The sequence below is a fragment of the Marinomonas aquiplantarum genome, from assembly GCF_003314975.1.
Taxonomy (GTDB): Bacteria; Pseudomonadota; Gammaproteobacteria; order Pseudomonadales; family Marinomonadaceae; genus Marinomonas; species Marinomonas aquiplantarum.
Map to the genome: position 1 here is coordinate 115,343 of NZ_QNRF01000003.1, position 57,671 is coordinate 173,013.

A 57,671-nucleotide genomic window follows, 5' to 3' on the forward strand; every position below is an offset into this window, starting at 1 on the left:
CAGCTGCAAGAGATTCGAGGTAAACGCATTGCGATGATTTTCCAAGACCCGATGATGACGTTAAACCCTGTTATTACGATTGGTGATCAGCTAGTCGAAACCATTCGCAGCCACACTAAAATCAATTATAAAGATGCAAAAAACATTGCCATTGAAAAGCTGAGAAATGTTCAAATTGCCTCGCCTGAAAGACGTTTTGATCAGTACCCCCATGAATTATCCGGCGGTATGCGTCAACGAGTCATCATTGCGTCTGTATTGCTGTTAAACCCAGACATTATTATTGCAGACGAACCCACCACCGCTCTGGATGTCACCATTCAAGCGGAAATACTGCAATTACTGTTAGCCATCTGCCGAGACAATGGCGTGGCCTTGATTCTGATTAGCCACGACCTCGGTGTGGTGTCAAAAGTCGCAGAACGCACCTTAGTTATGTACGCAGGTCAAATTGTTGAAGAAGGGCCCACCTTAGAGATTATCAATGATCCACAGCACCCTTACACCCAAGGCTTATTAAATGCGCTTCCGCAAATGGCCTTACCGGGACAAAGATTAAACCAGATCAAAGGCAGCATGCCTTCTTTGGCAGAGCGACCAAGTGGTTGCGCTTTTCATCCCCGTTGCCCGTACGCCACCGATAAATGTCGGACTCAACAGCCTGAATTCATATACAGTGGCGTCTCCAGTGTCGCCTGCTTCATGGTAGAAGACATGCTCAGTGAATTTAGCCAAGATGATGAGGGATCACTATGACGCATCCACTCATTCAAATCAGCGGCCTAGAAAAAACCTTCTCATCGGACACTGGCTGGTTCGGAAAATGGCGACTGCCTGGCCGTAAAGGTCGCGGTAAAACGGATCAAATCTTCGCACTAAATGGCGTTAACCTCACCATTTATCAGGGCGAAACCCTTTGTGTGGTTGGCGAAACTGGTTGCGGCAAATCCACCTTGGCTCGGTCTATTATGGGACTGGATGAACCAAGTGCTGGCGAAATTCATTACTTGGATCAGCGTATTGATCACCTTAACAATCGTCAAAGAATGCTGTTTCGTCGTCGCATGCAAATGGTGTTTCAAAACCCCTATGCATCACTAAATCCACGCATGACGGTGTATCAAACACTGAGTGAACCCATTGCCTTTCATAATCCACAGCTGTCTCGTCTGGACGTCGACGAACAGGTGGAAACCTTGCTTGAGTCCGTTGGTATCAGCGCCAATAGCTCCGATCGTTACCCTCATGAGTTCTCAGGTGGACAGCGTCAACGCATCAGCTTGGCGCGAGCCTTATCGGTCGAGCCAGAATTTATCGTCGCGGATGAGCCTCTCTCGGCATTAGATGTTTCGGTTCAGGCACAAGTGCTGAACCTAATGATGGACAAGCAGGAAGAATACAACCTTAGCTACCTTTTTATTACCCATGACTTGGCGGTCGTTGAACACTTTGCCAACCGAGTCGCTGTGATGTACCTTGGCCGTATCTGTGAGTTGGCTAATACCAGCACCTTATTTAGCGCACCAAAACACCCTTATACCCAAGCCTTACTATCGGCCATTCCACGATTAGACAGTACGGCCGCCGACCCTATTCGCTTGATTGGTGAGGTGCCAACGCCAACCGAAAAACCCATCGGCTGTGTTTTCCAAGCTCGCTGTCCCTACGCCAATCCGCGTTGTTACAGTGAGACGCCTGACATGACATTACAAAGTGACGGCAGCAGCGTCGCTTGCCATGCTATTGAGGAGGGTCGTTTATGATGTCGTCTCGCCTTAGCGCAAATCGGAGGGTCATGTTATGGAAATAAGATGGCTTGAAGACTTTATCGCACTGGCCAAAACCCGTCATTTTTCTCGGGCAGCGGACGAACAGAATGTGACGCAACCCACCTTTAGTCGTCGCATCAAATTGCTAGAAGAAGAAATGCGCGTCACCCTCATTGACCGCAACACGTTACCTTTGTCTCTTACCCCGGCAGGCGAAGTATTCTTGCAGACAGCAGAACTCATCACTCGCCAAATACGAGACACCAAAGAGCGCTGCCAAGAAATCCGTAAACAGGAGGAATCACAGGTTCGCTTTGTGACCACTCAAACACTATTTTTGAGCTTTTATAAAGAAGTCATTGAGCCGTTTTGCCAAAACATCGACTTAGATTTAGACATCAATATGAAATCCAGCTCTTGGCTGGGCAACGACTTTGTCAATTCTCTGGTGAATCAACAGTCCGACATTATGATGTGCTACTGGCACCCCGCCATCAACTTCATTCGCACCCTAGACGACGAACAGTACGAGCACCTCGTCATTGCCAAGGAAACATTGATTCCTTGCAGTGCCACGGAACCAACAGGTGAGCCCAAATTCACCTTACCGGGCGCTAAAAGAAAGCCTTTGCCTTATATCGGCTACTATGAAAACTCATTCTTACAACCTGTGATACACCATCATCTGCAGCGTCAGCGAGACATACCTCAGCTACAAACTCTGTCAGAGAATTATCACTCAGTGAGTATCAAAGCCATGGTAAAAGAAGGCTATGGTATTGGTTGGATTCCACGCCGATTGATGATGGATACGTTAAATTATGGCAAGGTTGCACTGGCTGGAGAAGAACATTGGCACATACCATTAGAGATACGTTTGTATCGCTCTAAGTTCAATCAAAACCCGAATTTAACTCAATTCTGGGAAGCCTTGAAACAACGCATTGCACGAGATGGTTTATTGGATTAAGCCTCGTTGGATTCGTTTAATGCCAAAATCATCGGGTCACTGCTCATGGAACTGGCACCAAACGCCTTACTAAAGAAGTAACCTTGACCAACATCACAGCCAAACTGACAGAGTAAATTGAGCTGATCTTCATTGGCAATCCCTTCTGCAATCACCTTCAAGCCCAATTTATGACTCAAACTAATAATGGCATTGGTCAATGCAGCATGACTTTGGTCTTCAATGATATCGCGAATAAAGACCTGATCTATTTTAATCGAATGGAAAGGCAGATCTTTCAAATAACTGAGGCTTGAGTAACCGGTACCAAAGTCATCAATGGCTAGGCTAAAGCCAAGCTGGCTCATTTTTCGTAACAACTCAGCACAGCCCACCGCATCTTCAATCAGAATCGACTCTGTTACTTCAATTTCAAGGGATTTCGGGTTGACCTGATAGCGCTCCAATAAGGTCAGCAAATTAGGCAAAAAATCGGCTCTTTTTAGCTGAGCAGCCGAACAATTAACGGCAATAGGAGGGACTTTCAAGCCCTGCTTTTGCCATTCAAGGATATGACGAAAGGTTTGTTCAAACACCCACTCACCCAAGGGTAAAATAATACCTGACTGCTCTGCGATGGGAACAAACTCCGCTGGCGACACACTGCCCAGTTCTTCATCCTCCCAACGCAATAACGCTTCCAACCCAACACACTGCTGCGTTACAAGGTCCACTTTAGGTTGAAAATGCATCTCTAACTGTTCATTTTCAATGGCACGGCGCAAACGTGTTTCAATCCGCACGTTACGCGCAAAACGACGCCCCATCTCACCATCATAGAAATGATAAGTAGCTCGGCCTGAACGCTTCGCCTCATAGACGGCCAAATCGGCATTTTTAATTAAGGTCATGGCATCAGTGCCAAATTCTGGATACCAAGCCACACCAATGGAACAACCAATGTTTAACGTCAGGCCATCAATGAAATAAGTCTGACTGACCTGCTGAATGACCTCTTGTGACAGAGACTCTAAATGTGAAATCGGCTGATCTGGCTGCGCTTCTAACACGACTAAAAAAGCATCGCCACCAAAATAGCCGAGTACAGCCTGATCAGGAAACACAGACGTAAGACGCTGAGCGACTTTGGCTAATAACTTGTCACCCACTTCATGACCAAACGCTTCATTGATAGTTTTAAAATGATCCAGATCCAATACAAAGGTCGCTAGCCATTTTGATTCTTGCTGACATACCACAAGTCGCTCAGTTAATAACTGCTGCACTTTATAACGACTCAATAAACCTGTCATTGGGTCAATTTCAAAGTCTTTATTAGCAAGAGCCAATGCCTGTCGATGATTTCGATTTAAACGATGAACAAAGACACCAAGAAGGATGCCCAACAAGGTAAAGATCAAACTGGGAGTGATGACAAACAACCAATTTACGCCAGCTAATTGATTTTCTAGGGGCAGTGCATGAGCCGTTGTCGATAAGACATAATCAAGCAGTTCCATATCCTGATCGATATGACGAGTTTCCGCTAAATAAATGATCAGGCTCGTCAATAAACCGAACAAACACACTAACCCAAACACAAAAAATGGAGACTTGTTACTCACAACCTTATTCATTCCACCGCCATTATGTATGCCATTCTGAATACTTTCCCTTAAATTCCATTAACTCTACCTAAAAACCCTAACTTGAACACGGAATATCTCATTGAAAAGGGTATTTATGCTATTTTTCTGCTATTCTCTGGCAAAATTTTATTCGATTAGACAGGCCTTTTGTGACCCAATTCCAAGATACTCTTAAGCAACAATTACCGACTAAACTAACCAGTCTGCTTTCAGACATGGGGTTTACCCGATTCACGCCGATTCAGGAGCAAAGTTTGCCTCCCATTATGGATGGCAAAGACATTCTGGCACAGGCTCAAACAGGCAGTGGCAAAACACTTGCTTTCGCTATCGGTGTATTGCTTAAAATCAATCCACGTTTTTTTGGTGTGCAAGCCTTGGTCATGTGCCCGACTCGCGAATTGGCCGATCAAGTATCAAAAGAAATCCGCAAAGTGGCCCGTTTTCAAGAAAACATCAAGGTATTGAGTCTCTGCGGAGGCATGCCATTCGGCCCACAAATTAACTCGTTAGAGCACGGCGCTCACATTGTCGTCGGTACTCCAGGCCGTCTAATGGAGCATCTACGCAAAGGCACATTGCGTTTGAATGCGCTAAACACGCTGGTATTAGACGAAGCGGATCGCATGTTAGACATGGGCTTTGTTGACAGCATTCGTGAAGTCGTTGAACTGACCCCAAAAGAAAAACAGACCTTACTTTTCTCTGCCACCTATGGTGACAACATTGAAGCACTCAGTGCTGAGTTTCAGCGTCAACCGGTCAGTATCAAGGTCGAAGTACAAGAAGACTTAAAACCCAATATCGAACAATTTTTTGTGCGCAGTGAAAACGCTAACAAGACCGCCGCTTTATTGAACTGCTTACAACATTTTGCCCCGCGTCAAGCCATTGTGTTTTGTAATACCAAAGCAGAATCACAAAACGTTGCAGACTGGTTAGATGATCACAAAGTCGCTGCACAAGCCATTCACGGTGATTTGGAGCAAAAGCAGCGAGACCAAGTGTTAGTTCGCTTCAGTAACCAAAGCAGCTGTATCTTAGTGGCAACCGATGTAGCAGCACGCGGCATCGACGTGAAAGAGATTGATCTGGTCGTCAATTATGACACCACTCGAGACACTGACGTTCACACTCACCGTATTGGACGAACTGGCCGTGCCGGTGCAGCTGGTGTTGCTGTCAATTTGATCACCTCAAAAGACGATTATAAAGTGCGTGACATTGAAAGTCGTTTTGACATCAAAGCCAACTTTATTGAATTAGAGGAAGCGGATCCGACTTACCGTTTAGTACCGGAAAAAACCACTATTGCTTTTGATGCTGGCCGTAAAAACAAGCTTCGTCCTGGTGACATTCTAGGGGCGCTAACCGCTGGCCTAGGGTTAGACAAACAACAAGTGGGCAAAATAGATATCTTTGATTTCCATGCTTATGTAGCCGTTGATAACCAAGTGGCTAAGAAAGTCGTAAAAGCATTGGAAAACAAAAAGATTAAAGGCCGAAATATCCGTGCGCGTATTTTAAGGTAATCATGATGACAAGGATGTTCGCACTGATCCAAGCCCCTTGGCTGCAACTGGTTGGTTTTTTAGCTGGCTTCATTATCATCAGTCTTGCCACCTTAACACCAATGGAACAACTACCTGCCGTCCCAGGTTCAGACAAACTGCATCATGTCATTGGTTTTGGGGGCTGGGCATTCATGTGCGCGTTTGGTCCTTTTAAACGCTTTTTATACCTGTCGGTGTTCATTTTTCTATGGGGCGGTGCCATTGAATTGATTCAACCTAGTGTCAATCGGTATGGTGAATGGTTGGATTTCTATGCCGATGCTCTGGGAGTGTGTCTGATTGTCATCCTCCGATCCACCCTATTCTATCGCGCTAAAATCCGCCAACTTAGTGAAAGCCAAGACAAGAACTGATAAAGTATAACCGTTCGGTCAAATATTTTAGAGAGAGATAAGATGACGCACTTAAAAGCTTGGCGCGCGGCCATAGTCCACTGTATTGCAGACCCAAAAGACGTTGGTACAGAAGCGGCTTACGAGTATTTTGAAGACGGCATATTGGTTGTCGATGGCGATAAGATTCATGCTTTAGGTGATGCCAGTACTTTATTGCCTACGTTACCAGACTCTCTCCACATTGAGCATCATCCGAACGCCATCATAACACCTGGTTTTATTGACACTCATATTCATTATCCGCAAACCGATATGATTGGCTCTTATGGCGAACAATTGCTGACTTGGCTGAATACCTATACCTTCCCAGAAGAATCCAAATTCAGTGATAAAGATCATGCTCGAGATGTCGCAGAACGCTTTTTAGCTGAGTTATTGCGCAATGGCACAACCACGGCTTTAGTCTTCGGCACCGTTCATAAGGTGTCAGTAGATGCTTTTTTTGAAGCCAGTCAAGTACATAACTTGCGTATGATTTGCGGTAAGGTGATGATGGATCGTAATGCGCCAGATTATCTAACCGATACATCTGAAACGAGTTATCAGGAAAGCAAACAACTGATTGAGAAATGGCACAATAACGGCCGTTTGCACTATGCCATCACACCTAGGTTTGCACCAACCAGCTCGGATCAGCAGCTTGCATTAGCAGGCAAATTACTCAGTGAATACGATGATGTTTACTTGCACACGCACTTATCTGAGAACAAAGACGAATGCGCTTGGGTACAAGAACTCTTTCCAAACAGTCAACACTATCTTGATGTCTACGATCAAAATCAGTTGCTCAGTGAGCGCTCAGTCTTTGCTCATGGCATCCATTTGTGTGATCACGAATACCAAAGGTTGAACGAAACCGGATCAGCCATCTCTTTTTGTCCAACCTCTAACCTGTTTATTGGCAGTGGCTTATTTAAGCTCAGCAAGGCCGAACAACATAACGTCAATGTGGGTTTAGGAACAGACGTGGGCGGTGGCACCAGCTTCTCAATGCTGCAGACAATGAACGAAGCCTACAAAGTCATTCAATTGCAAAATGAAAATTTAAACCCAATCAAATCATTGTACTTGTCCACCTTAGGTGGCGCTAAAGCACTGAGGTTGGAAGATAAAATTGGTAACCTTGCGGTGGGAAGTGAAGCGGACTTTATCCTATTAGACAAACACGCTACGCCTTTGCTTCATTCACGCTTGGCCTTGTCAAAGAACATAGAAGAAAGTCTGTTTGTCTTCATGACCATAGGGGATGATCGAGCCATTCAAGCCACCTACTCCGCAGGACAATGTGTTCACCGGCGTGCTTAACACCATGTCACAGGCGTCATGAATAGAATGAACAATGCGCTATTCATGACGACTTCTTCCCTCAGCATAACGAAGGAGACAAGCTAACATGCATTCTCAAGCTGTCATTGCACTGGGCGCTTTTGCCATTTTTTTTGTGGGCATTGCCTTAACCATTTGCTTGGTGATACTGAAAAAAATGCGCCAGCAAAACGCACATAAACAGACACCGACTGCTAAAAGCTCAGATAATCAGAAAAATCATTAGACGCAGAAAACACGGGTGACCTTAATTAAGGGTACAGCCGCACAATCCCAGTTTTGCCTTCAAAATCCCCCAGTATCCAAACTTTTTCAAACACATGAGGTTCTGGAATACGGATCAAATGCTCTACCGCTTTAATGTCTTCCTGTCGCCAAGCCGGATGCGCATTACGTATGACCAACCACACTCGTTCAGTCCGATAACGTTTGCCTGCTTTATTCTCTAAAATCCTATTCAGGGCTTTTAATAACCGCTCTTCCACTGGCTCTTGTTTTAATTGCGCGAGTACCTGATGGGTCTGAGGCGTCAAATGCCGCCCAAGAATTTCCATCGCCTCTTCTTCTGAACCATATAAATGCGCAATTTCTAAATCAAGACGCTCCCCTTCAAAGACACACGACACATCTGGGCGCATGGGGTCATTGTGCCATATGTGACGAATCGGCTTGCCGGTGTTTTTTTCATAACAACGCATAAAGAGTTTGGCGGCTTGATGCTCTAGCTCGATTTTTTCTCTCTCACTGTCTTGCATTGACGCCTCCTAAATACGACATGACGCGATTGCACACTTCCTTATTTTGTACACATAAACGCAAACGGAACTTCATAAATCCTAAGTATAATATGAAATTATTCGAACTCATTTCCAGTGGGTTCACACGCTTAAATCACCCCAATGGAACCCCTATGGAAAACGCCCATAACAATACTCAAGCCTCCGGCATGCAGGCAAAGGAATTCACTGTCCTGGTCGCCCTTCTTATGTCTATTGTTGCCATCTCAATTGACGCTCTCTTACCGGCTTTGGGCATTATTGGCAATGACCTTGGTGCCGTCACCGCCAACCAACCTCAGCTGCTCATCAGCATGTTGTTTTTAGGGATGGCATTAGGACAACTTATTTGTGGTCCGCTTTCAGATGCGCTAGGTCGCCGTCCGGTGTTATTTTCAGGCTTCACCCTTTACCTTATTGGCACCTTAATTTGCTATCAAGCAAATAACCTCGAAATGCTAATGATTGGGCGCTTTATACAAGGCTTAGGTGTTGCCGGACCATATATTTCGGCAATATCTCTTGTTCGTGATTTATTTCACGGCGCACAAATGGCACGCATCATGTCATTGGTGATGATGATTTTTGTACTGGTACCAGCCATTGCGCCGACACTTGGCCAAGGTATTATGCTGATTTCTGACTGGCGCGGTATTTTCGAGTTGTATCTCGTTTACGCTATCATTTTGATGCTGTGGATCTTCTTCCGTTTAAAAGAGACTCTGCCGAAAGAACACCGTATTGCGTTTTCAACAAAAGGCTTTTATGACGGCTTTAAAGAAGTGGTCACCAACCGAATCACAGCAAGCTATACGATTTGTATGGGGTTGTTTTTTGGTAGCTTTATTGGCTATTTAAACTCGTCTCAGCAAATCTTCCAGGTGCAATTTGAAACCGGCAATCTGTTTTCAGTCTACTTTGGCGTATTGGCTTTAGTGCTTGGCGTATCATCCCTAATCAACTCTAGAGTGGTTGAAAAGTTTGGAGCTCGACACATTGCCTTTCGCGCTATTTGCTTAGTCGTAGTCGCTTCCGCGATATTCTTGAGCTTACATGCCTTTGTGGAGATCAATCTGTGGATGTTTATGCTCTACGCAAGCGTCTTATTTTTCTGCTTCGGTTTGCTGTTTGGTAACGTCAACGCTCTGGCGATGGAGCCTATGGGGCACGTTGCTGGAATCGCCTCAGCCATTATAGGCTCTGTTTCTTCTATCATGTCGATGTCAATTGGCACCGTGATTGGCCAAATGTATGACAATACGCTGATTCCTATTTCAGCTGGCTTTGTGATCATGGGCTCACTTGCCCTCGCCATTATGTTTTGGGCCGAAAAAGGTCGTATCGAAGACCTACCGCAAGTCGGAAGTGCCTCGGCCTAGCATTTCGCGAACACCTTATGAAGCCAAAAAGCTCGCACGATGAATAGGCAATCGTTGCGAGCTTTTTGTTTTCTTGCTCTCGTTAGTGGCGGCCAATAATCGGCTCTAACTCGGACAACAAATCCGCTTGCGAAATAGCTGGCTGCTTTAGCAAGGCTGGCAACAGCAAAGATCGCCGAGTAACCGCATCCAATAGTCGATAGGTGTCATCTGATACTTGATAAAGGTCTTTCCAACGCTGCAGTATATTTTCAAGCCGCCCTTCAAATTGCGCAAAAAGCGCCATCGATGAGGCCGACATTTTGTGCTGCTCGCCAATAAAAATTCGATACACAGCTAGCCACTCAGGTTTCGAAACCCAGGTTTGCCAAAGGGTCAGCCAAGCTGCCAAAGGCTCTTGCGACACTGATTGCTGATAAGTTTCGAAGCTGGCCGATAAACTTTGCTCAGCGGCCTCAGATAAGCTTTCTAGCACCTGTTCCCACAAAACCAATTTCGTCGGAAAGTTACTGTAAACCGTTGGTTTAGAAACGGCGGCGGCATTCACTACTTGATCAATACTCGTGCCTTGATAGCCTTGTATTGTAAACAACTCACACGCTGCCGACACGATATGCGCTTTTTTACTGGGTCTTCCCCTAGCCATGTTTCCTCTAACCTTAGTCGAAGTGTTTAATGCCTCATTCTAACTTATTGATGTTAATAAGCCGTCAAATATGTCTTTATCCAAGAAAATGACACCCAAGTCAGAACACTATGACTGCCCTTGAAAAACCGTCATGCCTGCTGGGATTTCATACCAATCTTGCTTTTCCGACACCCAAATGTGAGCGGTTGGTTGGATGATGGATGTGTCCTCTAATGTACTGGGTTTTAACTTAAGCAAATCAGGTTTGGCCGGATCAAAATGATAAATCCGATTACCGCATGTCACACAGAATTTAGCGGCGGAAACATTACCACTGTCCGAACCTCGTCGCCAATCAGCCATCTCGCCTTCAATTAGCAGCTGCTCTTTATCCACCATAGCGGTAATACTAAACGCACTGGTAGAAAGCTTTTGACACTCTTTACAGTGGCACGCCACGATCATTTTAGGCGCTGATAACAGTTGATATTGAACACCTCCACACTGACACGCACCACGAATGGGATATTTTGCATCACTCATAAGCCACTCCTCTAAACCACGCCCTCTAGGTCGCAGCCAATCCGTAAAAACCAGATACTGGTCAAGGGTTTAAACACTACAACCGATAGAATACCCCTTGCAACCGACAAACTAAAAGCAATAAATAATCCTTTATGGGCAGCCCAACAAGGGAAAACTGATTAATCGATGATATCGGGTTCAATAATAAAGATATGACGCATATTGGATAACATGTATTACCAAGCGACCCGACAGAACAAAAAGCTTAACCAGTTGATCAATCACCCACGCAATGCCTTACGCTTTGGCGTCACTCAAGCCAAGGGGCACGCTCACTTTCTACAGGATAAAACAAACAATATGACGATGGATAACGAGCGAAAACAACAGCGAATACACCCACTGATCTCTAGATAACATGGCTAGCATGTCTCTGTTGCAGGTAGACAATTATGAACGCAAACACTATCCGACTTAGCTTCGAGTTGTTACAATCAAAAATCTCACTTACAAAATGAAACATTTATGTAAGAAAGAAAAGGTACTTTAGGTATGAAAACTGCCTAAAACAAGGAAGCCGTATACAAAGATTAACAATATGATGTAAATCGTATGCTTTCTATTTAAATCTTCTTTCGGTGAAGTGGTCATGTTGTTGGGATACAAATAAGCAATGAAAGATAATGTAACGATATCAGTCTCTTCTATTCATGGAAGTAAGCATTTTAGCTTTGGAAAGAAGTTTCGACACACTATGAAAGTGTTGAGTTACATACTGTTTGTTGGTGTGATCGTCACAGGCATTGTAATTTATTATCTCGTCCATGAGGCCGAGTTTGCCAAACTAAAACAGAAAGAACTGGAAACAAAATATTCATCGGTCAATCGTGAGCTGACAGCCTTAACGGCTTTAAAATCTACCCTTGAGCACGATTTGTCAGAGCGTGAAGAACGCATGCAGTTGGTCTCAGACAGGCTCAATGATTTAGAAAACGTGCTTGGTATGAGCGACCAAAATGGTGCCGAGTTGGAATCTCGCTTAGATACCGCTACTATAACTACATCAATGCGCGTCATGATGTTAACGCAAATCCCTAGCGGTCCGCCTGTCATCAATGCTCGCACATCATCAGGATACGGCAAGCGAAAACACCCGGTCACTGGGATTGTAAAATTCCATCGGGGCCAAGATTTCGCGGTCAATACCGGAACACCTATTTATGCTCCGGCGGATGGTGCGGTCGAAGTAATACGCCCAAGCAACAAAGGCTCTGGTAACTATTTAAGAATATTCCATGCTTATGGTTTTTCGAGTTCCTACTCTCATTTGAGCAAATTTGCCGTCAAGCGTGGTGATTTTGTTAAAAAAGGGGATTTGATCGCCTACTCAGGAAACAGTGGTTTATCCTCTGGCCCCCATCTTCACTATGAAGTTAGGTTTGTCGGCCGAGCTCTAAACCCGAAGCCCTTTATAAGTTGGAATGTGGATAATTTCGATACAATATTTGAAAGTGTAAGAGGTATAGGATGGGAATCTTTGGTGGGTCAAGTACAGTTAAGAGTCAGTCGTCAGCTACAACTCTCATCGCAGAAGGTTGCACTATTAATGGACACATCCAAGTAGCGAGCCAGTTGCAAATCGATGGTCATGTTGAAGGGCAAATTGACGCAATTAAACAGATAAAAATTAGCGAATCTGGCAAGGTGTTGGGTGAAATCAACACAGAGAAATTGATCATAAACGGACACTTTGAAGGCATTTGTTATGCAACTTATATCGAAATTTTAAGTTGCGGACGTGTGAGTGGCACCGTTTATAGCGACAATTTAAGCATCGAACCTGGCGGTAAATTTACCGGTATTACTAACCCTGCCGAAAAGAACGTCGCCCAACAAGAAGCACTAGACCTAGATGAAAAAGTGACCTTGATTAGCAGCGATGCAGTCTAGAAAAATCATCTACTTCTTTTAAAAGACGATAAAGCCAAGTCCGTTACGAACTTTGGCTTTTCTTTTTTCCGTTCGTTTTCTATTCATTTTGCTTATCCTTTAGGCACATCAGCGTATCTAGGGATTACTAATACCTCTTCTAAACATTTATCTTATCTAAGTAATGCTCAATCTTCCCTAAGTTAACTTCTTGTTTCAAAACGATTCACGTCACGATCTGGTGATTTAATCATATTCCCACCCAACTAATAGGCCGTCAAAAACCCATATTATTAACGTTAATGGCTTGACCTTGGTCTTCGTATGAATTAATTTATTTACCATACCGTTTAGTTAATAAATTATTAGGAGCAAGCCATGCAAAGCGAAAATGGTTTCTACGGCCAATATGGCGGCAGCTACATTCCAGAAATTCTGTTTGCCAGTCAGCAGCAAATTTTAACCGCATTTGAAGAAGCCAAGCAGGATGAAAGCTTCCTAGCGGAATTGAATAAGCAATGGCAACAATTTTCAGGCCGTCCGACACCACTCACGTTTTGCGCCAATCTCACAGAGCATTTTGGTGGTGCGCAGATCTACCTTAAGCGTGAGGATTTAAATCACAGTGGCGCGCACAAAATGAATAACGTTATTGGCCAAGGTTTGCTGGTTAAACGCATGGGCAAAAAACGTGTAATCGCCGAAACTGGGGCTGGTCAACATGGCATTGCGACGGCACTGGTTGCTGCTCGTTTGGGTCTAGAATGCACTATTTATATGGGCGCGAAAGACATCGAACGTCAGTACCCAAATGTGTTTTGGATGAAACAGCTCGGTGCTGAAGTGGTGCCTGTTACCACTGGTGCACAAACCCTACGCGATGCTCTAGATGAAGCATTACGGGATTGGTCTTCCAGTCACGAAGAAAGCCATTATTTAATCGGTACGTCCTGTGGTTGTGCGCCCTTCCCTGAAATGGTGGCTTTTTTCCAATCCGTCATAGGCAATGAAGTACGTGAGCAAAGTGTTACCCAATTCGACCAATTCCCAGATCGACTTTATGCTTGTGTCGGCGGTGGCTCCAATGCATGCGGCTTGTTCCTACCTTTTCTTGATGATAAAGACGTTGAAATGATTGGCGTTGAAGCGGGCGGAAAAGGCTTAGCATTAGGCGAACACTCGATTCGCTTATCTCACAACCTTGGTCAACCTGGTATCGCCCAAGGTTTTGCCACCATGTTTTTACAAGATAATACCGGACAACTGCAAGAGACGCACTCCATCGCAGCGGGTTTAGATTATGTTGGGGTTTCACCTATTATCGCCCATTTGGCGGAAACTGGTCGTGTGAAAATGACCTATGCAATGGATGATGATGTCATTGCCGCTTGTACTCTGTTGTTGAAAAAAGAAGGCATCATTCCTGCGCTTGAGTCCTCTCATGCCCTCGCTGGTGCCTTTAAAGACGCTCCAAATCTGCCGAAAGATTCAAAGATTGTCATTAACTTATCGGGCCGTGGTGACAAAGATATTTTTAATGTCGCAAAAGCCGTACAAGATGAAACCTTTCCTGAGTTCTTAAACGATTACCTTGCGTCTTACCCTACTCGTCACCTTGATAACCAGGAGCAAAACTGATGAGCCAATTAGCCGAATTTACCCAGCAAAAACTCATCCGTAAACCCATTTTGGCCATGACCCATGTGGTATATGGTTATCCAAGCGTCACGGAAAGCCTATCTTGGATGAGACGATTATTAGAAGAAGGCGTTGACTTCATTGAAGTACAATTCCCGTTCTCAGACCCGGTTGCAGACGGCCCGAGCATTGTTGCCGCTTGCCATAAGGCTCTGGAACAAACACTGGACGTTGACACCTGCTTATCTCAGTTAGGAGAGCTGGCACGGGATTTCCCAGAAAGCCGTATCGTCCTCATGAGCTACCTTAATCCAATGTATCGCTTCGGTTTAGAAAAGCTTGCTAAACGTGCCTCGGAGGAAAATATCCAAGGTCTTATTTTACCAGACTTACCTATTGAAGCAGCCTCACAGTACCAACAAGCTTGCCATCGACATAATATTGATCCTGTTTGGTTGGTAACACCAGTGACACCAACTGAGCGACTGACTATGTTAGCCAGTCAAGCCAGTGGCTTCTTGTACTGTGTCGCAAGATCTGGGGTAACCGGTCACTCCAGTCACGAAAGTAAGGCGAAAGATACCTCTTTGGATGATTATTTAGCTCTAATCAAACAACACGCCAGTGCTCCCATTGGGGTTGGTTTTGGCTTGCGTAAACGTTCCCAGATAGAGCAACTAATCGGTAAAGCAGACATCGCGATATTAGGTTCGGCACTGCTCGATGCCTACAACCAAGGCGGTCAAAAAGCGGGCATCGAACTGATCAAGGAATTATTTCATTAGTTGCTCCGTTCCTCTTACCAACAACCTCTCTTGTAAATCCCTCTCTCATAATATACGATCCATATATAAATCATATATGGATCATATATTATGGGTATTATTAAAATCTCTGATCAACTTCACGATGACATTCGCAAAAGCAGTCAAGTGATGTCGCGATCTATTAACGCGCAAGCCGAATTCTGGATAAAAATGGGCCGCTTGGCAGAGCTCAATCCAAGCTTGACGTTTGCTGAGCTCATTGCTCAGGAGCTTGCCAGCACGATAGATCAAGATATCCCGTATATAGGCGTGAAATGACATGCAAGTAAAGATTAAAAACTCAGAAGAAATTGCGTTTATGCGCGAATCAGGTGCTTTATTAGCTAGAGTATTTGCGATGCTCGATGGCATTGTCAAAGAAGGCATTTCGACGTTAGAGATCAATGATAAGGTCGAGCATTATATTCGTGATGAACTTAATGCTAGACCGGCCAGCTTAGGTCAATACGGCTATCAGTTTGTATTGAATTCTTCAATTAATGAGGTGGTGTGTCACGGCGTCCCCAATGCCAATAAAATTCTCAAAGGCAGTGATATTGTCAATCTAGACATCACCCTTGAAAAGAACGGCTTTATTGCAGACTCCAGTAAAACGTACGTAATGAGCAATGCCAGTTTGGTTGCCAAACGGCTTGTTAAAACGACTTATGATGCTATGTGGGCCGGTATTAAGACAGTCAAACCAGGCGCTACTTTAGGCGATATTGGTTCCGCCATTCAAAGACTAGCAGAAAGCAAAGGCTACTCTATTGTAAAAGAATATTGTGGTCACGGTATTGGAAGGGAAATGCACGAAGAACCCAATGTTCTTCATTACGGCAAACCAGGTACAGGCTTGGTATTAAAAGAAGGAATGACCTTCACCATTGAGCCCATGATCAACCAAGGTAAAGCAAAAACCAAGACTCGCAAAGACGGCTGGACGGTGGTCACCGCTGACAAGAAACTGTCTGCACAATGGGAACACACCGTTCTCGTCACCAAGACAGGTTATGAAGTCCTCACATTACGAGCGGAGGAGCAGTGATGACTCAGGAGAAATAAGCCGAAAAGCCTTATTTCTCTTTCGCCAAACGCAAAAAACGCTTATGAATTTTTCGTGTTGCTAACCAAACACCAGCCACAACAAGCGGCACAGTCAATCCAATCACAAGGCTTTTATCAAATTGAAAGCCTTTATCGTACGCCGCTTCTATTAAAAATTTCAGCAAGCCAACACTATAATAACTAATAGCGGCGACAGACAAACCTTCCACAGTATGCTGCATCGCCAGCTGTATTTTCGAGCGTCGATCCATTGAAGAAAGTAACTCTTGGTTTTGCGACTGAATCGACATATCGACTCGCGTTCGCATCATATCCGAAACACGATCAATCCGCGTTGACAAGCTTTCTAAATGATCACTGGTCGTCACACAAGTTCTTACCGCTGGAGTTAAACGTCGAGTCATAAACTCAGTAATGGTCAAGTGACCCGACACCTCATCTTCCTTCAACTCTTCTAGACGGTTTAACACCAGCTCATGGTAGGCTTTTGCTGCACTAAAGCGAAACGCCACTTTGGCTCTGGTCGCCTCTACCCATGCTGCCATATCAATCAGTTCAGCCAGCAAAGAGGTTTCATCCAGTTGCGCATTGTCATCCGATAACCTAGCTGTGGTTTGCGCTAACTGATTATCCATATTCACCAGCTCAGCATTGTATTGACGAGCCATAGGCAAGGCCAATAACGCCATCAAGCGATAGGTTTCAATCTCGACTAATCGCTGCACCAAACGACCTAATTGGCTGTCACTCATTCTCTTGTTATAAATAAGAAATCGTCCGCAACCATCGCTGTGCAATTTAAAACTGGTCCAGACTTGAACATCGCCATTTTGCGGTCGACTACCTACCATTCGCATGCCTTCAAAATGACTTTTTACTACCGCCAAATCGGGCTCAGCCTTGGTGATTGCATCTTCAACCGCCACATGAAATGCGACCATCACTTTACCAGGTAATTTGGACAACCAAGCACTCGGCAAACTCGACAAAGCCGCCTGATCAAAGACTCCAAACTCTTCTGTTATCTGGTGTGCGCTAATCATGTAAGAGGTAAATTCGAGGTGCTTGTCGCGACGAATCTTGAAGGGACCAAAGTCCACTTCAATACAGGCACTGTCGTGCTGCGGTGGTGAAAGATCGAAGACTTGGTGCAGTAAACGAAAATGCTCAAACTCCGTCTGCTTTTGCTCACCATCGAGCATAATCGCCAAATAACTGATGCGAGCAGGACTAGAGATCACTTGAAAAGGTCGAGAGTGCAACTCGTCATAGAGAGAGTCCCGCAACGGGTGTACGTCTAAACCGTGTAACTGGCTAGTATTATTCAAATTCATTTTGACTAATTAATCATTTAATCGTGGCAAATGTAACGAAGTCTATCACTTCACTGGGACGTTTAATTTATCAGACACATCCCATAATATCTTGTTCTTTCCGGTATTTTTTGCCTGAACAAGCTTATTATCAGCACGATCAAAAAATTCGCAGAGTAAATCCGAATTTTGCGGATAGCAAGTGGCTCCCCCGACACTGACAGTCACTTGGCCCGTTTCACCACCGTGATGATAACAGAGATTTAAACGCTCAATTTCCAACATACATTGGTGCGCCACCTTGGTTGCCTCCTGCTGAGAAAAGCGCGGCAGTAACACGACAAATTCTTCGCCGCCATAACGTGCAACTAAGCCTTCACCTAGACCAACCTGCATCGCCAGAACAGACGCCACCTGTTTAAGCACCTTATCCCCAGTAGCATGACCATAACAATCGTTGTAGTGTTTGAAATTATCAATATCAACCACCAATAAAGACAAGCACTCTTGATGCTCTATCGCCGACTGCCATTCAGATGAAATGACGTCTTCGTATCTACGACGATTGGCCAACGACGTTAACGGATCAATGTTAGCTAACTCTTCTAACATTTTTCTCTGCTTGGTCAGCTGTAAATGCAAACGTACCCGAGCTTGGACAATATTGGTATAAAGAGGCTTTTGTATATAGTCACAAGCCCCCATCAATAGGGCTTTTTCTTCATGACTCGAATCATTTAGTGCGGTAATGAAAATCACCGGAATGGTACTGGTTCGAACATCATGACGAAGTTTTGCCATGGTGTCATAACCATCCATGCCTGGCATCAGCACATCAAGCAAAATAAGATCTGGCTGCAACTCTATGGCCTTACGAATGCCTTGTTCACCATTAATTGCAAGAATAACCTCTACATCATCTCTTAAAATATCGCTGATAACTTTCAAACTAATTTTTTCGTCATCAATGACTAAAACGCGTTGTTGACTTGTCATTGCCATTATTTATCACCTTGCAAATCAAACATGAGTTCGGCCACTTGCGAAGCAGCATACTCAAATTCAATGCTTGAAACAGAGTAAAGTATATTTTCGATTGGTAAAGCGTATTTGGTACCCACCAGCATTTGCTGGACATCTTGCAAATGATCTTCGACAACGAAATCAGACTGTATTAATAAGCCATGAATGTGTTCAAGCTTCTCAATCACTATCCGTTGTTGATCAAGGTTAACCTTGAATTCACCCTCTTTTAAAAGTGGCGATAATTTCTCAGTTAATGCGGTTATTAACGCATTAATACTGGACTCAATTTTTTCCAGCTGTTGAGACGAAATTGTCTTCGTTACTGCGCTTTGTTCTAACTCAGCACAATCACCAGAAAGCCTAATCGCTCCGATATAGGACAAACTGGACTTAAGCGAGTGAATATTAAGTAAGGTGTCAGATTGAGACACACTACTAAATGAAAAGTGCTTATACCTTTCATAAAAGGATACAAGTAGATCCAAATAAAGTTCGGATCTACCGTCAAGTTTTTCAATAGCGTGCCAAACATCTAATGTATCGATAGCGGAAATAATAGACAACACTTCTTGGTCTTGATTTTTTCCCAAGGATGATTTTTTTTCTATGTATTCTAATGAGTTAGATTGCGTAATCTTTTGAAACTGGATTTGTAAAATTTTGTACAATTCATTCTTATTAATCGGCTTATCCAGATGCCCATTCATACCAGACTGAGTAGATTTGCATTTTGCATCATCGGAAACATGCGCTGTCATAGCAAAAATAGGAATACTTTTAGCCACATCCATCTGCCTCAATTTCTGAGTGGCCGTTAAACCATCCATCACGGGCATTTGAATATCCATTAAGATCAAATCAAAGTGCTCTTTTAATACGTTATCGATCGCTTCTTGCCCATTATTTGCAATCGCCACATGCGCTTTGGTTTCCTTTAAATAACCCAGCATGACCTTTTGATTAATTAGGTTATCTTCCACCAAAAGTATTTTATAAGCCTGACAATCTGGGATCATCACACTCGTTTTTGTTGGCGAATTCGGGGGCTCTAACGTTTCCTGATGGATTTTCACCGGTATATTGAAACGAAATGTCGACCCTTTGCCGAGATCACTTTCAACCGAGATGGAACCATTCATTAAATGGCATATTTGCTGGCAGATAGCCAATCCCAATCCAGTGCCGCCAAACATTCTCGTGATGCTGTCATCGGCTTGCTGAAAGGCCTGAAACAAACGGCTTTGATCCGTAATCGAAATACCAATACCAGTATCAATGACCTCACCGATTAACTCTATTTCTTGAGCTGAAATCGGCGACGAAGACAGGCGAACCATAACACCACCACGCTCAGTAAACTTGACGGCATTAGTGATCAAGTTCACCAGTAATTGCTGAATTTTGAACGGATCACCCAACAGGCTTGCTGGAAGGTAGGGGGATACATCATAGTTCAGGCTGATTTGCTTCGTTTGCGCCTGAACCATATTAATATTGATAGCATGTTCTAGGAGGCTATGAATTTGAAATGGACTTTCTTCAAGGGGCATTTTTCCCGCTTCAGCTTTGGAAAAATCTAATACATCATTAACGATCTCCAATAGGGAATCACCGGCAGACAGTATTTTAGAGAGATAGTCAGTTTGTTCTGTATTTAAAGGCGTTTTTAGACATAAATAACTGAGCCCAATCACGGCATTGATCGGCGTTCGAATCTCATGGCTCATTCTCGCCACAAAAGAAGATTTAGCTTCTAAAGCCTCTTCAGCAACCAACTTAGCACGCTCAAGTTCCGCTGTGCGCTCTTGTACTTTTCGGTCCAGATCATGATTCACCGACTCTAAAGCAAGGCTATATTCAGTCAGTTTTTCATTGGCTTGCAGTGCAACTTTTTCAGCGTCTTTTATTTTAGTAATGTCACGGCTCACGCCACACACAAAAATAGGCTCATTAGAAGCATCATAAATGGGTACAAAAAGGGTATCAAAATAAACTTTAGTACCATCCCCTCGCACACCAATTTGTTCGACAGTAATAGGTTTCCCTGCTGCAAGTACTTCATGGTATGTGGCATACACTTGCTCCGCCATTTCATCACCAAATTGCTCACGCATATTTAATCGATGAATCGTCGAATCTTGTGCCAGCCCCATGACTTTTTTAGACGCTGGATTATTTTCATAAAGAGTAAATTCACCGTCCGCTTCAACTGACATAATGAACATTAAGTCTGCGGAGTAATGCCAAAGCTGGCGAAAGCAATCTAGGATGGTTTGATCATGTTCATGTTCATCGTAGGTATGGCTCAACTTCATGTGTTATCCCTCACAGTCCATCACGTCAATCAATTGATTACTTCGCTAATTGCCCGTTTATCGAGTTCGCTTAACAATAGATATTATGGCTATCTGTCTCATTGACGAATCCTCGCGATAAAAACAAACGAACTGACGTCAAACTCATACGACCAGCGAACAAAATAGCTTGTAAAGACATCAGCATATCTTCACTTAGCATTAGACTTTGTAATGTATTGTTATTGATATCGGTGACGAAATCGATCTCGAGAGTGAGTAATAAGGGCTGCAGCCTAGCCTTGTAAACCAAGAAGACGCGCCATTTTGTTGAAATGGTCTACGATAGAGCCGTACAGAAAATCCTGTTTTTTGATCCTTAGACATCTCACATTCATCCGTTTATCCATTTGCTTAAACTGAGTGTATACTCAGTTTATTGATTCAACCAAAGTGAATTTGGAAGCCATGCTCTAGATCAAAAAATCTTCTAGCAGCTTTAAAAAACATAAAGAATGAAACTATGTGGTCAGTAAAACAAAACTTAATGGTAACAGCTCTTGCGATTATGTGGTCAACGCACACCTTTGCTCATCCCCTGATTGAATTTGGCAAACGCTGCTTAATCGAGGAGCAACAACTAAATCAAGCGGCTATGCAAGTGAATCAACATCAACAAAACCACCAACAAGCTCAGCAAGTGAGCCAAGGCATTAAGCAGCAACTTCAGCACTATGAAGCACAGCAGGCCAGACTCGCCACCAGCATAAAAGAATGCCAACAAACCAGTAAAAACACACCCTATTGTCACAATGTGCGTGACCAACACCAAAAGTTGCAGCAACGGATCCAAGACACCCAACAAGCCTTAATTGATGAAGAAGAAACCGTCAGTCTTTATTCCTATGAGCTGATGCGCGATGACTATGAGCAAAAGCTCGCTCGCTTCCAAATGCGCTGTCGTAACTCCAATCAACACTATGCTTTTATTCAAAACCCAGAGGCTTATTCGGCCGTCTGTCATAACGAAACGTTAAAGCAAACCCAAACCTGCTCTTTCCTTTAGAACAGCAAGCCTGTCCCGATCACGAAACTGTCATATTTATCCGGCAATCTATACCTAACCAATGATCGGAACAAAGCCTTGCTTGCCATCAATTTAAACCGCTCAATGGGCCGCCAAACGACTATCAAGCGACTCAATAAACAGGTGTCGGTCAGCCTTATCTCACCGACCCCCATGCATTGCATCAGCCCTAGATATTTATCCTTTTCAATTGATATCTCCGTACTAGCGGGCGGATTTTGGTGGGAAGGTAGCAAAGGCACTCAACAAGGCCTAGGCACAGAAAAAACACCACCACTGGATTTACAACAAGAGAAACTCGACAAGCTTGTCCAATCTCTCGGGGCTTCCTATGTTCGCGTAGGCGGATCAGAAGCGGATAAACTCCACTATTTCACTAGCTACAATGCACCTGACCAAGACGCACTGCCATTAACCCAAGCTATTTGGCACCAGCTACATGACTTTTGCCAACGTAATGATCTATGGCTCATGTTTACCTTTAAATACGGCCTATTTGAACGAAGCTTACAAGGTCAATGGCAAGCAAACGAAGTCATCGATTTACTCACCTACAGCCAACAAAACAACCAAAACATCGCCATTTGTGAACTGGGTAATGAGCTCAATGCTTACTGGGCCTTTCACGGCATTACGGCTCAGCCAAGTGCAAAAAAGCTAGCGAAAGATTATGACCAATTCATTCGCTGTGTAAGACAACACAGCCCTGCCAGTTTGATTGCAGGGCCGGGCAGCGCTTTTTGGCCGAGAATAGGCGAAGCCGTTAAACCCTTTAGCAATATCACTGTGCCATTTTTAGAGAATTTAACGGAACCATTGGACATAGTTGACTGGCACTATTACCCGTTTCAGAGCAGTCGTTCACCCGTTAAAACCCGTGCCGCCACTCCTCGCAACCTGTTGTCGCTGAACGCACTGGATAGCTTTGAAAAGTACGCGTTAAAACTGGATGAGTATCGCCGCCAATATCAGCCTCAAGCGCAAGTGTGGACAGGCGAAAGTGGCTCAGCCCAATGCGGCGGCCAAGCCAAACTGTCTGATCGTTTCATTTCCTCTTTTTGGTGGGCCGACCAACTAGGACGAGGAGCAAAGCTTGGTCAGCAAGTGATGATCAGACAAAGCCTAATTGGTGGTGATTATGCGCTGATTAATCGTCAAACCCTCAAACCCAATCCAGATTTCTGGGTCAGCTGGCTATGGGAAAAGCTCATGGGCAATGAGGTCTATCAGGTACAAAGCAGTGATTCGTCTATCTTAGTTTATTGTCATAACGCCAAAAAATCAGGCAAATGCACACTCCTCATCATTAATATGACACCACAATTTCGCATGATTCATTGCCATCATTTCGGACTAAAAAAGAAACGCTTTGAAATCACAGCGGATTCCCTAACCGCTAAAAAAATCCGTATCAATGGCATACGGCCAAAATTCCGTAATGGTAAAGTGAAACTCAGTGATTTCCCTAAACTGTCAAAGCTCAATTTGATCAGCCCTTATAGCATTAATTTTTGGTGTTTTACGGTATAGATCACAAACGCAAATAAAAACAATTATCAATACTGTAAAATTTCATTCTCGCTCGCTATAATGCCGCCTTTGTCTTAATGGAAGAGGTGTATCATGGTCGGCATGACTGGATTGGTTCGTTGTATGCTGTTGTCTGTTGTCTGTTTTGTTGTCTTAACAGGCTGTGAGCAAGATCATGACTCTGAGTCCCATCTCGCCCTCTGGCAAGTTTCTCAAGCTGAGAGTGGCTGGCCGCGGAGCATTCAGACCGAGCAAGGTCCACTGACATTAGCTCAACCTCCGAAGCGAATCGTTTCTACCAGCGTCACCCTTACCGGCACCCTTCTCGCCATTAATGCGCCGGTTATCGCCACCGGCGGTACTATGGCAAACACTGACGTCGCTGGCGAATACGGATTTATGCGTCAATGGGAAAGCGTCGCCAAACAGCGAAACCTCGTCTCTCTGTACCAGACCGAAGCCAACGCCGAAGCCATTGTCGAAGCCAGACCAGACCTTATTATTATCTCGGCAACCGGTGGGGATTCGGCTCGAAAACTGTATGACCAATTAAACGACATCGCCCCTACTCTCATTATTGGTTACGACGATAAAAGCTGGATGCAATTGGCGAATATTTTTGGTCAATTTCTTGGACTAGAAGAGCAAGCTCAAGCGGTTATTGATCAATTTGAACAAGAAGTTCAAAACACCAAGCAAATGATTCAACTACCGCCTCAACCAACCACTGCAATGGTGTATTACCAAGACAATACTGGTGGCAATATCTGGACTCGTGAATCGGCCCAAGGCCAATTGCTCACTGAGTTAGGCTTTCAACTCGCCGAGGTCCCTGATTCGGTTAAAGGCGACAACAGCATGGGCAAACGCGACGACATCATCATTGCCACTGGGGAACGCTTTCCTGATGCCATTACGGGGCAAAGCGTTTTACTCTTTGCGGCGGCCAAAGACAGAGAACAAGATTTCATTAACACTCCTTACTTACAAGCCACCCAAGCCGTCAAAAATCATCAGGTTTATGCCGTCGGCAATGACACTTTTCGATTAGATTATTACAGCGCTACCAACCTGTTGCACCGCTTACAAACGCTTTTTGGACAGTCCAAACATGCAAACTAAACAAAGACTCATTTGGCTAACCTTCGCCCTAACTTGTTTGTGCATTATTATGCTCGCCAGTCTTTGCTTTGGCGCTAAAGCCATACCGCTTGATCAGCTTTGGAACATTGCTTCTGGCGATGAAACAGGACTTGCCAAAACCATCATTTTTGAAGGACGACTGCCTAGAACCTTGAATGGCTTATTGGTTGGCATGGCATTAGGCACTTCTGGCGCACTTATCCAAGCCATTACCCGCAACCCATTGGCCGACCCAGGTATTTTAGGCGTTAATCTGGGAGCCAGTTTGGCCATCGCCATCAGTATTGTTTTTCTCGGTGCGACGCAGCTCAGTGAATTTTTCTTTTATGCCGCCGTCGGGGCTTTGCTAGCTAGTCTGCTGGTTTACTATGTTGGGCGTTTAGGCGGCGGCCGAGTTGATCCGTTAAAACTAACCCTCGCCGGTGTGGCAATTGGCGCCGTATTTGGTGGTTTGAGTTCCGCTCTGACACTTTTCAATCCTAGTGCCTTTGATCAAATTCGCTTTTGGTCGGTTGGCAGTTTAGACATACGTAGTCTCGCAGTCCCCTTCTTTATTGCCCCTGTGGTCATCATAGGCTGTCTTATTGCTCTGGCAATCACGCCTGCGCTGAATGCATTTGGCTTAGGCGATTCACTCGCCACGGCTCTGGGCAGTCAGCCAGCACGGGCGCAGATCCTCGCCCTCATCGCCATTACCTTGTTGTGCGGAGCAGCAACGGCGGCAGCTGGACCGATTGGCTTTGTGAGTCTCATGATTCCTCACATTGCCCGTTGGATGGTGGGGCCGGATCAACGCTGGGTTATGCCATTTTGTATTATTTTAACCCCCTGCTTACTGCTCTTCGCCGACATTGTTGGCCGAGTCTTGATCGTCGGTGAACTCAGGGTGTCCATCGTCACCGCCTTTATTGGAGCGCCTATCCTCATCTATCTTGTCAGACGAAAGGGAGCCTCTTCATTATGATGACACGTCGATACAAACCGTCTCTCGTCCCGGTCGCTTTCATTTTAACTCTGGTGGTGCTTTTGGCGACCCTGTTTATAGGGCAACAAGTCGCTCAAGGAATGACTGGCATCTGGCAATTGCTCACGGGAGAAGCCAGACAATACCAATCTATCGTGGTTTGGCAATGGCGTGCTTCTCGGGCCTTAGGGGCTTTAATTATTGGTGCTGGTTTGGGTGTCAGTGGTGCGGTGTTCCAATCCTTAGTACGTAATCCATTAGGTAGCCCAGACATTACTGGCTTTAATGTCGGTGCCTTTACTGGCGTTTTACTCTCCATTGCTTGGTTTGGTAATGTCTATTGGATGAGCGTTTTAGGTGCCATTTTGGGTGGACTCTGTGCCGCTACTTTGGTCTATCTGTTTGCCTACCGAGAAGGTCATTCCGGCTTTCGTCTGATCATTGTTGGCATTGCCATCAGCGCCACCCTAACCGCTTTTAATCAATGGTTATCTTTATCCGTGTCCCTTGAAACTGCCATGACCGCCGCACTTTGGAGCGCAGGTTCGCTGAATGGTATGACCTGGTCTAGAGTCTTACCCGCCGCCATTTTATTGATCTTGCTAATGTGCATCGCCTTGGCAATGAATAGTCGTATGAAATTACTGGAAATGGGTGACGATACCGCTGCTGCTCTTGGTGTTTCCGTGAACAAGAGCCGCTTAGCATTGATGTTTGTCGGTGTATCGCTAACCGCTGTAGCCACCGCCATCACCGGCCCCATTGCCTTTATCTCTCTGGCAGCACCACAAATTGCTCGCCGCCTAGAAAACAATGCGTCCATTTCACTGACTGCATCCGCAGTGGTTGGCGCTATGTTGTTACTGACCGCTGATTTCTTAGCGCAACACGCTTGGCAAGGCATCACCCTACCTGTTGGTCTCGTTACCATCAGTTTAGGTGGTCTGTATTTGGTTTATTTAATTGTACGAGAAGGAAGACTATGAGCCCGAATTCCTCCACTTTATTAGCCGCTGAGTCCGTCACCCTTAGCTACGATCAAACCACGATTGCAAAAGATTTATCAGTACAGATTCCACAAGGTAAATTCAGTGTGATTGTCGGACCAAATGGCTGTGGTAAATCCACATTATTACGCGCCATGAGCCGCTTATTGGTGCCAGAATCTGGCAAAGTATTGCTAAATGGTCGCAATATCCATGAACAAACCACAAAGGAAGTTGCCAAGCAATTAGGGTTGTTACCGCAAAGTGCGATCGCTCCAGATGGCATTAAGGTGATGGACTTGGTTTCACGAGGTCGTTTTCCCCACCAAAAATGGTTCCAACCTTGGCGTGAAGAAGACCAAAAAGCGGTTGATGCCGCCATGGCAGCGACACACATTACCGACTTTGCTCAGCATCATGTTGACCAACTTTCTGGAGGACAAAGGCAACGTGTTTGGGTAGCCATGGCCTTAGCACAACAAACACCTTTGCTTTTATTAGACGAACCAACGACTTACTTAGACATTGCTCACCAGATTGAATTGCTGGATTTATTTCAGGATCTTAATCAAAAAAATGGCCATACCATGGTGGCGGTATTACATGATCTGAACCACGCCTGTCGCTACGCGGACAACCTTATTGCAATGAAGGGCGGCCAAATTGTCGCCACAGGCAAGCCAAGTGAAATAGTGACTGAAAGCCTGATTGAGTCGGTATTTGGTCTACCTTGCCTGATTATTGAGGACCCTATTTCTGGCACACCTTTAGTCATACCTAAAGGCAGATTGGCTTAACATTGAAGTAACAATGGTGAGGTCACACAACCTCACCATTTCTATGTTTACCTTGATTCAATATTAACTAGGCTGTCACGCCCTTTGTCGAGTCCGCGCTTGGACCCTCTTCTGCAGGAAATAAGTTCGTATCAATCAATCTGGTGTCTCGTAACGAGCGCACTCCTGCACTTAGCAATAGAGTAACCGCCGCGCAGCCTAAACCTAATGTCACCAACCCCATCACTGGCGATAGCACTTTCACAATCATCCCAATGCCAAGCGCACCAGCCGAATCGCCAACCACATCTTGTGCCGTCCAGAAACTGCCAATGCGACCTAACATATGATCTGGCGTATGACCTTGAACAATCGTATATTGCAGTAACCCCCCAATAGAACCAAGATAGCCAAATACAGCTAATGCTAACAACATCAAGACTAGATGCCCCATATAGCCTAATGCGGCAACACACAAAAATGAGAAAAACGCGCTAACCAACATCACAATCCCAGGTCGTTTTGCATGCCGAACCCAACCACTAGTAAGCGCGCCCAGTGTCGATCCAACCGGTACCGCGGCATACATAAGACCCACTTCAAACGCACCACCGCCAAATGCCGTTGCCGCCAGAGCAGGAAATAAGATCCGAATGGATTTGGTGACGGCTTCCAATGTTCCTAATGCCACCACAGCGCGAATAATTTTATGGGTGAACACAAATTGAAATCCATCCAACAAGGAGCGAATCGGATGCTCTTGAGGGCCGCCTTTTTGTGGCTTCATGTTTGGCAAAGTAATTAAGGTAATCAAGGTACAGAAGGTCCCAATGGCCGCTAAGGTGTAGTTCCATGTCACCCCAAACGACACAATCACAATACCGGCCAGCGCAGGTGAAATCACAGAACCGATACGCACAATTAACATACTCAGGGCGCCTGCGGTGGGCAGATTTTCTCGTCCGACCAAATGCGGTATCGACGCCATTAAGGCTGTCATACCAATGGCACTGAAAAAGCCATCCCAAAGGGAAATGGCGTAAACCGCCCAAAGACTTGGTTCAGACAAATAAGCATTCGCCGCGAGCAAAACAAAGCCAACCCCACAAATAGAACGTGAAAACAAGATTAACCACTTACGATCCATTCTGTCGGCTAACACCCCGCCCAACATCAGACCGATAAACATACCAATGCCATCTAACGCCACAGCAAAACCGACTTGCAAGCTGGAGCCTGTTAATTCGTATATTTGCACTGGCACCGCAACGTTTAACATGCCAATGCCCAATACAGACATCAAACGAGCAATGAAAATGGCGCGAAAATTGGCGTTGGTTTTCAGTAGACTGAAGTCCAATAACCATTTGGACATAACAACCTCTCCTTAGGCATTCGACTTCTCTTGTAGTAAATGCCGCAAACCTTCAACCAAACCGGATCGCCATGAAAGCCAATCATGCCCACCACAAAAAACATGGTAGAACACATTGGCATTACTATTGCGAAGAGCATGAAACATTTGACCATTATATAAACACATATCAGCTTCACCTGAACCAACCGATTGATAAACGGAAAGGTGTTCTGCGTTCAATATTTTGCTTTCCAAGGCTTCTGTCAAACCGCCTTCGGGAGGACTAGTTAAAATAGTTTTATCAAGGTGTGAGGCATGCATCCGGTTCACTTCTGGCCACCAAAACGAACCGGATAAACTGATAACTTTTTTATATCGCTCAGGAAAAGTGAGGCCGGCATACAAAGAAGACAAACCACCCAAGCTTTGTCCTGCAACAACATACTCAGATATAGAGCAGGCTGAGTGACCTAAATGATTTATTAAATCTGGCAATAATTCATTGTGCACAGCCTCCCAAAAAGGTCGATAACAGCTTAGTTCTTGCCAACGAGTTGCCGAATCAATTGATGGCACCAAAAGATAATGGGCTGGTCGCAATTGTTCTTGGCTGGTCAGAAAATCTAATACAGACAAACAACCACTTTCCGCTCCCCACCTCTGACCATCAAGTAAAATAACCAGAGGGGCTTCACCCTTTGCGGTTGAATACAACTGGCAATTACGCTCATTACCTAACCGTTTAGACTTCCAGCAAAAAGTCTTTATCAACTCATTTATAACCCTAGGTAAATTCCCTTTATCCCAATCCTCCCAGCCAGCTTCTTTAGAAGCATTGGGCATATGTAATGCTGACGACTCGCCCCAGCCAGAATTCAATACAGGTAGAGGATTTAATGGGTCCGCAGTTTGCTGAGAGGCGATGGAGATCCACCAATTTCTCTGCGCCTGGACAGAACCATCTCCTTGTTTTTTAACAATGTCAGGCAATTGATCTGCTGTTAATGGAATAAAAGAATAACTGCCTCGCCAGTGTGAATCGATATGTAACTCTGCAAACCAAACATCGGTTCCTCTAACCCTCTGCAAGCATTTAGGAGACCATGTATGATGATTTGTGACTGAGTTAACGTCCAATATGACACAAGCAACATCAGATGAATTTTCATTTCCTTGAGGGTCACGCCATAAAAACTGAACTCTGTCTTGAGTGATTAGAAAAGGACTTCCTAATGCCTTAAACCGCTCCCACCAAAGATGACTTCCCACACTCTCAACGTTCTCCCAAAAAACCAACTTAGCATTTAAACCCATCACACTAATCAAATCCGTATCCTTAGCTCACACTCTGCCCAATACAAGTAAATAACACCCTAATTAACAATGTAAACCAGATGTAAATTTAACAATAACACATATGATAATGATTATCATATGTGTTATTGTTGCCGGACAATTTACTATTAAATGGAAGTACGACGTAATGAAAAAGGCAACCCTAATCTCTCAATTCATTTTATCAAGCATATTGTGTTTACTCATAACCGCCTGCCAAGACACTTCCGAGCATACTTCCTCTGACCTTAAAATAGATCAAGTACGAAAAGACAATTCCGGTTGGCCAAGAACCCTCATGACAAGTTATGGTGAAGTTACACTTAGCCAACCTCCAAAGCGAATCGTCTCAACAAGTATTACAATAACTGGCACTTTGTTAGCTATAGATGCGCCAATTATTGGCTCTGGCGCAACCATTCCAAATACAAATATTTCAGATGATCGTGGTTTTTTCACACAATGGAGCGAGCTCGCGACCAAAAAGAACCTTAAAGCTCTATATCAGACAGAGCACAATGCAGAGGCCGTTGTTAGAGCCAATCCAGATCTGATTATTATCTCTCAAACAGGTGGCGACTCTGCCCTTAAACTATACGATCAATTAAAAGACATTGCGCCTACGGTGGTGATAAATTACAGCAACAAAAGCTGGATGCAGCTTGCTAATGTATTTGGTGAATTTCTCGGTTTAGAAAATAATGCGGACACTCTAATTCATTCGTTTAACCAGCAAATAACCGAATTCAAAAATACCACCACACTCCCCCCACAACCGACAACAGCCTTGGTGTATTATCAAGACGGTACTGGCGGTAATATCTGGACACCTGAATCCGCTCAAGGCCAGCTACTCACCCAACTTGGTTTTACGTTAGCCCCTATTCCAGACACCGTTCGCGGTGATTTGAGTATGGGTAAGCGAAATGACATTGTCATCGCCAGTGGAGAACGTTTTCCAGACGCATTAACAGGAAATACGCTTCTGTTATTTGCAACAGAATCGCCACAAGAAGAAGCCGTTAGAAATAATTCATACCTGTCTGACGTACCAGCCGTTGTCAACAATTCCATCTACAGTGTTGGTAATGACACATTTCGACTCGATTATTTTAGCTCTCGCAACATGATCAAAAGGCTTGAAAACCTATTTAAGAAATCATCCTCCCACAAACTAAGCAGTAACCAATGAATTAATCAAAGCCAAATACATGGTTCAACGGATTTAAGATGAGTGCAAACAACAAAGTCTTAAAACAACCAAACTAGTAACGAAAAATTTATTTGGGAAATAACATGACAAGAGTAGCTCCAATTCATCCCGAATTATGTCGGACGAATGTCGGCTCCAGTGCTTGGTGGCAACAGATTAAAACCATAGGTACTCCTCTAACAATGGCTCTTGATGCGGATACCACTCTCGTTAGCTTTGTATGGCGAGATGAAAAAGAAGCGAGTGCAGATATAGAAACAGTTTACATTGACCTGTACTCCAAAACCCCTCACCCAACAAAAGAACTCACTCAGTTAACCCACATTGATAACACTGACGTTTGGTTCTGGGAGACGGAATTACCTAATGATTGGCTAGGCAGTTACTTTCTGATGCCTGCAACAGCTAAACAAACTCCCCCCATTCAAAAAAGTCGAGCGGGCATTCGAAACTGGTGGATCCAGTTGATGAAAAGTAATGCCCAACACGACCCTCTTAACCCATTAGCTTCATACAACAATGGTAGTGGTATCAGACTATCCAGAGTTTGCCTTGATGAAAAAAACCTTTATGTTTTCAAGGACCACAAAGAGCACTCAAAAGGGCAATTACAAACAACAACATGGCTCAGCGAAAAGCTGAATAACAGACGTTCTATTTGGCTATATCAGACAGGGAAAAACACCACCAAAATACAACCTATTGTCTTGTTATTGGATGGGCAGCATTGGGCAAATAATCTTCCTATTTACCATCAACTAGATGAACTAACGTTAGCAGGACATTTGCCTGAAGCCCTATACGTTTTTATTGACTCCATTGATGCTTTACATCGCAATACTGAACTCGCCTGCAATCCTGATTTTTGGAATGCCATACAACAAGAGTTAATCCCTTGGATTCTAGAACAATATGCTCTGACGCCCCCTTATCAATACATTGTGGCTGGGCAAAGCTTAGGTGGCCTTAGTGCCATTTATAGCGCCTTAAACTGGCCTGAATATTTTGCGACAGCCATCAGTTTATCCGGCTCTTTTTGGTGGCCTGATGTGGAGTCAGTTCCAGGTGAAAGCAAATTCATTCAAAAAATTAAGCATGCCCCTTCTACTTCAACACCATTAAACCTTGTAATGGAAGCAGGCTGCTATGAAAAAGACATGCTGGAAGTGAGTCAAATCATGGCCAGAACACTACAAGCCAACGGACATCAAGTTCAATTCAATGAATTTAGAGGTGGCCATGATTGGCTGTGTTGGCAACAAAGTCTCATCCGAAGCTTGATCAAAGCGCTTAACTATTAACCTATTACCTGTCACCAAATTTAAGGACCATATTGCATGGACAATTCACAATATTTAAATCCATTTGATGATGAATCGCATAATTTTTTAGTGCTTAAAAATCATCAAGACCAATACAGTTTATGGCCTGAGTTTGCGGTCCATCCTCATGGTTGGACACACGTTCACGGCCCTGCTTCCAGAAGCGAATGCCTATCTTACGTTGAACGCCATTGGAAAAACATAAACCCTTTCGCTAAGACTGAAGCTGAACTCAAATAAGGAGTTTTTTTATGGAACGAAAGACACTTCCTCTTACCACTACTCAAGAAGGTATATGGTTAGCTGATCAAGTCTCAGACGATAAGCATATTTATACGATATCTCATTGTGTTGAACTGAAAGGTGATATCCAAAGCAATCTATTAGAACAAGCCATTCGGTTAGCATTAGGCGAAGCCGATACTGTACTCGCTTACTACGATAATGGGCAGCAGCATCTCATCGACTTAACAGACAGTTTTCAGGTCGAGAGCATTGACTTTACAAGCATGAAGAATGGTAGGGAAAACGCTTTTGCTATTATGCAAGAAGATACAAATTTAGACCTACTTCTTACAAATAACCGCCAAACGCCACTGCAAAAACAAATAATATTTTCCATCGAAGAAGAGGGACATATCGTTTGGCTATGGTATCAACGCTACCATCATATTATGTTAGATGGATTCAGCTTTACTGCGCTGACTAAACGTGTTGCTGAAATCTATACCAGTCTAGACAACAATCACCCCATTACAGGCTCACCGTTCACTTCAGTCGCTCAGGTAATTGAAGAAGAAAACGCTTACAAAGCATCGCAGAAATACGTATCTGATCAAGTATTCTGGCAAGAATACTGCGCAAACTTACCTCCGACCATTAGCCTGTCAAACTCAACAACGACAAAAGATCAAAGTTCACCCAGTTTAATTAAACACTCCGTCACCATCTCAACTCATCATTTGGCGACACTAGATACCTTATCAAAGACCATAAAAAGTAACCGTGCTGAATTATTGATGAGCCTTGTTGCCGCTTATCTGTACCGTATGAATGGACAATCAAACCAGGTGATTGGAATACCATTCATGAGACGCTTAGGATCTGCTTCTGTGACATCTACAGCCCCAATGGTCAATGTATTGCCGATGAGTATCGAGCTCGATGGTAATATGACTTGGGGAAGTGTCGCAAAACATTTCAAACAATCTTTAAAACTCATTCGGCGACACCAAAACTACAGCGCAGAACAAATCCAGAGAGACCTGAAAAAGGTCAATTCTTCTGCACTTTACAACACCCTGATAAATTATAAGCAATTTGACTATGATCTGAATTTTTCAGGTACTGCAGGCACAACACATCATTTAGCAACAGGTCCAGTTGATGACTTAGAATTCAGCATTATTGTCGAAAAAGACAGAACCTACTTCGAACTAAGAGCTAATTCTCAAAAGTATAATAACGAAACATTAAAAGCACATGGTTGCAGACTATCTACCATGCTTAGCAATTGGCTACTTGATGAGCGCCTTCCATTAAGTCAACTCGCTATTCTTCCGGAAGTTGAGTACGAAACTATCATGGCTTGGGGAACAGGGCGATCATTTGAGCCAAATAACTTAAACAATATATTGGATGTATTCTGGCAGCAGGTAGAGCGTAAACCTGACGCGACTGCTCTAGTATGCCGAGCGCCAAGTGAGGGGCGAGAAACACGCTATTCTTTCCATGAACTCAGCAATGAAATTAATCAATTAAGCCGCTTTTTAATAAAAAAACTCGAATTGAATGGCGCGACAGGAAACTCAGTTATTGCCTGTGCCATGCCTCGAAGCGCTCAATCCATCATTGCTATGATGTCAATCCTTAACACTGGCGCAACATTTTTACCATTAGACATGGATTATCCTCAAGAACGCATGGAAATGATGTGTGAGGATACTTCTCCCATTCTACTATTAAGCCATTCAAGTGTTTCAGTGGAACTCGATATTCCTACTTTAAATCTTGATGACGATGCCATCATTGCTTCCTTAGCAACATACTCAAACACGAAACTAACCGAGTTTGAGAGATCGACTCCAAGCGGTAGCGATATTGCTTATGTTATTTTTACTTCTGGAAGCACTGGCCGTCCTAAAGGGGTAATGAACACCCATAACGCGATGTTGAACCTATTACTATCTCATCAAGATTCTATTTACCGACCTACTCAAAAAGTCGTTCAAGAGCGCTATCCCAATCGCGCTCTTCGAGCGGCACACACACATTCCTTTTCATTTGATTCTTCTTGGTTGCAAGTTTTTTGGCTTATTCAAGGAGAAGAACTTTATGTATTTGATGAAGACACTCGACGCGATGCTTTCGCCATTGTCGAGGAAGTTCATAATATTAAAATCGATGCTATGGACCTTCCCCCTTCTCTGCTTGCACAACTGCTGAACAATGGATTAATGGATGAAGCTAATCATTCAGACCATCAGCCAAGCCTTATTCTCATTGGCGGAGAAGCTTGCCCTTCTGCCTTATGGCAGCAACTAAGAAGTTTTCCCAAACTGATCTCTCATAACCTATATGGCCCGACTGAATACACAGTGGATACGCTTCGTGCAAATCTGGCAATGCACTTGAATCCAGTCGTCGGAAGACCCATCGCTAATACACAGACTTATATTCTGGATACTCAACTACAACCCGTCCCTATAGGTATGTTAGGAGAGCTTTATATTTCAGGAGAAGGGTTAGCCCAAGGCTATTTAGCACGGGCTGGGCTGAGCGCCAGTCGCTTTATTGCCGACCCTTTTAGTCACGAAGTAGGATGTCGAATGTATCGTACTGGCGATATCGTACGCTGGAATTCAGAAGGCTTTATTGAATTTGTTGGCCGTGGTGATGACCAGGTAAAAATTAGAGGCTACCGGGTTGAAATAGGAGAAGTTGAAAATGCTCTATCACAACTCGAGGCAGTGGAAAGTGCCATCGTTATTGCTGAAGAAATCAACAACAGCCACAGACTGATAGGCTATTGTGCAGTACCAAGCTTGCCGGAACAAAAATTCAAACAATATGGACACTCTTTAGTAGCACTATTAAAACAACATTTGCCAGACTACATGGTTCCAGCAGCCATTTGTGTGATGGCCTCCTTACCGCGAAATGTTAGCGGTAAAATCGATAAAAAAGCGTTACCTAACATCACGATTGAAAGCGCATCTTCCACTTTCGTAGCACCAATAAATGAAGCCGAAGAACGCTTATGCCTTTGCTTTTCAATCGTTCTAAAAATAGAAAAGATTAGTACAACTGATGATTTCTTTGCCTTAGGTGGGGATAGTATCAGTGCGATTATGCTGTGCACTGAATTGCGAAAAAAAGGTTATGCCTTACGCCCTAGTCAAGTATTTAAACTTCGTTCACCCCAAGCGCTGGCAAAGGAAATAAGCTCTATTTCTAAAGACATGTCTTTGGAAAACATCCATCAGTGGGAACTTAAGCAAAATCAATGGGATATTCTGTCTACTCAGTATCATCCAATGGCTGATGTAGCGCCTTTGCTGCCACTTCAAAAAGGCATGCTTTTTGAAACCATAATGGATTCCGCAACGGGCAACTACAACGCGTATACTCGACTTAACTTTACTGGAGAAATGAATCTCTCCCAGCTACAAAATGCACTGAATACACTACTAGTCCACTACCCTCAGTTAGCAGGAGCCTTTGACAGCGAGAGTTTAGAAGAGCCTGTTCTAGTGATTCCTAATACCAAGAACGAAATATGGCAGTGGCCATTAAGTACCCATAGCATCAGAATGTATGATGATAGTCAAAAGCTCGCAGCTCTAGAAGAGCTTGAACAAACACTGCTAGAAACACCTCATCCAGTTGATACTTTTACTGGTATGATTCACGCCGCTTATGTCGACATAGGCCAAGACAAAACATCTGGATTACAACAATCCGCCCTTATTTTGATCGTTCACCATCTTGTCATTGATGGCTGGTCTACCCCTCTTCTGATTCGCGATTTACTCAATGCTTATCAACAACGTCCACTCAAGCCTATTGCGAGCAGCTACACAAACGTCATTAAGCAGCTTTACAGTCGTGATCAGCAAGCCAGCATTAACAAGTGGCAAGAAGTCATGCATCAAGTACAAGCCTGCCAACTATTTGAACAACATCATGAACAAGTAAGTGAGTACAGTTTCAAGCTAGCACAAGATTTAAGCCGTCAATTCACGTCTCAACTAAAAGAACAAGGCATAACCCTGAACGTCTTTATGCAAGTACTATGGGCTCAGATGTTAAACCTTCTGTCAGGCAAGGAGGACATTGTTTTTGGCTCTCCTGTTTCAGGGCGAAGCAGTCATATTAATGGTATTGAAGATCAGGTTGGTTTATTCCTAAACACCTTACCTATACGCGTTACACTAGACCCAAAACAGTCTCTCTGGGATCAATTACCCGCATTACAAGAACGCCATATTTCTTTACTTGAACATGATGCTATTGGCTTAACGGATATACAAAAATTAGCTGGCACCCCAAACTTATTCGATACCTTACTGGTTGTTGAAAATTACCCTGACAATGACTATTTAGACATTACATTAAAGGGAGAAGATGGCAAATCTTTAACCATAAGCGACATACAAAACCGTGGTTACAGTCATTATCCACTCGCCTTGCTCATCATCCCGGGTGAAGAAATTACCTTTTTAATTGAAAACCGTGGAGCGATGACAATAGGAGAAGTAAAAGCACTGTCTCAAAGAATAGAACAAACAATCAAAACCAGTCTAAACTCTCCCGAACGCCTACTTTGTCAGTACCAAAGTGCAAGCCTTCAAGAGATAGATTTTATTAATGCTATTAACAACACCGAGCAATCAGTTGAAGATTTAACACTACAGTCAGCTCTGAGCAAACAAGCTCAGCTAACCCCTAATGCCTTGTGTGTTTCTGATATGCAGTATCAATTAAACTATCAAGAAGCACGTCAGCAAGTTCAAACTCTCGCGCATTCTCTCCGCATTCAGGGCGTAAGCTCAGGAGACATTGTTGCCGTCGCTATTCCAAGAAGCTGCCATTTAAGTCTGGCTATTTGGGCTATTATTGAAGTTGGTGCTGCGTATCTTCCCCTTGACCTCAGTTACCCTGACGACCGTCTTGACTATATGTTAGAGGATGCAAAACCTGTTCTACTAATCACCCAAAGCACTCAACAAAGCCGCTTTAGTGAAATACATAAAGGTGTAAAACAGCTACCATTTGATCATTTTTATGACCATACATTTATCGAGAATGCAGCACAGACAATTCATAATCCTAATATCACGGGTAACCATCCAGCGTATTTAATTTACACCTCTGGAACAACAGGACGCCCTAAAGGTGTATTGGTTTCTCACAAGGCCATCATCAATCGCATCTTATGGATGCAACATGAGTATCAACTTACTCCCGAGGATGTTGTACTGCAAAAAACACCAAGCAGTTTCGATGTTTCAGTTTGGGAGTTCTTTTGGGCACCTATGGTCGGCGCTTCTTTAGTGATGGCTGATCCCGATGCTCATCGGGACCCAGAATTACTGATGCAAACCATCGATCAATTTAACGTAACGACCCTGCATTTTGTTCCCTCTATGCTGGCCATTTTTACGGCGACGTTGCAAAGTAAAGTAAATCATCATTCAACTTGCACTTCGTTGAAACAAGTCTTTTGCAGTGGCGAAGCATTATTAAAAGCTCAGGCTCAAGCCTTTAAAAATTGTTCAAATGCACAACTTCATAACCTTTATGGACCAACAGAAGCTGCGGTCGATGTCACCTATAAGCCCGCTTTTGATGATCTATCATCTAAAGGCCAAGGCATTGCAATAGGGAAACCTGTTTGGAATACAGAACTGCGTATATTGGATCAGTATCTGCGTCCAGTACCTGTTGGTGTTACAGGAGAGCTATACCTTTGCGGAACTCAACTAGCAATGGGGTATCTAGATCGCCCTGAACTTAACTGCGTTCGCTTTATAGCCGATCCTTATGGAATGCCGGGCGACAGAATGTATCGCACAGGCGACCTTGTTCGCTGGCTAGAGAATGGCGACGTTGAATACTTAGGCAGAGCTGACAATCAAATAAAAATTCGTGGTCAACGTATTGAATTAGGAGAAATCGAAGCCGCTCTGCTAGAACAAAACGGCGTAGAACAAGCGGTTGTTGTCGCTCAGACTCTGAATATACAGGTCGAACAGACAACAGGACAAGATAACCGTCAGCTCGTAGCGTATCTCACATTAGAACCGTCTAAACTTGAGGTATATGACGAACCCACGATCAAATTTGAGCTGAGTAAAGTGCTGCCCAACCACATGCTACCAATAGCCTATGTGGTATTAGAAAGTTTGCCCCTCAGCGCGAACGGAAAGTTAGATCGAAATGCGTTACCAAAACCGAATTTAGCAAAAAACGATCAGCCTAATAACACATCTAGATCACCTGCAATTGGGCTAGAGAGTCAGCTCGCTCGTCTCTTTAGTAACATCCTAGGAATCGAACAGATTAAAGCAGATGATGACTTCTTTGCTTTAGGTGGTCACTCATTACTTGCTATGAGACTGGCAGCCGATATTCGTAAAGAAGTAAAACAGCCAATTACCGTTGGTCAAATAATGGTGACCTCAACCATTGCCAAACTTGCTCAGTTACTTCAGAACCAAACAGAGCAAGATAGCCGAGAGAAATTGGCTTCTATGCTGACTAATGACCAATTGAAAGGCAAAGGCACAAATAGTGGTTTTGATGATTTGATTTATTTACGTGAAGGACAAGGGGCACCTTTGTTTTGTTTCTACCCAGGATCAGGCTTTGCGTGGCAATACAGTGTGTTATCTCGATATTTAAAGGGAAAGCACCCTATTATTGGACTTCAATCACCTAGACCGAATGGACTGATCGCCAGCAGCGATTCACTTGAAGAGCTAGTGGTTAAACAGCTTAAGGTCATTCTTCGAGAGCAGGCAAACGGTCCTTACTATCTATTAGGTTACTCACTTGGTGGAACTGTCGCCTATGGCGTTGCGGCAAAGCTCAGAGAAATGGGAAAAACCGTTAGTTTCCTTGGTCTTTTAGACACCTACCCTGCGGAAGTCCATGATTGGAATGATCCTCAAGGAGAAGAAGCGGCGATGGGAGCAGAACGGGAGCAGACACAGTTACTGACCGATGCGATTTCAGACAAAAATAATGATTCAGATGACGTCGCTCTGTTAGTAAAACAAGAGCAAGACAAAATGTTAGAGCAAATCTTTGCCAACTACAAAGATGCGGTTCGTCTACTGAAAAAAGCCTCTACTCCCCTTTACGATGAAAAAATGCATGTCTTTATTGCTCAACAGTCTCTACCAGACTACATCAGCCCAACTGAACAATGGCCGCCATATGCCAATAGAGCTCATTTTCATTCTCTGGATCATTGCAGTCATGAAAATATTCTATCACCAGATAACTTAAAAACATTAGGGCCTCTTTTAGATCGGCTTATTCATGAGGCATCACAAGAATTGATAACCCAAAAACCATCAAACCTTTCGTCAGAGTTGGCCTAACCCTTACCGATTAGAAGAGAGTAAAACGTGAGCGATACCAAGAAAAAGTCCATGTTTGTGGATTTCAGTTTATTAGTAACACATAAAAATTTTCGCAATGTGTTTATTGCGCGCACTATATCAATACTTGGTCTGGGGATGCTTTCAGTGTCGATACCGGTTCAGGTCTATGCTTTAACCAGCGATAGCTTACAAGTTGGTATTGTCATGGCATTAGAAGGGATAGGGCTATTTATTGGTCTTCTCCTAGGAGGCGTTCTAGCGGATATGTATGAGCGAAAACGCATTATTCTGTTTGCTCGTTCCACTTGCGGATTGGGTTTTCTTGCCATGGCGATTAACGCTTGGTTACCTGATCCCTCATTGTGGGCCATTTATCTGCTGTCCATTTGGGATGGTTTTTTTGGCGCCCTAGGTGTAACCGCTTTAATGGCTTGCATGCCTTTCCTAGTAGGTCGAGAAAATCTTATGCAAGCTCGAGCAATCAGTATGGTAAGTGTGCGCTTAGCAACGGTTATCTCGCCAGCCATCGGGGGCATCATTATTGCTGCCTCCGATGTCGCTTGGAATTACCTCATTGCAGCCGTTGGGACTGGCATCACCTTACTTGCTTTGCTGTCTTTGCCAAGCATGCGACCAAAAGAAGCAAAAGCCCATAATCCCCTGTCATCGTTGTGGGATGGATTGACCTATATTTTCACCAATAAAATTGTCGCTGGCGTTGTCATCATGGGAACCTTAGTTACCTTAACCACGGCCATTCGGGTATTGTTTCCGGCACTTGCAGACACTGTTTACGGTGGCGGAGCTTGGATAGTAGGCTTGATGTACTCAGCCGTTCCTTTGGGCGCGACATTAGGAGCCATTATTAGCGGTTGGGCAAATCATGTTGAGAAGCCAGGCTTGGTTATGATGTTAAGTAGCCTTGCTGCATTTCTCTGTTTAATAGGCATTGGATCAACAACTATTTTCCCAATTGCTCTTATACTGCTGATAGGCTTTGGTTACCTTGTATCCATTGCATCGCTGCTTCAATACAGCTTTGTACAAGGCCATACACCAGACCATTATTTGGGTCGTATTAACGGAATATGGACAGCTCAAGACGCTTCAGGAGATTCGCTAGGGACACTTTCGATTGGACTTATCGGCAAACTGCTTTCTTCTTTGGCAAGTGTTTTTGTCTTTGGCGCGGTTGCCATGAGCATAGGCTTAACCTTGTTAGCTTGTTTAAAAACTCTGAGAAACAGCCCTCTTAACGACCCTAAATTAGTCGCAGAAGAGTAAGTCATTCCACTCTCTAATAAATACATTACAAAATGACTAGCTTCATTCGAATGAGCCACTTTATTAAAGCCTCCTATACGGAGGCTTTTTCTTACCTAAAAAGCGGTCAAATCAAATTCTTAGTCCAAAATTAAGGATCGAAAGCATACCTATTAAAACGACATAGAAAAAATGTAAACGCATTTCTTAGCCGCTGTAGATAAACCATAAATGAGAGTCCAAACTGACCTTTCTGTGGTAAATACACTCTCTAAAAACAAAGGCAGGATAGAGCTACCTTCTTTCTAAAAGCTGGACTTACAAGAGAGTATATATGGAGATTAAAGAGGGGCTAGCAGGAGAATAATGATAGGGGTCAATAATAAAAGCACGCATGAAAGGGAACATGCGTGCTTTATACTAGTTCGATTTAGAAATTATAGGCCGCACTCACATAATAGTTACGACCTAATTCGTACGTAGTATATCCAGTATCTTCCTCGTCTAAACGAACATCACCGATATTTTTAATACCTGCACGTAACACCAAGTTATCAGTCACATCGGCTGTTAGGCCAATATCCGTACGGTAGTATGAAGGCAGTTCAGAATAAACTGTACCCACACCTGAAACCCAAGAAGAATATTGCATACCAGCTAAGTAATTTACACTTAAGAAGGTAGAAATGACATCCGTTGCTTGATAATCAAATGAAACACTTGCTTGATGCTCAGGACGACCAGTTAGCACTGTTTTCAAGCCATCAGAATCTTCGGCCTCTGTGTCTAAGTAAGTATAATTTGCTTTTAATAGAAGGTCTTCCGTTAATGATGTCGATCCACTCAATTCAAGACCCTGAGTCATTGCTGTTGCGACGTTAATCCACTTAGCAGAAACTGGGTTGCTACTTGAATCATAACCCACTTCACGCTCTATTAAGTTATCAATATCATTACGAAAAACAGTCGCAGTCGCACTCAAGCTTTTAGTATGATAATCCACACCAAACTCATAACTTACACTAGTTTCCGCTTCTAAATCTGGGTTACCTGCTAACGTACAAGAGCCACCACAACTTACAGTCCGGTACTCTTCACTAAGCTTACTGACATCAGGCGCTTTAAAGGCCTTAGTTACACCACCCTTCAGAGTTAAGTTCTTACTTGCGTTGTATACAAGGTAAGCTTTAGGAGAAAAATTGTTACCATAAATATCGTGATTATCTACACGTCCGCCCAAAGTAAATACAAGCTTATCTGTTAATGACATTTCATCCTGAGCAAAAATACCATACTGATCTACGTTATATTCGCCAGTATCTAAAAGTGTGTAGCTGTTTTTTAATTGTTCATTTTGATAGTCCACACCGGCCATTACAGTGTGGATACCAATGATCTTATTAGCATAACCTTTGGCATAAGTATTATTTGCTTCTAAGCCATCATGAACTTGTGGATCATCGTATTGTGAGTTGTAATCATAAACATCACTTTCTTCACGCTTAATATAAGCAGTGGTATTTGCCCAATCCCATTGACCTTTGTGAGTAATAGCTAAATCGGTTCTTGTTATTTCCTGTTCTCGGTATGCAGTGTCACTATAAGCTTGATATGGACGCTCATCATGGTTGTAGCCAAAATCGACTTCTACTTCTTGGTTTTCAGCAGCTTGCCAAGTCAAAGTAGAAGACAAATTCTGAGCATTTTTCTTTTCGCGAAGTGGACCAACAGATTCATCATCCGCATACCAAGCTTTTTGGCTTAAATCCTCAACACTGACAGATAATGCAAGCTTGTCATTGATAGCCCCCATACCAGAGACCCCCAAACGATACTGATCACCACCGTCACCTGACTCAATCTTGCGAACTTCGGCATTAGCCGTTCCTGTCCAACCAGCCCCTTCTTGTGGTTTTTTAGTAATAATATTCACTACACCACCAATAGCATCGGCACCATATAGTACCGACATGGGACCACGAATAATTTCAATTCGCTCAATGGAATTTAACGGCACACTATTCAAGTCAGTATCACTGCCTTTATCAAAAGCACCGCCTGCAGAAACTCGCTTTCCGTTCACTAATAAGACAGTATATTCTCCGTCTAAACCACGAATTTGAATTTCATCTCGACCGGTTGCATCACTTAGGTTATTAACACCAACGGTTTCACGAAGCAAATCCGATACACTACTAACAGTTGATTGCGCAATATCATCTTTCGTTATCACGGTCGCAAAAGCAGGTATGTCTTCAATCTTTTTAGCTGCCATAGTAGCGGTTACGACTAAAGTATCAAGCTGAGTAGAATCCTCTTCCACCAAACTATTCTCGATTTCATCACTTGCTGCGAATGCCATCATGGGAACAGTGGCCAACATACTGACAATTAACTTTTTCTTAGCAAACATAAGCTTATTTCACTCCAATCTATTTTTGTAAGTCCATAAAAAGCATGCGAATGTTATTGCGAATTATTTTCATTATCAATAGACTTTACGTTACTTTAACCATGAATTTTACATTTAAGGAAGAAAATGTCTCTCTCTAAGCTTTCATCCACTCGTACACCAAGTCATTTATCCACTGTCGCCATCGCTGTCATCAGTATTAATGCGGCTTTAATTTCAACCAATACATTCGCTGAAAACGCCAATCAGCTAGAAACATTGGTTGTGACAGGGGAAAAGATTGATAAGGATATAAAGGACACGACGACAGCTGTGACTATCATCAGTGGCGAAGACATAGCAAAAGGTGATGCGAAAACCGTTAATGATGTCGTTACAGAAGCACCCAACGTAATAACAGCGGCATTTGGTACGGTTAATATTCGAGGCATAAATGGTAGTGGTGCAACGACCGGATATTACGCAACGGTAAGTGGCAGTAGACAACGAATTAACACTTCAGTAGATGGTGTTGCTGATGCCTTCACAGGCTATAACTTCAGTGGCTCAGGCGTATGGGACATTGATCAAGTAGAGGTACTTCGTGGGCCACAATCCACCACTCAGGGAGAAAACTCAATTGGTGGTGCGATCTCGGTAAAAACAAATGACCCAACTTTTGATCCTGAAGCTGCTGTTCGCCTTGGCTTAGAGACTTATAAAAATGGCAATGTAATGAAAAACCTAGCCTTCATGACATCTGGACCCATCACTGAAGATCTGGCATACCGCATTGCTGCCGATGGCACAGATGGAAAAGGTTTTCTTAGCTATGATGGTGAAACAGACGCTGTTCCCGTCGACCCTGAAGAGTCCAGCAATTTAAACTTAAGAGGTAAATTGCTCTGGAAAGCCAGTGATGATTTAACCATTAAAGTAACAGCCAACCACCGCAAAGCGGATGGTAGCTATTTGAATTGGGCTAATTGGAGTAATGGGACTGGCAATGAGGATGAGACTTTCACCCTAGATACTAGCGGCTCTAACAATACCCGCCTCCAAGATTCGAAAGTTAATAATTTATCAACAGAAATTAACTATGTTTTGAATGATCGTTTAACGAGCATTACAACACTGTCTAGTAATAATCAAAAAAACCGCTTTGATCAGTATCCAAATGAAGAAACATATACTTTTGAAGACAAAACAAAAACATTAGAAAGCCGTCTACTGTATACCCCCAATGACTCTAAACTCAATGGCTTCGTTGGTATAATGATCGCTGATAGAGAGAACACATTAGATCATGTAAGCACTCAAGGCAAAACAGAAGAAACCCGCATGGGCATATTTTCCGAAGGCGACTATAGCCTAACTGAAAAGTGGACTCTAATTGCTGGTGGTCGTTTTCAATACGAAGACCAGAGTCGTTACTATTCAAAGAGTGGCAGCGTTAATATTGATCAAGACATAACAGATCAATTTTTCCTACCTAAACTTGGAGCTACTTTCGCCGCTACCGACCAAACCACTGTCGGTTTCTCAATACGCAAAGGCTATAACTCAGGTGGTATCGGTTATGATGATGGCTACCGCTCAGGACAAGGCCAAGTTCAAGCCGCTGAAACTTACGATTTCGATGCAGAAACCGTGTATGCATACGAACTAAGCTCAAAAACCTCACTGGATAACGGCGCTACGTTAAATGCTGCAGTTTTCTACAACAACTATAATGATTACCAAGCATTAGCTGATAGCCGAATCAGTAATGTAACGAAAGCACACACTGCTGGCATCGAGCTTGAAGCGACTCAATGGTTAACTGAAAATTTAGAAATTAGACAATCAATTGGTTTTATGGAATCAGAAATTGATGAAAATGATAATTACCAAGGTAATGAACTATCTAATGCTCCAGAGTGGAATGCATCTCTTGGCTTCACGCAATACATAGGTGATAACTTAACGGTTGGGGCAGATGTGACTTATGTTGGAGAATATTACTCAGATCTTGATAATACTGCGGACTATAAAGTGGGCAACTACACTTTAATAGACGCCAATATAGATTATGAGTTAGGAGACCTACTAATCAGTGGCTACATTAAAAACCTTACCGATGAAGATGTTGTCTACATTATCAATTCAGGATCGCGAGCGGCCGTTGGCCAAACTCGTACAATCGGTTTAAGCGCAACCTACCGCATGTAGTTCGCTTAAGGCCATTAATTATATTAGCTCAAACAAAAAAGACGAATCAGGTATGATTCGTCTTTTTTATGTGCCTTCTTTTGTTGTTGAACAATGTATTAGCCATAAAGTATTTCTTGCTTATCACAAACATCCAATCATTCTCTATACCTTACCAATAGGCTACAGACAGTAAATTGGCATTCTGTAGTTGATAAGCTGCCGTTACTAAAACTTCCGCAGGCACGGCATCACTTAACTTTACCTTTGTTCGAATGCAACAATGGTGCTCTTCAAGCTCAACCAATTCAGCATCTAGGAAATCAAAATATTGCTTAACACTCGGATAAAGTGCTTTGTAAACACTTTCCTTTAAAGAGAAAAGCACTAATATGGCCATATTCTCATCAAAACCTACTTTCCTTAGTAGGTCATATTCTGCAGCCTCTCCAATCAGCTCTCTATCCTGTAACTGAGTTGCGCTCTGCACTCTCTCAATATCAATACCAATGCCTTTGATCGACAACTTAGCTGATTCAATAACGATCGCCACCGCCTCATTATCCGTATGAGAGATACTCCCTAAATACTTGCTCGGCCAAATTGGCGCACCATCATTACCACGAATAACATCAAATAATGGAAGGTTCTGAGCGGATTGGGCAAGTTGAACGGCAAGTCGACCAGCAAGATAGGTTTCTTTTCGCTTTGAGCGCCAGCGAGCATATTCATTTGGCTTTTTGATGTTAAAGGTATGCTCATCGGCAATCAGACTTCCCTGCTCAAAACACATATGATGAACAAGGACATCACCCAGTCCTTTGAAATGAATACGAGTTTGATTATTATTTTTCACTTAGTTACAGCCAATAAAAATGCCCAACATAACAAATATATTGGGCATTTCAATCTATTTCTGAAGAAGACAATTAAGCATTCAAGGTCGCACCACCGTCAACAACCACATCCTGCATGGTGATGTGGTTTGCCATTGGCGATGCAAAAAACACAACCACTTGGGCAATATCACTAGGGACAGCGATTTTCCCCAGTGGAATACCTAGCTTAAATTGCTCAGGAAAACCTTTAATGGTATTAGCTTCAGCTTGATCATCATGCCAAAGCTGACGCTGCATTGGCGTATCCGTTGAACCTGGACACACCAAATTACAACGCACACCATAAGGCGCCAATTCTAATCCAGCGGTATGACTAAGCGAGCTCAAAGCAGCTTTTGAAGCACAATAGGCCATCATATTGGCTCTTGGTACTTTAGCTGCATTTGAACTCACCGTCACAATAGCACCATGCCTTTGCTGCTTAAAACGCGCCATAGTGTGCTTAATCATTAAAAATGCACCACCCGCATTGACATTTATGCAGTCAGAAAAGTCTTGCCAGCTTGTCTCTTCCACACTTGCCATGCGCAAAATACCAGCCGCATTTACCAGCACATCTAGCACCGGATGTTTAAGCAATACATGATCAACAAGGCTTTTCACCCTTTGTTCATCACTGATGTCCAATGTAATGCATTCAAACTCATAAGACGTTTCATCAAACGCAAGGTCGAAACCTATGACATTGGCTCCAAGGTTAAGAAATTGATTCGCTACTTCCAACCCAATACCTCGCCCTGCTCCCGTCACCCACACGGTTTTCCCGGCAAAATCAAGCAGGCTCATTCGACCAAATCCACTTGTTTCGTCGTCATTTTAGCTTGCAGTAAATCCCACCATGCGTTTAAGGTCGCCGCCGAGGCCAATTCTTGAAAGGAAACCTCTAACCCTAATTCTTTCCATTGAGAGACCAAGTTCATAATTTGAATAGAATCCAAACCATAATCAATCAACTCATCATCTGCTTGAAAATCTTCAAGCTCTTCTTCGTCTAATAAACTCAGAATTTGCGTTTTAAATTGCTCGTAATGCAAACTACTTGAGCGGGCACTGGTTGCTAGCAATACCTCATTGGTGGAAATCACTCTACCCGCTCGTCCAGCGGTGTAAGTAAGGGCTTGATAATGTTCACTTTCACTAAAATCCGCTAACGCATCACCTATCATAAAGGGTTGAATATCACGCATAAAAGCATCTACAGCAGTCATCATGCAGCCAATATGTGCATAAACTCCACCAATCAATAGCTGATCACGCCCCCAGCTTTCCATCAACTCCTGCAAATTAGAACGGTGGAAAGCACTGTATCGCCACTTCACTAATACCGTATCTTGTTCACTTGGCGTCAGCTCATCAACCACATGCTGCAATTCAGGAAAATCATTTAATCCACTTCCCCACATGTCATTTAGCAAAGCTCTGTCTTCTGGCTTCTGATCTTTCGGTTGTGCGGTATAAACAACAGGAATCCCATGCGCATGACAATAGGCTTTGATGGCCGACAAGTTTTGTTTTAAGGTCTTTATTAATTCAGAATCCGCATCATAGAAGCGTAAAAAGTAGGCTTGCATGTCATGAATTAAAAACACGGCTCTATTGGGTTCTAACACCCAATTTACTTTCTGTTGCGGAAAATCACTGGCCGCTGGCATAGAATAAGACGGTATTGTTGGAATGCTCATATTGTTCCCCTTATGACACATTATTTAATTGAAGGCGCTGACGAATTACGTCTCGTAACGCTACTTTATTAGGCTTCCCTACTGGTGTTAGCGGCAATGCATCAATGAATTCAAAGCGATCTGGCACCTTATAATCAGCAATACCAAACCCTCTTAAGAACTTTCTCAGTTGCACACTTTTCAACTTTGACCCGTCATGCCTAGGGACAACAAAGGCACAGGTTTTTTCGCCCATAATACTGTCCGGCATAGCAACAAGAGCACTGTGTAAAATGTGTTCGTGCTTTAGTAATAAATTTTCGATTTCTTCTGCGGCAATTTTTTCACCTCCGCGATTAATTTGATCTTTGTCTCGGCCAACGACGGTTAGATACCCATTCGCGTCTTGACTGACCAAATCCCCCGTGTGGTAAAAACCCTCGCGATCAAACACTTTGGCATTATGTTCTGGTGCCTTGTAATAACCTCGGATGGTATAAGGCCCTCGCGTCACCAATTCACCTTCTTCACCAGGGGCAACGGGGTTACCATCGCTTCCGATTACCTTCACCTCATCCATTGAACACATAGGGTAACCCTGTGTCTTAACAATGGTTTCAAAGTCATCATCCAATCTCGTGTAATTCACCAAACCTTCTGCCATGCCTAAGATTTGCTGTAATTGACATCCTAATCGCTCCGGGACTTGTCTTGCGATGCTTTCACTTAATTTCGCTCCCCCTACTTGAACCAAAGACAATGAGGTTAAAGAGGACTTCCGATCCACAGCAACTTGCAACCAAAGAGCCAACGCTGGTGGTACTAATGCCACGACATTAGCTTGATGTCGTTCAATTAAGTCAAAACAAAGGTTGGCTTCCGGATTCGAGGCCATCACCACGGCGCCACCAGCATGGAACACACCAAAAGCGCCAGGAGAACTCATAGGGAAATTATGAGCACAAGGCAAGGCACACAAGTACACGGTCGATGAAGAGAATCTACATATTTCAACACTGCGACGTATGCTGAAAAAGTAATCATTATGGGTTCTTGGGATGAGTTTTGGCGTCCCCGTACTACCACCAGAAAGTTGGAAAAACGCCACTTCGTCAGGTGCATTAGGGTGCTCAACCCATTGCTGAAAGGAGGTTTCCATTGCTTCAACCAACGATGCTCCCCAGCCAGTTTCTACTAACAAGATATGCTTCAGGCTGGTCTCTTGCTGCTGAAGGGCTAACCAATATTGATCATTTGCAAATAACCTGTGCTGCTGACTGGCAATCACAAGACTTGGTTTAATCTGTTTAGCGTAAGCAGACAACTCATTTTCATTGTGGCTAAACAGCGCATTGACCGGCACAACCCCAATCCGCAACAAGGCAAAGAAGACAACATAAAACTCAGCAATATTGGGCAACTGCACTAATGCGGTATCACCCTTCTTGAGACCTAAATGATTCAGGTAGCCAGCTAAGTTCTGAGATTTTTGGCATAAATCAGCGTAGGTAAATTGGCGCTCACCACACAAAACCGCGAGATTCTCTTGCGGTGCATGATCAATCAAATCCGTCATAGGACGATCCGTCCAGTAACCTTTTTTCCGATAGGCTGTGGCGAATTCTTCTGGCCAAGCTGTAAACTCAATCGTCATTGTTAAAACCCTTTATACCAAAAGCATTAATCATGGTTTGCATTTTCGCACTGGTTTCTCGCCATTCACTTTCCACACAGGAATCCGGCACCACACCAGCACCAGCAAACAACCTCACCTTATTGCTCGCCACTTCGGCACAGCGAATCGCAATAGCCCATTCTCCATTTCCTTGAGCATCACACCAACCTACCAAGCCACTAAAGAAACCTCGTTTATGAGGTTCTAACGCAGAGATATGGTGGTGCGCTAAACCGGTTGGCGTACCACACATAGCAGGCGTGGGATGCAATTGCTTAATCACATCAAAGATACTCAACTCGGAATCCTTTGCTAATATGGCTTCAATTTGCGTGGATAAATGCCACATAGTCGGGGTTGAAATAAGGCTTGGTTGAGCCTCTAACTTCATTGACTGAACCATAGGAATAAGTGCACTACGAATGGCATCCACCACAATACGATGTTCATATTGATCTTTCTTAGATTGCTGTAACGCGTGTGACGCTCGTCGATCCTCTTGCAGGTCTTTACTGCGCTTAGCAGAGCCTGCTAACGGATTAGAATAAAGCGTATTGCCTTCTTTGCGGATTAAAAGCTCAGGGCTTGCACCGATCAGAATGCCGCTTTCAAGCGGCACACTAAAGTGATAAGCGCTGGGGTTTTGTCCCATAATATTGGTTAACAAGCGTGGGATGTCTACTGACCTATCTAGGGTTAACTCTAAGATTTTTGATAAGACAATTTTCTTCAAATCATCATGATTAAGTGTCAATAAAGCCGCTTCAATCATGTTCACAAAGCCAGTGTGATCAGGTTTAAAGGCGTGGTTTATAATCTGGTGTGAAAAATCTTTATCTTTAAACGCTGGAAAATCAGCCGAAAAAGGCTTAACTCGCTCCGACCATTTAGGGGCCAGAAGCTGACATGGCTGATCCAAATCAAACGGGATAGCGCCTACTAAAATAGGGTTATCTATTCCCTTTCGCTGTTCAGCATCAAAGACTTTGTTAACGTCATGCTGAAATGTCTTTGCCGACAACGGTGTCTCTATCTTTTGGCTCACCCCTCTGGCACGTACTAAATTGTGACTGGAATTGAATAAAAATAAATCGGTTTTATGCTGGTCTGACAACGACAATAGCTCAGCATCATAATCATAGTCCGGAAAAGCAACATCCATAAAAGCCTCCAATAATGAGAATCATTAACAAAATAATGATGAGCGAATGATAATCAATTGCATTTTATTAAACCAGTCATTCCATGTAAAAAATTTGCAAGCAAAGGTCAGTGGAGCAAGAAGCTAAAATATTGTCAGGCAAGATTCATAAAATAATATAAGCAATGATCATTTTTATATTTGCAATCAATATCTCTTGAAAAAAAATCGCATTTGAGTAACATTCGCATGCGAAAATCATTCTCAAACAAAGGATCACATTGATGAAACTCGGCTCCCTCCTTGCCATGGCTCTTGGAATGTCCATTTTGACTGGTGCAGTCCAAGCAAAAGTAACCGTTATTGATGACGTCTTAGGCCGACAAGTTGAAGTGGATTTACCCGCTAAACGTGTTGTTCTTGGTTTTTATGCAGAAGATTATATGGCCATTGGTACAGAAAAAGCCTTTGATTATGTGGTCGGATTATCCCGCGATACATGGGAAGCTTGGCGTCCTGCTAGTTGGAACCTGTATACCAACTACCGACCTTCACTGAAAAAAATTCCAGATGTAGGGGAAGTGGAAGCACAGACGTTTTCCATCGAAAAAGTACTGAGTCTAAGACCCAGTGTTATCTTATTAGCCGATTGGCAATACAAAGGCTTGGGCATGGACGTTGAGCGTTTAGAAGACGCAGGCATTCCAATCGTTGTCGTAGATTACAACGCACAAACCCTTGAACGCCATGTAAGAAGCACTCAAATTATTGGTCAGCTAACAGGCCAAGAACAACGTGCGGATCAAATCGCAGACGAGTATCAAACCACCATTAACAGCACCATTAAACGAATTAAAGAAGCAAACCTGCCTAAACCTCGTACCTATGTTGAGTTTGGTAATAAAGGGCCAAGTCAGTACAGCTTTACCTATGGTAAGAACATGTGGGGAGCCATGGTTACCATGCTTCAAGGCGACAACATAGCAGCACCTTTTGTAGAATGGTGGGGACCAATGAACCCAGAACAAGTGTTAGCTTCCAAACCACAAGTAGTCTTCATCACAGGTACTGAGTCTGGTATCAAAGGCGATGCGCTGCCAATGGGGCAAGGCATTGACCGTGATTTGGCGAAACAACGCCTAGCCGGTTTCACAAAACGTGCAGGCTGGGCACAAATGCCAGCGGTAAAAAATGACCAAATCTATGGTCTTTACCAAGGCGCGTCTCGAACCATTCTTGATGCCTCGATGGCACAATTTATGGCTAAGGCCATGTACCCAGATCTGTTTAAAGATGTAAATCCTGAGCAAGCTTATCTGGATTTCTATAAGAAATACTTACCCGTTACCCCAACCGGTACTTTTACTGTTCAACTTTCGGAGTAATATACCGCCTAACATTTCAGTCGGTATTCTAACTATGCAGTCATCAGGTTTACTTTCTGATGCTATTTCAAACCAGCGACGTTCTGAGCAACGTCGCTGGTTTGTTATGAGTATCCTATTCGTGGTTTTAATCACGTCTTTTATTTTAGATGTGGCCACTGGCCCTTCTTTATTGAACATCAAAGAAGTGGCTAACGCTCTCCTTCATCTCATTGGTTTCGACACACCTGTTGATCCCACTACAGAAGTCATTGTGACCAATTTGCGCTTGCCTATTGCCATCATGGCGGTCATTGTTGGCGGTGTATTGGGGGTGGGTGGTGCTGAAATGCAAACCTTGCTAAACAACCCAATGGCCAGTCCTTATACTTTGGGAATGGCCGCGGCAGCCGGTTTTGGCGCCGCCATGACCTTGTATGTTGGTTCCCTTGGTTTGAATGCAAATGTGGCCGTGCCTCTTGGTGCTTTTGTTTGCTGTATGCTGGCCGCCGCCTTTTTATTTGCACTCGCAACCATGCAACACATCAGCTCTGGACAACTCATTTTGGCCGGTATTGCCTTACTGTTTTTGTTCCAATCACTATTGTCCTTGGTGCAATTCATTTCATCACCAGAGTTAAGTCAGCAAATTCTTTTCTGGCTATTTGGCAGCTTATCTAAAGCGTCTTGGTCTAACCTTTTGATCGTCGGCGGTGTCACACTGGTTTGTATGGTCTTTTTAATGAAAGATGCTTGGAAGCTCACGGCCCTTCGTTTGGGTGAAGAAAGGGCAAAAAGCCTGGGCGTCAATGTCAGTCGTCTACGCCTTAAAACGCTTTTCATCGTGGCTTTGATGACAGCCACAGTGACCAGCTTTGTCGGTATCATTGGCTTTATTGGGATTGTCGCACCAAATATTGCTAAGATTTTGGTTGGCGAGGATCAAAGGTTTTTCATCCCACTGTCTTTTTTAATTGGTGCCTTCTTACTTTCCAGTGCATCAGTGTTATCCAAAGTCATTGTTCCTGGCGCTTTATTCCCTATTGGCATAGTCACAGCCATTATAGGTGTGCCTTTCTTCTTCTGGCTAATCTTAGGAAAAAGGCGCTAAATCATGCTGACAGTCAACCAACTCAATGTCACCTTAGACACTCTTACGCTGGCTAAGGACATGTCTTTTTCCCTTCAGCCAGGTAAGGTCAATGTTATTATTGGCCCTAATGGCACAGGCAAAAGTACCTTACTAAAAACCTTATTTGGCGACATTAAAGCCCAATCCGGCGACATTCACTTTTTTGATCAAACGTTAACGACAAAGCAACTATCAGCTTGGCGTAAACTCTTCGGCTACATGCCACAAGATATCCGACTGGATATTGAGCTCAGTGTGCTGGAAGTGGTTTTGCTCGGTCAGCTAGACGCCCTGAGTTTACGACTTGATGATGCTTTAATTGAACAAGCTTTATCGGCACTAGATAAAATCGGTTTACTGCATCTAGCCAATCGTTCAGTGAACAAACTTAGTGGCGGTCAATGCCAGATGATTTTGTTTGCCCAAGCTTTAATGCGAAATCCCAAAATACTCATGCTCGATGAGCCTGTCAGCGCTCTAGATTTGCATTTTCAGCATGTATTGTTGGATCACCTTGATGAGCAAACTAAACAACAAGGTTGGGTGACCTTAATGGTGTTACACGACCTTAATTTAGCGGCTCAATATGCAGACAATTTATTGGTACTAAAAGACGGTCAACTGGTAAAAAGTGGTGATCCAAAAGACATTCTTACGCCCGAGCTGATCAAGGAGGTGTATGGCGTACAAGCTGAGATCTCCAAAGACAGTCATGGTCTCCCCTTCGTTCGTACCATCCGTAGAAGTCGCACGGAAGTAAATCTGTCCACGGACGGAAAAGTCACGCAATTAGACAAAGGAATAGCCAATGCGATTTAACCATCTTGTCACCAGCGTAACGCTTAGTATCTTACTTATCGGTCAGCAAGTTCATGCCAAAGAATGGCAAATTCAGATGCTCAATTATGGTTCTGCAGAACAAGGCGGCATGATCTTTGAACCTGCTTTTATCCATGCCCAAGTTGGCGATACAATCACATTCCTGCCCAGTCATTCTGGTCATAATGCTCAGTCTTATGTGGTGCCGGAAGGCAGCCGACAATGGAAATCTTCTTTGGATAAAGAATATACCTTCACCCTTGATGCGGAAGGCATACATCTTTATTATTGCCCGCCACATTTGATGATGGGCATGGTTGGTATGATCCAAGTTGGCGCCGCTAAAAACCAAGCCTTGATTGACAAAAAAGCCCCCCGTTTACGCTCTAAAATGGCCCTTAAGCCCGAGCGAATGGATGCCCTATTAAGTCAAATTCGCTAGCCACTACAACGCTTTAAAGAACCCAACAGCATGCTTTTCAAGCACTTTATCAACGATACTCGGCTTTTATCACCCGCAGGCAAAGTACTGGTCATTAATGGTTTCACCTTTAATCTCGGCTTTTACATGCTGCTGCCGTATTTGGCAGATCACCTGCAACACGACTTGGGCATTACCGGCTGGTTTGTCGGTTCCATCATAGGACTACGAGTATTAAGCCAACAAGGTCTATTTTTAGTTGGCGGCACGCTGGGCGATCTGTTTGGCTATAAGAAGCTGATTTTAATGGGCTGTGCTATACGCATTATTGGCTTTGCTTTACTGGGTATTGGTCAGACTGTGCCTGTACTGCTGCTCGGAGCCTTTTGCTCTGGCTTTGCTGGTGCCTTATTTACGCCAAGTAGCCAAGCTTATTTAGCGTCAGAATACCCGCATCAAAATCAGCGGCAAAAAGTTTTTGCGCTGCAAAACCTCACCTCGGAAGCAGGCATGCTGTTGGGCCCTCTGGTTGGTCTGAGTTTACTGGTGGTGGATTTTGCTCTAGTAGGTCTGTTTTCAGCGGGTTTATTCAGTATTCTTCTGGCGATTCAGTGGCGTTTTTTACCTGAATTGGACTCCCAAAAAACGACATTGAGGGAATCCCAGCCACCCTTTTGGCGACAGTGGCTTAGTATGATAAGACACAAAGCTTTTATGGTATTTGTGCTTTGCTCTTCGGTTTATCACCTGCTATTCCACCAGCTCTACGTTGCCATTCCTCATGAAGTAAGAGTCGTCACTCAAGATGTCAGCATCATCACTTGGGTGTTTGCCACATCGTCCATTACCGGTGTGCTCATGCAGATGCCGGTTAGTCGTTTTGTTGAGCAGCGACTTGGTACGGCGCTAGGAATGGGCTTGGGCATGTCAATTATGGGCAGCAGTTATTTATGGTTGAATCTGCATTTCGACACCTTGCCAGCCCTCTCTTTTATATTGTGTGCATTATTTTTTAGCCTTGGCTCTATGCTGGTATTCCCTTTATTAGGAGCACACGTTCCAACCTTTTGTGAGGCATACACACTGGGCAGCCATTATGGTTTGTATTCCTGCATTGGCGGCCTTTATGCCTTTACCGGCAACATCACCATAGGCTGGTTACTTTCATCCACTAATGTCTCTCATACCTATATCTGGATTGGTTTGGCTTGTTGTGGCGTCCTTTCTGGTGGCTTATTGTTTTGGCAGGTTAAACAGCCATTGAAGGCATAAACCTTTCAAAACAGACCGTTTAGCTGTCATTAAAATGTAAAACCTTCTCATTAATAATGAATGGGTATTTAAATTCATCTCAATATGTACTTAAATTAGGTACATATCAGTAATAATATTGATCAAGTTTCATACGGATTATGAATAACGGTGGCGTCTTACTAAGAAACGCTTCCCAATTTGCAGGAGCAAACTAAGATGAATAAGCAAACCAATGCCGACGGTTTAAACACGCCTGATACTCAATCACCTCAAACTCTATTGCCTTTGTCGACGGCTCAACGCGGTCAGTGGATCGCACAAAAATTGGCGCCTGAAGGTACGGCCTTCAATGTCGCAGAATACCTTGAAATTAATGGTGACTTGGATGTCTTACTCTTCCAAAAGGCCATTCATCAATTAATCACAGAAACCGACTGCATTCGCTCACAAATCCTCGAAACTGAAGATGAAACCTATCAGTTTATTTCCCAATCTTACGATGACTCTTTCTCCATGCTCGATATGAGTCACGAGGTCAATCCTATCGACCATGCTTTGCAATGGATGAAACAAGATTACCTTAAACCTCTAATACAAAAAGGCGAACGATTGTGGTTTAGTGCTTTAATCAAAATCGCTGACAAGCATTATTTCTGGTATCACCGTTGTCATCATGTGGCACTTGATGGTTTTGGTGGACATTTGATTACACAACGTCTGGCCCATTTATATAACGGTTATTACTTTGATCACCACATAACGGATTGTCCGTTTCCCCCATTGGCAGACTTACTCGCGCAGGAACAGAAATATAAAGACAGCAAGCGCTTCAAGGCGGATCGACAATACTGGCTCAACAATTTGGTACACCTTCCTGACAGTGTCTCTTTAGCACAACGCATTCGTCCTGACGATCAAAGCCCAATGCGTCGTCAAACCTTAAACTTATCCGTCGCGTTGTCTGAACATTTAAGTCAGATTGGTCAAGCGTTTGGCGCCAGTCGACCCCAAACTCTCATTGCGTTAGTCGCAGCCTACTTTTATCGCATGACTGGAGCGGAAGACTTGGTCATCGCGATGCCAGTCTCTG

At 43.6% G+C, this 57,671-nt stretch carries 47 protein-coding genes (2 of these 47 running past the window's edge); 32 read left to right on the top strand and 15 right to left on the bottom strand.

Features of this window, described 5'->3' with window-relative positions; genetic code table 11:
* The 3 genes in view from DFP76_RS06385 to DFP76_RS06395 are tightly spaced (at most 37 nt apart) and all read left to right on the top strand, a layout consistent with a single transcriptional unit that may run on beyond the window.
* On the top strand, positions 1-756 hold the 3' portion of the coding sequence (locus DFP76_RS06385; RefSeq protein ID WP_113873826.1) for an ABC transporter ATP-binding protein. The gene continues 243 nt to the left of window position 1, outside the view; the window shows 756 of its 999 coding nt (coding positions 244-999); the start codon falls outside the window, past its left edge; the stop codon is at positions 754-756.
* A complete protein-coding gene (locus DFP76_RS06390) occupies positions 753-1,763 on the top strand; it encodes an ABC transporter ATP-binding protein (protein WP_113873827.1) in 1,011 nt (336 codons plus the stop codon). Before DFP76_RS06385 ends, DFP76_RS06390 begins: the two co-directional genes overlap by 4 nt.
* Before the next feature lie 37 nt (positions 1,764-1,800).
* Positions 1,801-2,739: a LysR family transcriptional regulator gene (locus DFP76_RS06395; RefSeq protein WP_113873828.1), complete on the top strand. Its 939-nt coding sequence runs from the start codon at positions 1,801-1,803 to the stop codon at positions 2,737-2,739.
* On the opposite strand, the gene DFP76_RS06400 is transcribed toward DFP76_RS06395, so the two are convergent.
* Positions 2,736-4,355: a putative bifunctional diguanylate cyclase/phosphodiesterase gene (locus DFP76_RS06400; protein WP_113873829.1), complete on the bottom strand. Its 1,620-nt coding sequence runs from the start codon at positions 4,353-4,355 to the stop codon at positions 2,736-2,738. The genes DFP76_RS06395 and DFP76_RS06400 overlap by 4 nt on opposite strands.
* Before the next feature lie 161 nt (positions 4,356-4,516).
* Here DFP76_RS06400 and dbpA point away from each other — a divergent pair, with 161 nt between their 5' ends.
* The 4 genes from dbpA (at position 4,517) to DFP76_RS18090 (ending at position 7,888) form a co-directional block, all read left to right on the top strand.
* Entirely contained in the window at positions 4,517-5,899 is a 1,383-nt protein-coding gene (gene dbpA, locus DFP76_RS06405) for an ATP-dependent RNA helicase DbpA (RefSeq protein WP_113873830.1), read from the top strand.
* Between the two features lie 14 nt (positions 5,900-5,913).
* Positions 5,914-6,294, top strand: coding sequence for a VanZ family protein (locus DFP76_RS06410; RefSeq protein WP_245931887.1), 381 nt, complete (start codon positions 5,914-5,916; stop codon positions 6,292-6,294).
* Between the two features lie 42 nt (positions 6,295-6,336).
* Positions 6,337-7,641: a guanine deaminase gene (gene guaD / locus DFP76_RS06415; RefSeq protein ID WP_113873832.1), complete on the top strand. Its 1,305-nt coding sequence runs from the start codon at positions 6,337-6,339 to the stop codon at positions 7,639-7,641.
* 88 nt (positions 7,642-7,729) lie between these two features.
* On the top strand, positions 7,730-7,888 hold the full coding sequence (locus DFP76_RS18090; RefSeq protein WP_181799801.1) for a hypothetical protein: 159 nt from the start codon (positions 7,730-7,732) through the stop codon (positions 7,886-7,888).
* A gap of 25 nt (positions 7,889-7,913) precedes the next feature.
* Here the strand turns inward: DFP76_RS18090 and DFP76_RS06420 are convergent, their stop codons facing one another.
* Entirely contained in the window at positions 7,914-8,417 is a 504-nt protein-coding gene (locus DFP76_RS06420; RefSeq protein WP_113873833.1) for a hypothetical protein, read from the bottom strand.
* A 155-nt stretch (positions 8,418-8,572) separates the two neighbouring features.
* On the opposite strand from DFP76_RS06420, the gene DFP76_RS06425 reads away from it, so the two are divergent.
* Complete coding sequence (locus tag DFP76_RS06425; protein ID WP_113873834.1) at positions 8,573-9,817, top strand: multidrug effflux MFS transporter; 1,245 nt, start codon at positions 8,573-8,575, stop codon at positions 9,815-9,817.
* An 82-nt stretch (positions 9,818-9,899) separates the two neighbouring features.
* Here the strand turns inward: DFP76_RS06425 and DFP76_RS06430 are convergent, their stop codons facing one another.
* Both DFP76_RS06430 and DFP76_RS06435 read right to left on the bottom strand, forming a co-directional pair.
* Positions 9,900-10,463: a TetR/AcrR family transcriptional regulator gene (locus DFP76_RS06430; RefSeq protein WP_113873835.1), complete on the bottom strand. Its 564-nt coding sequence runs from the start codon at positions 10,461-10,463 to the stop codon at positions 9,900-9,902.
* A 108-nt stretch (positions 10,464-10,571) separates the two neighbouring features.
* Complete coding sequence (locus tag DFP76_RS06435; protein WP_113873836.1) at positions 10,572-10,988, bottom strand: GFA family protein; 417 nt, start codon at positions 10,986-10,988, stop codon at positions 10,572-10,574.
* A 655-nt stretch (positions 10,989-11,643) separates the two neighbouring features.
* Between DFP76_RS06435 and DFP76_RS06445 the strand changes: the two genes are divergently transcribed.
* The 6 genes from DFP76_RS06445 to map all read left to right on the top strand — a co-directional run bounded on the left by DFP76_RS06445 (position 11,644) and on the right by map (position 16,391).
* A complete protein-coding gene (locus DFP76_RS06445; protein WP_113873838.1) occupies positions 11,644-12,594 on the top strand; it encodes a M23 family metallopeptidase in 951 nt (316 codons plus the stop codon).
* Between the two features lie 8 nt (positions 12,595-12,602).
* Positions 12,603-12,920, top strand: coding sequence for a bactofilin family protein (locus tag DFP76_RS06450; RefSeq protein ID WP_063333116.1), 318 nt, complete (start codon positions 12,603-12,605; stop codon positions 12,918-12,920).
* A gap of 357 nt (positions 12,921-13,277) precedes the next feature.
* Entirely contained in the window at positions 13,278-14,537 is a 1,260-nt protein-coding gene (gene trpB, locus DFP76_RS06455; protein WP_113873839.1) for a tryptophan synthase subunit beta, read from the top strand.
* The gene (trpA, locus tag DFP76_RS06460; RefSeq protein WP_113873840.1) at positions 14,537-15,322 is read left to right on the top strand and encodes a tryptophan synthase subunit alpha; all 786 of its coding nucleotides are present in this window, start codon (positions 14,537-14,539) and stop codon (positions 15,320-15,322) included. The genes trpB and trpA overlap by 1 nt, the downstream gene beginning before the upstream one ends.
* Before the next feature lie 90 nt (positions 15,323-15,412).
* Entirely contained in the window at positions 15,413-15,622 is a 210-nt protein-coding gene (locus DFP76_RS06465; RefSeq protein WP_113873841.1) for a ParD-like family protein, read from the top strand.
* Between the two features lies 1 nt (position 15,623).
* Positions 15,624-16,391, top strand: a complete 768-nt coding sequence (map, locus tag DFP76_RS06470; protein WP_113873842.1) for a type I methionyl aminopeptidase — start codon at positions 15,624-15,626, stop codon at positions 16,389-16,391.
* A gap of 28 nt (positions 16,392-16,419) precedes the next feature.
* Here map and DFP76_RS06475 read toward each other — a convergent pair whose 3' ends face one another.
* The 3 genes from DFP76_RS06475 to DFP76_RS06485 are packed head-to-tail and all read right to left on the bottom strand — an operon-like array spanning position 16,420 to position 21,065.
* The gene (locus tag DFP76_RS06475; RefSeq protein ID WP_113873843.1) at positions 16,420-17,745 is read right to left on the bottom strand and encodes a DUF3422 family protein; all 1,326 of its coding nucleotides are present in this window, start codon (positions 17,743-17,745) and stop codon (positions 16,420-16,422) included.
* 45 nt (positions 17,746-17,790) lie between these two features.
* Positions 17,791-18,726: a GGDEF domain-containing protein gene (locus DFP76_RS06480; protein ID WP_113873844.1), complete on the bottom strand. Its 936-nt coding sequence runs from the start codon at positions 18,724-18,726 to the stop codon at positions 17,791-17,793.
* Positions 18,726-21,065: a PAS domain-containing hybrid sensor histidine kinase/response regulator gene (locus DFP76_RS06485; RefSeq protein WP_113873845.1), complete on the bottom strand. Its 2,340-nt coding sequence runs from the start codon at positions 21,063-21,065 to the stop codon at positions 18,726-18,728. Before DFP76_RS06485 ends, DFP76_RS06480 begins: the two co-directional genes overlap by 1 nt.
* 502 nt (positions 21,066-21,567) lie before the next feature.
* Here DFP76_RS06485 and DFP76_RS06490 point away from each other — a divergent pair.
* From DFP76_RS06490 to DFP76_RS06515, 6 genes are all read left to right on the top strand, one after another.
* Positions 21,568-22,110, top strand: coding sequence for a hypothetical protein (locus tag DFP76_RS06490; protein ID WP_113873846.1), 543 nt, complete (start codon positions 21,568-21,570; stop codon positions 22,108-22,110).
* A gap of 78 nt (positions 22,111-22,188) precedes the next feature.
* The gene (locus DFP76_RS06495; RefSeq protein WP_113873847.1) at positions 22,189-23,661 is read left to right on the top strand and encodes a glycosyl hydrolase family 79 N-terminal domain-containing protein; all 1,473 of its coding nucleotides are present in this window, start codon (positions 22,189-22,191) and stop codon (positions 23,659-23,661) included.
* A gap of 93 nt (positions 23,662-23,754) precedes the next feature.
* Positions 23,755-24,783, top strand: a complete 1,029-nt coding sequence (gene fepB / locus DFP76_RS06500) for a Fe2+-enterobactin ABC transporter substrate-binding protein (protein ID WP_113873848.1) — start codon at positions 23,755-23,757, stop codon at positions 24,781-24,783.
* Complete coding sequence (gene fepD, locus DFP76_RS06505; protein WP_113873849.1) at positions 24,773-25,768, top strand: Fe(3+)-siderophore ABC transporter permease; 996 nt, start codon at positions 24,773-24,775, stop codon at positions 25,766-25,768. Before fepB (DFP76_RS06500) ends, fepD begins: the two co-directional genes overlap by 11 nt.
* Positions 25,765-26,754, top strand: coding sequence for a FecCD family ABC transporter permease (locus DFP76_RS06510; RefSeq protein WP_113873850.1), 990 nt, complete (start codon positions 25,765-25,767; stop codon positions 26,752-26,754). Before fepD ends, DFP76_RS06510 begins: the two co-directional genes overlap by 4 nt.
* A complete protein-coding gene (locus DFP76_RS06515; protein ID WP_113873851.1) occupies positions 26,751-27,551 on the top strand; it encodes an ABC transporter ATP-binding protein in 801 nt (266 codons plus the stop codon). Before DFP76_RS06510 ends, DFP76_RS06515 begins: the two co-directional genes overlap by 4 nt.
* A gap of 67 nt (positions 27,552-27,618) precedes the next feature.
* Here the strand turns inward: DFP76_RS06515 and entS (DFP76_RS06520) are convergent, their stop codons facing one another.
* A complete protein-coding gene (entS, locus tag DFP76_RS06520) occupies positions 27,619-28,905 on the bottom strand; it encodes an enterobactin transporter EntS (RefSeq protein ID WP_113873852.1) in 1,287 nt (428 codons plus the stop codon).
* 12 nt (positions 28,906-28,917) lie between these two features.
* Positions 28,918-30,204, bottom strand: coding sequence for an enterochelin esterase (gene fes / locus DFP76_RS06525; protein ID WP_245931901.1), 1,287 nt, complete (start codon positions 30,202-30,204; stop codon positions 28,918-28,920).
* A 166-nt stretch (positions 30,205-30,370) separates the two neighbouring features.
* Here fes (DFP76_RS06525) and fepB (DFP76_RS06530) point away from each other — a divergent pair, with 166 nt between their 5' ends.
* The 5 genes from fepB (DFP76_RS06530) (at position 30,371) to entS (DFP76_RS06550) (ending at position 41,654) form a co-directional block, all read left to right on the top strand.
* Positions 30,371-31,414, top strand: coding sequence for a Fe2+-enterobactin ABC transporter substrate-binding protein (gene fepB / locus DFP76_RS06530; RefSeq protein ID WP_113873854.1), 1,044 nt, complete (start codon positions 30,371-30,373; stop codon positions 31,412-31,414).
* A 104-nt stretch (positions 31,415-31,518) separates the two neighbouring features.
* The gene (gene fes / locus DFP76_RS06535) at positions 31,519-32,736 is read left to right on the top strand and encodes an enterochelin esterase (RefSeq protein WP_113873855.1); all 1,218 of its coding nucleotides are present in this window, start codon (positions 31,519-31,521) and stop codon (positions 32,734-32,736) included.
* A 36-nt stretch (positions 32,737-32,772) separates the two neighbouring features.
* On the top strand, positions 32,773-32,997 hold the full coding sequence (locus DFP76_RS06540) for an MbtH family protein (RefSeq protein WP_113873856.1): 225 nt from the start codon (positions 32,773-32,775) through the stop codon (positions 32,995-32,997).
* An 11-nt stretch (positions 32,998-33,008) separates the two neighbouring features.
* Entirely contained in the window at positions 33,009-40,367 is a 7,359-nt protein-coding gene (locus DFP76_RS06545; RefSeq protein ID WP_113873857.1) for a non-ribosomal peptide synthetase, read from the top strand.
* Positions 40,368-40,394: 27 nt separating this feature from the next.
* Positions 40,395-41,654, top strand: a complete 1,260-nt coding sequence (gene entS / locus DFP76_RS06550; protein WP_245931888.1) for an enterobactin transporter EntS — start codon at positions 40,395-40,397, stop codon at positions 41,652-41,654.
* Positions 41,655-42,063: 409 nt separating this feature from the next.
* Here entS (DFP76_RS06550) and DFP76_RS06555 read toward each other — a convergent pair whose 3' ends face one another.
* A complete protein-coding gene (locus tag DFP76_RS06555) occupies positions 42,064-44,016 on the bottom strand; it encodes a TonB-dependent receptor plug domain-containing protein (protein WP_181799802.1) in 1,953 nt (650 codons plus the stop codon).
* Positions 44,017-44,172: 156 nt separating this feature from the next.
* On the opposite strand from DFP76_RS06555, the gene DFP76_RS06560 reads away from it, so the two are divergent.
* Positions 44,173-46,236 (top strand): TonB-dependent receptor, encoded by a 2,064-nt coding sequence (locus tag DFP76_RS06560; RefSeq protein ID WP_113873859.1) that lies wholly within the window; start codon positions 44,173-44,175, stop codon positions 46,234-46,236.
* Positions 46,237-46,387: 151 nt separating this feature from the next.
* Here DFP76_RS06560 and DFP76_RS06565 read toward each other — a convergent pair whose 3' ends face one another.
* The 5 genes from DFP76_RS06565 to DFP76_RS06585 all read right to left on the bottom strand — a co-directional run bounded on the left by DFP76_RS06565 (position 46,388) and on the right by DFP76_RS06585 (position 51,612).
* The gene (locus tag DFP76_RS06565) at positions 46,388-47,071 is read right to left on the bottom strand and encodes a 4'-phosphopantetheinyl transferase family protein (RefSeq protein ID WP_113873860.1); all 684 of its coding nucleotides are present in this window, start codon (positions 47,069-47,071) and stop codon (positions 46,388-46,390) included.
* A gap of 73 nt (positions 47,072-47,144) precedes the next feature.
* Positions 47,145-47,900, bottom strand: coding sequence for a 2,3-dihydro-2,3-dihydroxybenzoate dehydrogenase (gene dhbA, locus DFP76_RS06570; RefSeq protein ID WP_113873861.1), 756 nt, complete (start codon positions 47,898-47,900; stop codon positions 47,145-47,147).
* Entirely contained in the window at positions 47,897-48,796 is a 900-nt protein-coding gene (locus DFP76_RS06575; protein WP_113873862.1) for an isochorismatase, read from the bottom strand. The genes dhbA and DFP76_RS06575 overlap by 4 nt, the downstream gene beginning before the upstream one ends.
* 10 nt (positions 48,797-48,806) lie before the next feature.
* Entirely contained in the window at positions 48,807-50,429 is a 1,623-nt protein-coding gene (locus tag DFP76_RS06580) for a (2,3-dihydroxybenzoyl)adenylate synthase (protein WP_113873863.1), read from the bottom strand.
* Entirely contained in the window at positions 50,419-51,612 is a 1,194-nt protein-coding gene (locus DFP76_RS06585; protein WP_113873864.1) for an isochorismate synthase, read from the bottom strand. Before DFP76_RS06585 ends, DFP76_RS06580 begins: the two co-directional genes overlap by 11 nt.
* 263 nt (positions 51,613-51,875) lie before the next feature.
* Here DFP76_RS06585 and DFP76_RS06590 point away from each other — a divergent pair, with 263 nt between their 5' ends.
* From DFP76_RS06590 to DFP76_RS06615, 6 genes are all read left to right on the top strand, one after another.
* Positions 51,876-52,976, top strand: coding sequence for an ABC transporter substrate-binding protein (locus DFP76_RS06590; RefSeq protein ID WP_113873865.1), 1,101 nt, complete (start codon positions 51,876-51,878; stop codon positions 52,974-52,976).
* A gap of 34 nt (positions 52,977-53,010) precedes the next feature.
* Positions 53,011-54,066, top strand: coding sequence for a FecCD family ABC transporter permease (locus DFP76_RS06595; protein WP_113873866.1), 1,056 nt, complete (start codon positions 53,011-53,013; stop codon positions 54,064-54,066).
* 3 nt (positions 54,067-54,069) lie between these two features.
* Positions 54,070-54,906, top strand: a complete 837-nt coding sequence (locus DFP76_RS06600) for an ABC transporter ATP-binding protein (RefSeq protein ID WP_113873867.1) — start codon at positions 54,070-54,072, stop codon at positions 54,904-54,906.
* The gene (locus DFP76_RS06605) at positions 54,896-55,348 is read left to right on the top strand and encodes a pseudoazurin (RefSeq protein ID WP_113873868.1); all 453 of its coding nucleotides are present in this window, start codon (positions 54,896-54,898) and stop codon (positions 55,346-55,348) included. The genes DFP76_RS06600 and DFP76_RS06605 overlap by 11 nt, the downstream gene beginning before the upstream one ends.
* A gap of 30 nt (positions 55,349-55,378) precedes the next feature.
* Positions 55,379-56,599: an MFS transporter gene (locus DFP76_RS06610; protein ID WP_113873869.1), complete on the top strand. Its 1,221-nt coding sequence runs from the start codon at positions 55,379-55,381 to the stop codon at positions 56,597-56,599.
* 198 nt (positions 56,600-56,797) lie between these two features.
* Positions 56,798-57,671, top strand: partial view of a non-ribosomal peptide synthetase gene (locus DFP76_RS06615; RefSeq protein ID WP_113873870.1) — the start only. 3,152 nt of this gene lie beyond the right edge of the window; only the first 874 of its 4,026 coding nucleotides appear in the window; it begins with the start codon at positions 56,798-56,800; its stop codon lies beyond the right edge, outside the window.

Coding starts and splice junctions, on each gene's coding strand:
- DFP76_RS06605 (WP_113873868.1), top strand. CDS start 54,896: ATGCGATTTAACCATCTTGTCACCAGCGTAACGCTTAGTATCTTACTT.
- DFP76_RS06425 (WP_113873834.1), top strand. CDS start 8,573: ATGGAAAACGCCCATAACAATACTCAAGCCTCCGGCATGCAGGCAAAG.
- DFP76_RS06395 (WP_113873828.1), top strand. CDS start 1,801: ATGGAAATAAGATGGCTTGAAGACTTTATCGCACTGGCCAAAACCCGT.
- dhbA (WP_113873861.1), bottom strand. CDS start 47,900: ATGAGCCTGCTTGATTTTGCCGGGAAAACCGTGTGGGTGACGGGAGCA.
- DFP76_RS06430 (WP_113873835.1), bottom strand. CDS start 10,463: ATGGCTAGGGGAAGACCCAGTAAAAAAGCGCATATCGTGTCGGCAGCG.
- DFP76_RS06595 (WP_113873866.1), top strand. CDS start 53,011: ATGCAGTCATCAGGTTTACTTTCTGATGCTATTTCAAACCAGCGACGT.
- guaD (WP_113873832.1), top strand. CDS start 6,337: ATGACGCACTTAAAAGCTTGGCGCGCGGCCATAGTCCACTGTATTGCA.
- DFP76_RS06445 (WP_113873838.1), top strand. CDS start 11,644: ATGAAAGATAATGTAACGATATCAGTCTCTTCTATTCATGGAAGTAAG.
- DFP76_RS06475 (WP_113873843.1), bottom strand. CDS start 17,745: ATGAATTTGAATAATACTAGCCAGTTACACGGTTTAGACGTACACCCG.
- DFP76_RS06390 (WP_113873827.1), top strand. CDS start 753: ATGACGCATCCACTCATTCAAATCAGCGGCCTAGAAAAAACCTTCTCA.
- DFP76_RS06590 (WP_113873865.1), top strand. CDS start 51,876: ATGAAACTCGGCTCCCTCCTTGCCATGGCTCTTGGAATGTCCATTTTG.
- DFP76_RS06555 (WP_181799802.1), bottom strand. CDS start 44,016: ATGTTGGCCACTGTTCCCATGATGGCATTCGCAGCAAGTGATGAAATC.
- DFP76_RS06485 (WP_113873845.1), bottom strand. CDS start 21,065: ATGAAGTTGAGCCATACCTACGATGAACATGAACATGATCAAACCATC.
- DFP76_RS06540 (WP_113873856.1), top strand. CDS start 32,773: ATGGACAATTCACAATATTTAAATCCATTTGATGATGAATCGCATAAT.
- DFP76_RS06600 (WP_113873867.1), top strand. CDS start 54,070: ATGCTGACAGTCAACCAACTCAATGTCACCTTAGACACTCTTACGCTG.
- DFP76_RS06410 (WP_245931887.1), top strand. CDS start 5,914: ATGTTCGCACTGATCCAAGCCCCTTGGCTGCAACTGGTTGGTTTTTTA.
- DFP76_RS06575 (WP_113873862.1), bottom strand. CDS start 48,796: ATGAGCATTCCAACAATACCGTCTTATTCTATGCCAGCGGCCAGTGAT.
- DFP76_RS18090 (WP_181799801.1), top strand. CDS start 7,730: ATGCATTCTCAAGCTGTCATTGCACTGGGCGCTTTTGCCATTTTTTTT.
- fepB (WP_113873848.1), top strand. CDS start 23,755: ATGGTCGGCATGACTGGATTGGTTCGTTGTATGCTGTTGTCTGTTGTC.
- DFP76_RS06580 (WP_113873863.1), bottom strand. CDS start 50,429: ATGACGATTGAGTTTACAGCTTGGCCAGAAGAATTCGCCACAGCCTAT.
- fepD (WP_113873849.1), top strand. CDS start 24,773: ATGCAAACTAAACAAAGACTCATTTGGCTAACCTTCGCCCTAACTTGT.
- entS (WP_113873852.1), bottom strand. CDS start 28,905: ATGTCCAAATGGTTATTGGACTTCAGTCTACTGAAAACCAACGCCAAT.
- DFP76_RS06420 (WP_113873833.1), bottom strand. CDS start 8,417: ATGCAAGACAGTGAGAGAGAAAAAATCGAGCTAGAGCATCAAGCCGCC.
- DFP76_RS06465 (WP_113873841.1), top strand. CDS start 15,413: ATGGGTATTATTAAAATCTCTGATCAACTTCACGATGACATTCGCAAA.
- DFP76_RS06585 (WP_113873864.1), bottom strand. CDS start 51,612: ATGGATGTTGCTTTTCCGGACTATGATTATGATGCTGAGCTATTGTCG.
- fepB (WP_113873854.1), top strand. CDS start 30,371: ATGAAAAAGGCAACCCTAATCTCTCAATTCATTTTATCAAGCATATTG.
- DFP76_RS06510 (WP_113873850.1), top strand. CDS start 25,765: ATGATGACACGTCGATACAAACCGTCTCTCGTCCCGGTCGCTTTCATT.
- trpA (WP_113873840.1), top strand. CDS start 14,537: ATGAGCCAATTAGCCGAATTTACCCAGCAAAAACTCATCCGTAAACCC.
- map (WP_113873842.1), top strand. CDS start 15,624: ATGCAAGTAAAGATTAAAAACTCAGAAGAAATTGCGTTTATGCGCGAA.
- DFP76_RS06610 (WP_113873869.1), top strand. CDS start 55,379: ATGCTTTTCAAGCACTTTATCAACGATACTCGGCTTTTATCACCCGCA.
- DFP76_RS06560 (WP_113873859.1), top strand. CDS start 44,173: ATGTCTCTCTCTAAGCTTTCATCCACTCGTACACCAAGTCATTTATCC.
- DFP76_RS06515 (WP_113873851.1), top strand. CDS start 26,751: ATGAGCCCGAATTCCTCCACTTTATTAGCCGCTGAGTCCGTCACCCTT.
- DFP76_RS06490 (WP_113873846.1), top strand. CDS start 21,568: ATGTGGTCAGTAAAACAAAACTTAATGGTAACAGCTCTTGCGATTATG.
- DFP76_RS06480 (WP_113873844.1), bottom strand. CDS start 18,726: ATGGCAATGACAAGTCAACAACGCGTTTTAGTCATTGATGACGAAAAA.
- DFP76_RS06400 (WP_113873829.1), bottom strand. CDS start 4,355: ATGAATAAGGTTGTGAGTAACAAGTCTCCATTTTTTGTGTTTGGGTTA.
- fes (WP_113873855.1), top strand. CDS start 31,519: ATGACAAGAGTAGCTCCAATTCATCCCGAATTATGTCGGACGAATGTC.
- trpB (WP_113873839.1), top strand. CDS start 13,278: ATGCAAAGCGAAAATGGTTTCTACGGCCAATATGGCGGCAGCTACATT.
- DFP76_RS06435 (WP_113873836.1), bottom strand. CDS start 10,988: ATGAGTGATGCAAAATATCCCATTCGTGGTGCGTGTCAGTGTGGAGGT.
- DFP76_RS06545 (WP_113873857.1), top strand. CDS start 33,009: ATGGAACGAAAGACACTTCCTCTTACCACTACTCAAGAAGGTATATGG.